The sequence below is a fragment of the Aromatoleum anaerobium genome (genome assembly GCF_012910705.2).
GTDB classification, from domain to species: domain Bacteria; phylum Pseudomonadota; class Gammaproteobacteria; order Burkholderiales; family Rhodocyclaceae; genus Aromatoleum; species Aromatoleum anaerobium.
On sequence record NZ_WTVG02000040.1, the window covers coordinates 344,681 to 401,837 of the forward strand.

Genomic DNA, 57,157 nt, shown 5'->3' on the forward strand with positions numbered 1-57,157 from the left:
TCATGTTTGCGAGCAAGGCAATCTCAGTCAATGTGAACAGCGACCCATTGAGGCCCATTAGCTCTGCAAAGAGGCGCACGAAATCCCATTTCTCCTCTATCTCGTTGGGCACGTCCAGTTTCCACCGCGCATAGAACTTCGTGAGCAGAATTTTCAGGCGTTGGATATCGCCCCCCGTTGGAACCCCGTAGAACTCGTCCATGTAGTCAAAGGGGCGGATCTGCGCATACGTGAAGGCCATCACGTCATGTAGCGTGTCGCCGAAGTTGAAGAGAAACTCTGGGAAGAGACCCTCGTAAGCGTAATCGCGCACCTGCTGGAGTTGGCCGTAGATTGTGCTGGCTTCGGCTACCTCGATCATTCGGGCACGATATTCCATAGAGTTGATCTTGCCCACGGCTAGCCCAACCCCGCCAAAGAGATCCAGCTTTGCGGACAGACCATGCATCGCGTCGGTCACGATGCCCAGCAGATCCTCATTAGAGAGCGCATATGCGCTTGTTCTACCGGGAAGCTTTAACGGAAGAAAGTTTGGCATGATGTTGTCCCCCTGACATTTCGTTGAACGCATCATAGCTACTACGTGAAAACGTATGTGCTGTTTCTGAAGTACACAGTTCAGGACAAACAGATAATCTGAGACTGCACACTTCCTTAGATTCCGCGGTCGGACTGGGGGGTCCCTTCGGTCTGAGCTTCAACCCAGACAGTCAGTGCATCTCATACACCGTGGCCGCGTCAGGACGGCGCACGGTGGAGATCGACACGTCACTCTAAAACGCATGCGCGCCCTCGACGGCGGGGAGATCGCGCGGTTCGCAGGCGAATGCGAGCGTAACCGTAGCTTCCCGTCCGGCGTGCGGCGCTGGACCGACGGTCGCATCACCCACCACGGCGACGACTTTTACGACGCTTTGCTGCTCGCTCAGTGCGATGACGACTGGCAAGCCGCCGATCAGGTGATCGGCTCGGCGCAGTGGGAATGCGACGAGTTGCTCGGTGACGTGTTCTTCGCGTGGCGACTGCGTTGCCTAGCGAGAAGCGGGCGCCTATTGTGGCGCAACCCGGACGGATCGCTCGCCGAGGCCGTGGTCAGGCTGCCGGGATCGGGCGGCGCACAGGGGACGCTGCATTGAGGCGCGCCGGCGGGCACCGACGACCGGCGCACCGAGGCGGTCGAACGCGACGACACGCCGTGGATGAACGTCTACGACCCATGCCGTCGTTCGTCGTTCGGACTTCGGTTCATCAGCTTCCAAGGGTTGAGCCGCCATTCGGAAGTGCCAGGCGACCGGCACGTGAGCGGTCCGAGCAGGCGCTCGGGTGGGATCGACGGGCGGCCGACACTCGAATACAGCGCATTCAGATCCGCCGAAATGGCGGCGAGCGCTCGATCGGCGAGCGCTCGATCGGCCAGCTCCTTCACCCGCCGCAGCGGATGATCCGCGGTACACGCGACTCGGGCGAGAAGTAATGGTACATCGAGGATTGGGGATCGAGTTGGCCACGCATCGCTGTCAGGACGGGAGTTTCGAAGACGACTCTATGACGAAGGCCTTATCGGTTCGTTCACTGAGTTCTGCATCAACCTGCTAACGCTCTCGAAGAATTTCCTCGGGGCAAGCGCGCTCCTATCGCCCCTCTTGCTGTTTAAGCCAGTTGATAACGGCATCGGCTACGGGTTTTTCGTAGCCACGATAATCGTGCTTGGCTCCTGGAATCTTGACTTGCATGAACTGCTGCGACACAAGCGGCTTTCGAAACGACGCGGCTTTCGCATCCATTTCGTTGTCGCCATAGACATCGATCACCGGCACCCCCACCTTTCGCAGATTGAGGTTGGTGTTCAGCGGCTCTTTGCCGCCCGCTGTCAGCCCTACGCCGATGAATCCAACGATGTGGGCGTCAGGATTGTTCGCCAGAAAACCGGTTGTCATTCGCCCGCCCATGCTGTGGCCCATCAGGTAGATGCGCTCGATTTTCTTCTCGTTCTTCAGGTAGTCGATGGCGGCCTGGATGCGCCGGTACGCCTCGGGAAATGATGCGGCCAATTGCGGAGAATCGACCGCATCGGCACCCGGGTCTGGCATTCGAAGCGACAAGGTGTGCGCGCCTAGCTCCTGGTGAATGGCCTTCCGTAGCGGTCCCACGACGTTCCCGTCAGGGGAATTGCCGCGGCCATGCGCCAGGATGACCGCGACCTTCGATGCGTTCCCGTCAAGGTATTCACCTTCAGGCATTTGAGCGACGGCCTGGGTCGCCACGACGCACCCTAGAATCCAAAGGAACGTGTGGAGTGCGTGCATGGCGAACCTCCGTGCGGCGGATGCGGGCTTGGCTCGCGCTTCCGGGAAATCGGGCGCGCCACTTTATAAAATAGACGATCCGGACGGCTCGTAAGCCGCCCGTCTCATCGCGATCAGGAAAGTGGGGGCGCCCAGCGCCCACGATCGACCCGTGGCCGCTTAAAGTTTGGTGAGGTAGCGCTCTTCAGGCGCTGAAGAACGAAGCCGGCTCCACGGGAGCGCTCGACGCGCAGCGCAAGGCCGCGATCACGAGCCAAGGGTACGTTGCGCCGTAAAGGAGCGTAAGCCCCCGACCAACCCGTCTTGGGCTTCAGCGGCGGCTTCTGACCCACCAGCTTGCCCTTGTTCCAGGGCTCCCGATGCTCGTGCGTCTCCACCACCGACTCCCTGGCTGTTGATGGGAGTCTGATTGTTCGCCGCTATACGAACGACCGCTTCTCGGATAGCGCGCGAGCTCGTGCTACCGGCCATCACCGGCCGTTGGAGATCCGGCCAGGATTTCCCTCGCTGGATCGTCTTGGGTGGTCGGTTTACGGCGGCCAACTTGAACCCCGGCTTGGCTCGACCCGGCCAACAAGAGACATAGGGTCTGAGCAATTCCAGTCAACGCTAACGGCGAGTAACTGATCCTCTATCGGTCAGACTGAGACAAGTTATTTCCCTCTGCCACCATTCGGCAGCGGCTGCCTTTGCAGCCGCAATGCAACTACTACCTGCTGCCAAGCGGGCCACGATAATTCGCTGGGCACCGAGCGGCAGCCTCGCCGTGCCCATGACGTGCCGCAGCTGCACCGAAGCAAAGGTGCCCTCTCGGGAAATTACACGAGGTTTTGCGCCAATGCCGTGAACAATTCACTTCCCACTGCACAATGAGCCCAGCTACCATATCACATACGAGTTCAAAGGCAAACGGCGCTGAAACGTCGGACGCAAAACCACGGTCTCCATCCTGAATTCCAGAAGGGCGGCCGGGATGTCTCGCAAACGGTGCTTCCACACCGTTACCGAGCAAGCCTCCCTGCCTCCTTACGACGTCTGTCTTCTCGTGAAGGACAATCGATCTTGATGGAAGCACACCATGTCACATTACCAGCCTAACTAAGACCCCGATAGAGGTGGACATGAACCGTCCGCTCCTTCCGGGCGCATTTTCGAGCATGCATTCCTGATCGAATGCTTTAGGTTTAGGCTTAAACCACCCGCTTTATCCTGGATGTCATACGGCTGAGCGCCCGATCATTCCATCGGCAAAAGCCATCAGCAGCAATGACCATGCTCAGGTGGTGAAGAGGGCTTCGATCTTAGTGTTCATGCCGGGCGAGGTCGGCGGTGGGCGATTGTGCCACTGACTGGCGTGTTTGTTGGTGATTCAATTTTCATCGGGAATGGCACGCAGCCGTTGCCCGCATTAGCACTGTGAAGCGTTCGGTCAACATTCCGAGCAACGCCGTAAAGAGAGGGCGAAACCATTGGATGGAACAAACACGGGCACATCTGCAAATCAGTTCACCGATTGTGTTGAAGGGCTGCTGATCGATCATGTGCGCATTTCGTTTCGCGAAGACGAACTGAAGCTTCAAAACATTAGCCAGAGCATTGATCAGGTTAAAGGAAGCACTCAGGAAATTGAATCTGGGTTGCGACATAGAGCCACGTTTAGGCTTGAAAAGCTACTGGCTTGCCTAGAGCGCCTGTCCTCCGATGGCGAGGGTGCGACCGCCCAAATCCAGAACCTTAAGTCTGATCGTCACAACCTTCTATCACTCCTTCACAGGGGGCAGGCGGATTGTTGGACTGACTTGGAAAGGGAGGCCGCGAAGTCGAATGCTGATGCATCTTTGTTAGATGCTGCGATGGAAATCTCTCAGTGTGAGAGGCAGATCGAGACACTGCTAACCCAACGTGATCAGCTTTTTCAAGAGGAGCAAACCTGGGCGTCGAGCAAGAACGCCAGCGAGGAGCTCTTGGCAATTCTCGCTGCCGGAGCTGAACCGACTTCATATCAGGCACTCCTCACAAAAGAAAGGATAAGCCTTGAGGCTGAACTACAAAAGGCTACGGATAAAGCACATCGCGAGCTGGCAGAGCAGCATAAAGCGCACTCGTCTGCTCGCGCAACACTGTCGCAGCTAGAAAAGGAACTCGACGAGGCTCGCGTTCGCGCGTCTCAGTTGGAATCGGCTCGAAAACTTGATTGGATTGTCCGCCGTCTTGATCCTCGGAGTCTGCTCAGGCGTGGAGTAGATGTCATACAGAGGGACTTTGAATTGCAGCAAGACCGAGTCCATGACTTGTGGAGCGCGGTCACAGCCCTCGGAGCAAAGATTGATGAGCTGGGGCGACAGCACGAAAAAAAACTGGTATTGCTGCCAAACGCTGTTCGACAAAAGCTAATCGACGAAGCCGGTCAAGATGCGAGGAGTGCCTCCATGCGTCTCACTGAGATTGCGCGGATGTCTGATCAGATTGCGACAAATCTGGACGCGCAGCAATCCGATTTAGCGTCTCGGAAAGCACGCTATGCCGACGAACATCAGCAATTTCTCGATAATCATTTTGTGGATGCCCTCCGTCAAGCTGCATGCAATCTTGACGATATCGATACGCGCATCGCTGCTTCAATCGATCGTCAAGTGCGCACAGAGGAGAACTGCACACGCCTAATGCGAATAATTGAAAGACGGCGCGCAAAGACGGACGCCGACCTTCTGAATCTTCAGCGTCAGGAAAGTGGCCAACTCGAACATCTTGAGTGTGAGGTACGCAGACTGCGTCTCCGACTTCGGGATCGTGCATCGCGCGCCGGCATGGTCCATGACCATGCCTCTAACACCTTCCGGAAACAAGAACTTCTCCGGAACCCGACACAAAAAATCCGCGTCACGTATCGGCGTAACGGCGATGAGCCAATTGTTGTGAGCAACTTGCCGATCTTGCTGCAGCGCCGGGCCCAGACCGGCTACGTTAGCAAAGATGATGAGAGGTTGTCGTCTGTCATTGCATCCCTTCTCGGAGATGATGAACCCGCTGAAGAAGACCGAGTAGACTTTATCGACCATTTTTGCGATATGTTTTTCGGGGACGATGACGAGGAACGTGCGTTCCTAGTGTCTTTAGTCTCAAAGGAGACCAACAGCGTTCTCGCACTCATCAGACCTGCGAGGGTACTTCCGCAACTGCACGATGTACTACCGGGGGCAATGTCGATATCCGTTCTGTGCCGCTTCGTGCACGGCGAGAAAAAGACCCCGGAGAACACCATCTTATATGTCCTGGATTGCGCCCTTGTTCCAGACTGCGAGCCGCGTCCCTTTGAGCGCAACATCGCACTGGTACGCCACGTTGCAAGAAGTCGATTGCCGATGGCTACTCACGCTCTGGACGCGTTGCTTGACCAAGTGGGGTCGCACCCCCCTGTTCTGATGACCGAACTCGAAGACCGTCTTCAGGATTGGCAGGGCTATCTGGACTGGGCCGATGAGCAAATTTTTGCAAAGGCCCCTTGGGCAGTGCTTGGTCCAGGGGAATGGAAGGGTTTTATCTGGGAAGGGCTGATCTTCTGCGAGTCCAAAAGCACAGCTAGCATGTTCATACCCGGCGCCGGTTCAGCCGATTTTCGACAACGTTTCGAGCTGTTCCAACTGGAGTCGCCGTGGCGGTGGGACGGCGTTGCAAGCAGGCAACGTGGATTTCGTTGTGAAAACCTCGAAGTCATGGACAATAGCCCAACGACAGATCTCTTGAGAACATGTCCCTGGTCACAGGCTTCAGCACTTCTCGTCCGCATTGACTTTTCAGCCAGAGAGGCCACTCGACGTGCTGAATTTACCGAGGACACACTGTTCGGATTGTGCAATGTGTCGGAAACCGCTGGTGCGCGAACCCAGATAGGGCGGTACAGGGATGCACTGACGCAGCTTCAACTCTCCATGCCAAGGGGCAGATTTGGTAACCGGCTGCCCTCCGCCCCCTACCTGATGGCGTCTCTTTTCAATGTCACGCAGGCAGCAATACCCACGGCTATAAAAGGTCGGCTGCTTAACAGGGACATCGCCAAAACCTACCGGCTCAATGAGGATCAGGGCGCAGCGGTCGAAGTCATGCTTGCGTCACCCGAAGTCGCCTACATCCAAGGCCCGCCCGGGACCGGCAAAACAACGATGATTGCTGCGGCTTGCGCACATTTCGTGCGATCAGGACAGCGGGTACTGATCGCGTCGCAGACAAACCTTGCAGTTGAGAACGCACTTGAGCGCCTGATCGGTGATTCCGAGGTCCGGCCACTTTGGCTCAGCAAGAACGACAGTGAGCAAAAGAAATCTGCTGCAATTGCGGACTGGTATCGTATGGCGGCGGATCATGTGGAAAGAGCGGTATGCAATCCTTCTCGGACGCTAACAGACGAAGTCGAGAGCCTGCTGAGCTGGCTGGACCGTGCCAAAAAGCTCGACCTTAACGGAGACCAAGCCGCATTGGAGTTGCAGAAGCGCGAAGACGATTTGCGCCGGTCGGAAGTTAGGCTGACTGAGATCCAGCAGCTTCAAAAGGCGAATTTGGAAGCCCGAGCACGCGCTGCTTGGTGGGCCATGGCGTATGATGCCCTCGCCACATTGGCCGAATGGGATCCTTCCTGCTTCTCTCCCGCGCTTGCTCCGGAGACGACCGATCTGCTCAAGCTACTTGCGACATTTGACGGCAAAGCCCCGCGCCTTGACGTCTCGCCAGGTGCATTACACCGTCAAACGCAGGAGCGCGTTCAGGACATCCAGGCTCAGCTGAGTTCAGGCGGTGATCGGGCCAAGGACGCAGAGCGGATCAGGCGCCAGATACTCGACACATGGCCTAACGTGACATTGCCCTCGCAAGGCCTCTATGGGGAAGATCACGTCTCATTGGTTCCTGCGGAGGCTGAGGCAGCAGTTCTGCGAGCGCGACAGTCGCTTGAGGATGCACAAAGCCGTGCGAACGAGATTCATGCGAAGACCCGGACTTTGTTGTCCGCGATTGGCGGCCTTCTCGATTTGCCTGAGGTTCCGACAGATCTCGCGTCTGCGATTGACCTCGTCGAACGTCATGCCGATTTGCAACGGATTCGGTTGGACGACATAAAACCACTCGGGGATTGGTTGCCTTTATTGGACCAATGGGTCGCCGACCTGAGGCAGCAAGCAGAGAATCCTCCTGCCACCGATCGGATGGGAGAGCGCTACGTCCGCAGCGCGAATGTCATCGGTATTACGTGCAATTCCGACTTCAAAATACTATTGGACAACGGATTTCCTCGATTTGATGTGGTCATCATTGACGAGGTGAGCAAGGCAACCCCCCTTGAACTTCTGCGGCCGATGCTCTTAGCCCCAAAGACCATCCTTGTCGGAGATCATCGCCAACTTCCTCCGACCTTCGATTTCGCATCTTTTGGTCCGTCCGACAAAGCGCCGACGGAGGATGAGGACCAGGATTCTCTTGAGCGCGAGGCGGAATTGCTTCGTAAGTATGAGCGACTAACCACAGCGTCGCTGTTTCGCGACGGATTCGCCGAAATCGATGCGGGGGCCAGAGCCGCACTGAAAACCCAGTACCGCATGCATCCTCAGATTATGTCACTAGTAAATCGCTTCTACGACGGGCGACTGGAGTCGGGATTGGTCGATCCTGATGGGTTGGATGAAAGCTCCCGTTGGTCATGGCGGACGCATGGTCTCAGCTTGAACTCTCGAACGGGAGGGCAATACGTATTACCGCATCTGCATGTGCTCTGGATCGACAGTTCAGAGGACGAAGTCGGCAGGCCAGCCTATGAAAACAGCGACGGGACCGGCATTGGTAACAAGCTTGAGGCTCGCCTTGTGGCCCAGATCGTCGAAGACATCGTCGATGCATGCGAAAGGGAGCAGCGAAAGAAGTCCATCGCAGTCGCAACCTTCTACAATCGTCAGAAGCGTCTGATCCGCCTCGCACTGCAGGAAAAGCTTGGTCGAAGGTTCAAGGATCTGCAGATTGACGTCGAGACGGTCGACCGGTTCCAGGGCAAGGAAGCAGACATCGTTATCGTAAGCATGGTTCGCAACAGATCTCGGCGCCTGGGGAGCAATTCGAACCCAGCGAAATTCGAGAGGATCAACGTCGCCTTCTCCCGCGCTCGCGATCTGTTGGTTGTCGTCGGTGCGCGAAAGACCTTCGAGAGGTTCGATGTCGCGATCGAGCCTGTGGATGGTGGTCCGCCGCGAAGGACCTGTGTGTATGGCCAGATTGTCGATGACATCAAGGATATGGGAGGACTATGGCAGGCCAAGGACATCCTTGGAACAGAGTCGCCCCGATCTGGGGATCGTCCCGCATGAGGCTTGGGTCTGTATCTGTCTGGTTTCCGGTCCTGCACCTTAGTGCAGAGGTGACTTATCGCCTCCTTCCAGAACTGACTCCGTTGCATCGGGCTCTGGAGGCTGCCGTGAAGGAGTTTTCGAGCAGTAGTAACGCATTAGCTGCCGCGCCCATTCCAGAGCTTTTCCGTCAGCTCTTTGGGATATCTGGCTCCAAAGATATCCTGCCCGATGTGCTTAACGATTTGATCGAACGAGGCCGTATCCATCGGGTTGTGGAAGATGGACGCGTTCCTTCCTTGCTTCGAATTATCGATCTGGCTCCCGGGCGAAGTGGAAGAGACATGACGCGTGAGCCCATTTTGTCCGAGGCAGACAAGCAAGCAGCTCAGACCCGAAAGATCGAGCGGTACTTCGATCCGGTGCTGGAAGAGATCGTCGGTGCCGACGATCTCGTACCCCAGCCGCAAGACGCTAACCACTTCTGCGTGCCTGCCGAACCCTTCCTGATGCACCCTCCAACATATTGGGTGGAGCGCGAACTCAGGGCCGAATTGCACGACGACGTAAAGGTATACACCGCTGCCGCCGAACTGGTTGGTCACCGATGGCGGTGCAGTGAAGCAGAACTTTTTCTCAAAGACGGCGAACTTTCGGTCGAATGCGGGGAAGCTCGAGAGAGTGAGTATTTGCGAGGTCTGAGTCAACGAGTGCGGCGATCGTGGCTGCTGCCCAGTAGCTTGGACGGATCTATGCACAGTCGAGTTGAGGAAGGGGCGGAGTTCTCCATCCACTGCCAGTTGCCCTTAAGCCTGGATGGCCTGGTCTTAACCCGCGGGCTCCCCGAAACGGTTCGGGCGGGGCTCGTCATGCCACCATCCGTTGTTCTCGTCGGACTCGATCTTGCGGCTGACACTACGGAGCCGACGCTCATCCCGGCGTCTGCAGAGGGGCGCGCGATGCAGGTCGTTTATCCGCGCAACGACAATCCAGGCATTGCGGGAATCTTTCTGTCGAACGAAGGGCGCGAGTATCTGCGGCTTCCGGTAACTTGGGAAGGCCTGCATGCTGAGATCGGCGTATTCCGCGCCACGCAAGGGCTTCAGCAGGACGGATCCGTATGGCGCGATGTGATCACGGCGCTTGAAGCAGAATGTCGATATTCGGATGTCCCAGAGATATTTGTGCTGCCTGCCTTCTGGCTGGACCCAGCAGACTTTTGGCGCAGCTTGTCTGAACGGTCGGGTAGCGAAAGCAATGGTCGGACATGGATGGCGGGTATCGTCGGCGCATTGAGGAAGCTACCCTCTTCCGTTCTCGAGACTTTGTTGGAAGCCTTGTTCCGTGATCGGCGGCTGGACCAACTCAGCCGCGCACATCCGGAGCTTGCAGATCTCGACCCCACAGCAAAGGCATTGGTATCAAGAAAACAAAGGGGTACCCATGGCGCGGCAGCGGTCCCGCGGTCCTGCGAAAGAGTTATCGCATTCGACACTTCGTCCTTCATTCAATTTGATCAACTCGTCGATCATCTTTTGCCGACGGACTTCCTTGTTTTTCCGCAGGCTGTTGCAGGCGAAGTCGAGAGAAAGAAAGGACAGCACGAGGATTTCCGCATAATAAGCCGGAGGAACTTGAGGGCAATTCGTCGATTGCCAGAAGACCGCTGGGCGGCACCTTTTCACGACTACAGCTTTCTCGCGCCAAGCGATATCCAAAACGTGGATGGGCAAATCATCGCAACGCTGGTCCCATATAGCCAAGCTGGTAGTAAAGTCATTCTTGTCACGCAGGATGGTGACTTTGTAGCTAGATGCAAACCCTACGGTATAGAATCGATGACAGCAGAAATGTTTATGGGTCATCCAAAAGCACAAAGAAAAGGTGCTGAGCAATGAGCTTTGTCGCGGATCGGGGCTGGAGGATCGAGGCACAGAGGCGGAGAGAGATGTATCTCGACCGCATTAGAGATGTGACGAAGGGCTATGCCGAACGAAATCGGCAACGCCTTGAGTCATTGGTTACGCAAGGTTTGGATAGCTACGTTAGCGACGACTACCATAGGTGTCGTGCATCGCTTGAACAGGTCGAGCGACTCCTGTCCCAAGACCCCGAGCAGGCGAGAGACGAGAATATCCGCCTGTCCGCCATGATGCGCTCCTTGGGCGCGCACGCCCGTGATAACCGTCGAGCAGCCCAGATAGCCGAGAGGGAAGCGGCACAAGCGGCAGTCGATGCGGAACGTGACGCTGCGCGCGAACGCTTGGCAGCCGAACGCGATGCGCGCGAAGATCGAATCTCGCAGGAACAAGCGGCGCGCGATGATTTGCTCGACATGATCCGCAAGGCCCGCCAATCGATGCCGGGGGCGATCGAGCGTGACCTCTGCCAGCCAGATTTTATAGCGCTAAGTCACGAAATTGAACGTCGTAGATTCAACCTTGAAGAACTCGGGCAGGTCCGGCTCGAGTTGAAGAGCCGCCTCGAATCGGTGAAGGCAAACGCCCGGACGAAGGCGGAAGCACTAAAGATTGCCGAGCAACGCGATGAGGAACGAAGTGAAGTGTTAGCCGCTCTGGACGACGCGTTGGCCGTCTACGCGCGGATGAACGACGATCTTGCGCAGTCGGCGATCCGAAACCTGAAGACGAGTCTGGCCGATGAGCGGGTCACGATGCAAAGCTTGAATGACAGCCTTGCAACAATCCGTCAGGCGGCCGATGAACGCGCACTTCAGGAGGCGGCGCGGCGGCACGTGGTCGGTGGTCTGCTGCGCGAACTTCGTAATGCAGGTTTCATCGTTTCCGAACCGAAGCTCGAAGGGGGTGAGGCTGCTGCCGTTGTGATCAAGGCGCAACGCCCGTCGGGCGCACAGGCGGCCTTTCGTGTGAATCTGGACGGGATGACCTACAAGTTCGACCACTACCAAGGTCAAGCCTGCCTCGATGACGCGGTCAAAGTTCTGCCCCGGCTGCAAGACATCTATGGGATTGAACTCGAAGATGAGAGGATATCTTGGCGAAATCCGGACATGATCGGCAAGTCGGAGAAGCGTCTGCCCGATAGTTCCGGAGAGCGCAGAAAATGAGCACTGTGCATCGGCCAATTTGGCTTCGCAGTCTTGAAGCAAACGCGGGGTTAGTTTCCTGCATAGTCGTTGACGGCGAAGTTCATGATATGCGTCGAAATCCGTGGACGATGGAGTATCAACGTGTGCCGCAATTGGTCGCGGAGGCTATTCGGGAAGTGGCATTCAAGACGGTGATCGAATGGGATCCCGTGACAGGGATTAAAGGTCGCGACGCCGCGAGATGGGAAGAACTTGCGAGAGCGGTAGGGCCGAGCGAGGCGCGGGGCGCGACTTATGCTGTTGCTCCGGAGGCGCATTACGATAGCGAGCCGCAACGAGCCTCTGTGACCGTAGAGGACTTTGCCGCGGTTATGCTCGCCGCGATGGTAGATGGTACCGATCGACCAACAGCTTTTGTTGTGAATTTTGCGAACTTCGCTTTCTCGTTCGGCCAGCAGCCTTCGCAAACAGAGCGTGACCTGCTTGCTCGACTTGCCAAGGCGATCATTGGACGGGACTTCTCAGAGGTGACGGGGCACAGAAATCTGCTGGTACTGGTCTCTCCGTCAGCACATGCGCTTCCCCTCTCTATGCTGCCTGGACCTGCCCATGTCCGCGAGGTGGTGGTGCCCTTGCCGGATCGAGAGGAGAGGATGACGCTTCTCGGAGATCGCCTTCATGAGTGGAAACTGAAGAACCAGCCCAAGCGAGGTCAGGTGGCCTATGAAGATCTCGTCGATGCACTGGACGGAATGTCATGTCAGGATATTTTTAATATAGAAGAACTGTCCCGCCGGTCTGCGGAAACTGAAGAGCTGACGGCCGACCAATTGCTGAGCCTCTATCGCCACGGCATTCAAACAAGCGCATGGGAAGCGCTCAGTCGCGATAAACTCTTGACAATGCCAGAGGTATTAGCAGAGCGGGTGAAGGGGCAATCACACGCCATCGAGAAGGTAACTGCTGTAACAATCCGAGCCTATACCGGTCTAGCAGGATTGCAGCATTCCAGACGGCAACGAATGCCGAAGGGGACGCTTTTCTTCGTGGGACCGACGGGGGTCGGAAAAACGGAGCTGGCAAAGACCCTTGCAGAGTTCCTCTTCGGAGATGAGGAAGCCTTCATTCGCTTCGACATGTCCGAGTTCAACCATGAACATAGCGATCAGAGACTTGTTGGCGCGCCGCCAGGATACGTTGGCTATGAGGAGGGTGGACAACTTACCAATGCCATCCGCAAGCGTCCATTCTGCGTCCTTCTCTTCGATGAGATCGAAAAGGCCCACTTGCGGATTCTCGACAAGTTTCTTCAAATTCTCGAGGACGGTCGACTTACGGATGGACGCGGGCAGACGGTAAGCTTTTCCGAAGCAATCATCATCTTCACATCGAATATCGGCGCGGCCGAAATTAACCCGGCATGCAGTGACGAAGAGGCGAGGGACGCATTTCAGCGCAGAGTGCGGGATCATTTTGTCCGGGACCTGGGCCGACCCGAGCTACTGAACCGAATTGGTGACAATATCGTCGCGTTTAACTTCGTTCGAGACAGGGGCTTTCTGGCCGAAATCATGCGCAGCAAGCTCGGCCCGCTTCGGGCGCAACTTCAGGATAAGTATGGCATCCGGGCAGTTCGGATCGCGGAAGAACGCACATTTCTTGACCGGATCGCTCGCGATATCGATCCGACTATGGGTGGTCGTGGTGCCATAACAGCATTAACAAAGTGGTTGATCGACCCGGTTTCAAATTTCCTATTCACAGAGATTTCGGACAGAAGCATGTGTATCGGTAAGACTCTCGTCATCGCGCTAGCTCCAGATGATTCAATACGTGTCGCGCTCGAGGCGCCATGACCAGTTATCTAAATATTGCAAATAGAATACCAAACACATCCGTCGAGGGCCCGGGATTGCGGTATGCGCTTTGGGTCCAAGGCTGCGACATAGGTTGCCATGGCTGCTGCAATCAGGAACTGTTGCCCTTCGTGCGTCGGGAGGTGATGTCGTCCTCCGAGATCACTTTCGAGATCGAACAGGCCCGTGCCATTTATGGAATTGAGGGTGTAACTTTCCTTGGAGGTGAACCGACATACCAGGCAAGCGGGTTGGCCGAAGTCGCCGTCTCCTGCCAGTTATTGGGACTGTCAGTGATGGTGTTCACTGGCTTTCGGTTGGAACAACTTCGTCAGCGCAATCTCCCCGGTGTTGACCAGTTATTACGTAACACCGATATTGTTGTCGATGGGCCATTCGTTGCTGCCCGGCGGGATACAAGGCGCAATTGGGTAGGGTCAGAGAACCAATATTTTCATTATCTCACGAATAGATATGAGGCTTCGATCGAGACGTTCTCTGAGGACCGCTCCGCAGTTGAAATTCGCATTGGATTGAATGACCGATTAGAGATCAATGGCTTCCCCTTTATTAGTGACCTTCAGCCCGCCTCTCAGCTGAACGACGCTTAGTGACGACTAAGCTATTAGGTAACCGTCCGAACGGTGGGATTGGCCGAGGTCGATTCTGTCAGCCTGAAGAAACGACTGGCAGCTTCAAGACCGGAAAGCCGACTTAGACCTTGCAAACATCATCAGGCAGCTACGGGTCGACACGACTCGTCGGCGAGCGGCTGCTTACGGGAAGCGAACCTCCAACGGCGGCTTTCCGGCGACGAATCGGGTGAGGTGTCGGTCGCAACCCGACCCGAAGCGGCCGCACAGGCACACTGGGCTGTCGCAAGTTTCGCTTCCAGGAAGCTGCCGTTCGTGATCTCACACAACCGGCCAGAAGCAGCCGCCCCTCCAAGTCGGTCCATTTGTACCGACGTCAATCTTGGAGACCCAGCGACCCAGCCGGCACAATGATTCGAACACCAAGGGGTTCGCCGCGACGGCGAAGGATCGCTGCGGCCATCGGAACTGCCCGTTTACTTGTCGGTAGAAGCATCGCCCGTGGACTGGGGCACCGCGGGCCGAGGATCCGAGGCTATAGAGCCGGCATCGTTATCGGTCGTCACGATTCGGACGCCGGGCAACGACACCTCGATCTGCTTAAGAGGTTCCTTGAGCAGCGCGTACTCGGCGGCGTCGACGACGATATCGAGTTTGGGGTGCGATCCGGCCGTCGCGTCTTTCAATCCATGCAGAGTGGGGTTCTGCACGACCTGATCGAGTTTCGCCAGGATCTCCTCGTGGCGCTTCTTCGCGGCGTCCGCTGCCGTCTTTCGGTAATAGGCAGCAATAGCTTGGCTGACGATGAACACAACGCCCGCCATGATCATGGTCTCTAAAGCGAAACTGGTGCGACTCGTCAGCTCGGACGGCCCTTCCACATAAATGTGTCGTATCAGTTCATCCGAAGTCGGGAGTGGCTTGTCGAATTCGGTATTGTCGTCGACGATGACTTTCATGGTTGGTTTTCCTGTCCGTCACAGCTGCTCGAGTACGTCGATGGCAAGATCCTGAGGGGACCGCGCGCCCAGTTGCAGATAAGGTACTGCTGCGGCGATCTTGGCACAAGCGTTTGCGTGGGTGTATTCAAAGCCGCTAAGTTTCTCCAGAAGAGCTGTCGGATGATTGGGAAAGGTCTGCTCGGTCGCCTTGCTCAGCACATCGAGAGGAAGCAGGTTCCCCATGATCTTGAAACTTGCTTCGCAGAGAATCTTAGCCATGAAGCTGAACGCATATCCGTGGCGATCGTAGAGCGCCTTATAGAGCGCTAGGCCACGTGAGTAAGGGGTTGACTGATCGGAGTGTATCCGCTGCAACCAGGCTTCTAGATGGGCCTCAATCTCCTTGCCGGGTGGCTGCACGAAACCGATGTGGGCAGCCGTTCCTTCCGCCCACTGCTCTAGTGACACGTAGCTGTACAGTTCTGCAAAGCCCTCTTCCACGGTCAGTAGATGAAAGTTGATCAAGCTCTTCTTTCTCATGCTCAAAGTGCGGAGTTCGGCAGGATGCGATTGAATCGCCGCACGAAAGAACGCAACTTGATCGAGGGTACTTGCCGAATAGCCGTTAGGACGCTCGATTGCCGCCGCAGTTTGGTAGCCTGTGAGCAAATGGTCAAGTTTCGCTACTTCATCCTTGCTTTCTAGGGTCAAACGGTGATGATGAGCGATTAGTGTCGAATATGCCGATCGCAGTCTATTAGGGTCGTGATGCTTTGAGATCTCGTAGTGAACGGCATCGTGGGGCGAAATGTCCGCTATAACGTAGCTTTCAGCGACAAGGCGTTTGTTGAGTTGGTCGTTAGTCTGAAGATTGGAAAACTGCTGATCGATACAAAACATGACGAAGTGCGCCAGGTCGTCGACCTCGTCCGGCGTATGAGGTCCATCACACAAACCCATCCTAGCCTGTGGGGCATAGGCGAAGGACTCTCCATCGGGTCCGACTAGGGTCACACGTATGGCCCATAGCCCCGCCAACTTCGGCCTCAGCGTGTCCCTGATCTTCTCCAGACCGCCGTAAAGCATGCCGGGATTTTTCGATAGGGACGCCAACGTGGGTCCTTGGAGGAAAAGGGTGCGCTTGGATTCCTGCAAGACGTCCGAAGAAATCGTAGCGGCGCCACCGGGCCATCGTGGCGAAATTGGATAGTAGAACTCCACCAAGGGAGCTAGGGATGCCACAAGCTTTTCGAGATCGGAACCTGGCGTCTTCATCGCGGGCCCTCCCCTGGCAAGCTTGCGCAAAACGTGGCATGCCAGCTAGGAATCTGCAGGTGGTGAACAGAAGCCAACGTGTTCGCTGCCGCCTTCTTACTCTGCCGTCGACCGCTGCACGCCGATTGGATTTGGTATACACCGCCGGCTTCAGTTCGGCAAGAAAACGCGACTTCTAACTCGGAGATCTGGATGTGCGACCGTCCGAACCTGTTCCGCAGGCACTTCCCATCAATGCATTATTCATACATATCGCAGATGCAGTAGTTGGTGATCATCACCCTCTAAGACAGGTCTCAGCGACGTAGCTTTAGCCGCGTTCTTAGCCGTTCAGGGAAGTCCGTGAACGTCCGGTTCTCTAGCGCTCGGGGGTCGAGCTAGGAAAATTCTGAGCGGATCTCCAGCGACCGGTTGTGGCCGGGTGAGTGAGGTCACGAACGGCAGCTTCGTGGCAACGAAACTCGCAGTAGCCCCGTCTGCCTGAACGGCGGCTTCAGAGAAGTCCGGATGGCCGTTTTGGGTCGTTATGCAAAGTTCTCGATTATGGAAAGTCGCTGACGTGATGGACGTTCAAGGGCAGACAGCAAGCGAGACGTTCGGCAGTAACTCGGCGGCGAGCTCGACATAATTTCTCGGGTCTCCTGAAGTGGTAGCTCACTTCAGGAGACCGCCATGAACACGAACACACCCCAGCCAGCGTCGATCGAGCCGGCTGCCGTTGTATCCAAAGACCACATCGACGAGGAACTGCAGCGCTACGACGCGTACCTGCGGGACCTGCGTGGGCTGTCGCCGGGGAGTCGAAGTAGCTGCTTGCGTGTGGCACACCGACTACTGCGCCAGAAATTTGGAAACGGCGCCGTCGATATCGCCCGACTGCGGCCAGCCGATGTGCGGCAGTTTCTTGCCGACCAACTGGAGGCGCGCCGAACGCCTTCCAATGCCTCCACGCTGGCCTCGGGACTGCGCAGCTACTTCCGCTATCGAAGCACTTGCGGCGACCCCGCCGATAGACTGACCGCTGTCATTTCGTCACCGGCGCATTGGAACTTGGCGAGCTTGCCGCACGCGCTGACGGGGGAAGAGGTGGAGCGACTCCTGGACTCCTTCAGGTTCGCTCGTCGGTGGCCGAAACGCGGTTATGCCATTGTTCGCTGCGCGTTGGACTTGGGGTTGCGGGCCGGAGAAATCGCCCGCCTGACGATCAGCGACATCGACTGGCATGCTGGGACGGTGACGCTGAGGGGTACGAAGTCGTTTCGGCAGGACATTCTGCCCTTGCCGATCGAGACCGGGCAGGCGCTTGCTGACTATCTGCAGCACGAGCGCCCTCCGAGCACCAGTTCTGCCATCTTTGTGCGTCCTATGGCGCCGCGCGGTGAGCCCAGCACAGCGGGTGCGATTCAGAAAGTAATCACTAATGCATATCAACGCAGCGGCCTACCACATTCTGGATCGCATGCATTGCGCCACACGCTCGCATGCCGACTCGTGGAGCACGGAAGTTCGCTCAAGGAGGTCGCCGATCTTCTGCGCCACCGTTCGCTGAACACGACGCTGATCTACGCCAAGCTCGACACGCCAAAGCTCTCGACGGTGCCGCTACCGTGGCCTGGGAGCGAATCATGAGCGCGCGTCTCCGCCTGCAGACGAGAGTCGCCGACTATCTGGCCGAGCGCCGTCGGCTTGGTTTCGAGTTGCAGTCCCACGACACACTCCTGGCTGACTTTGCGCAGTTCGTCGCCGATCGGCATCACCACGGCCCGCTGACCGTCGAGCTGATGGCCGATTGGGTACGAACCGGTAAAGGGGGAATCGGTACACCGGAAACCTGGTACCGCCGGATGGCGATACTGCGTCGATTCATCCGCTATCTGCGACAGTTTGAGCCGCAAACCGAGATGCCCGAGGCGTCGATCTTCGGGCCTGAACCGGGCCGGGTGGCGCCCCACATCTACCGCGAAGAGGAGATCGTTGATCTGCTGGTCGCTGCCCGCACACTGGGGCCACGCGGCAGCTTGCGTCCGGCGACCTTCGAAACCTTGTTTGGCCTGATGGCCTCGACCGGGTTGCGCGTGTCCGAAGCGCTTCACCTGGGCGATACCGACGTCGATCTCAAGCGCGGGATGCTGACCGTACGACAGACCAAGTTCGCCAAGTCGCGCCAATTGCCCTTGCATCCGAGCACGATCGAAGTGCTGGCACGCTACCGGCGGCAGCGAATACGGCACGTACCGACAACGGCCAACACGCCGTTCTTCATTGGCAGTCGAGGTCGGCGGCTGGGGCGGCCGCTCGGCGATCGACAGGTTCATCGCGTCTTCAATGCCCTGCGTGATCGCCTCGACTGGGTCAATCGAGGTGCGCATGCAGCACCGCGCCTGCATGATCTTCGTCATACCTTTGCCGTCAGACGCTTGGTGCGTTGGCATCGTGAAGGCACCGACATCGACCAGATGATGCTGGCCCTGTCGACCTACCTGGGGCATACCAAGATCTCCCACACCTACTGGTATCTCTCGTCGGTCCCTGAACTGATGGCCCTGGCCGGTGGCAAGTTCGAGCGCTTCGTGGATTTGGCGGGAGGCGACGATGAGTAAGCCCGCCAAGACGCCGCCGTCATTCGCCACGCTCGTGCAGGCCTACTTCGCCGAGTACCTGACCCAACAGCGCGCACTCAGCCCGCAGACCATCGCCGCGTACCGCGACGCCTTTGTGCTGTTCCTCGAGTTCGCTCAGTCCCGGCTGGGCAAATCGTCGGCCGCGATCGCGCTCGCAGACATGACACCGGAGCTGATCACGGCATTCCTCAATCATCTTGAACAGCAGCGTCACAACTGCGTGCGCAGTCGTAACGCGCGCCTGGCTGCGTTGCGGTCATTCCTCAAGTTCGCCGGCCGCCGGGATGTGTCGTCGCTGCAGGTGGTCGAACGCGGACTCGGCATACCCGCGAAGCGTTTCGAGCGCCCGATGTTCGGCTATCTGTCCCGCGAGGAGATGCTGGCCGTGATCGACGCGCCCGATAAAACCTGGATCGGTCAGCGTGACCACGTGCTCTTCCTGATGCTCTACAACACCGGCGCGCGTGTGTCCGAAATCACCGGCAAGGGCCGCAAGCAGCGCAGCGTTCCGCTGTGGCGCTCGACAGTCAAGGCCGTCCGAGCTTGGCTGAAGCAGAACCCTCAGCTCGAGCCAGAATCACCGTTGTTGCCCAACCGCAACTGGCATGCGATGACGCGCACCAACGTCGCCCTCCGGCTGGCGTTGGCTGTACATACCGCAACCCAGCCCTATCCGGATCTGGCGAAGCGCCACGTCTCGCCGCACGTGATTCGCCATACGACGGCGATGCATCTGCTGCAGGCCGGCGTCGACATCAGCGTGATCGCGCTGTGGCTCGGTCACGAGAGTCCGGTGACGACCCATCAATACGTCGAGGCCGATCTGGCGATGAAGGAACGCGCTTTGGCCAGACTCCACGAACCCGACGCCAAAATCCAACGCTATCGGGCTCCTGACTCCCTGATCGACTTCCTGAAGACCCTGTGATTATGAAAATGCCGCAACGCACGCGTGCCGCCGCCCTCCGGGCGTCGGCGCGAGCCGCACCCACTGACTTTCCATAATCGAGAACTTTGCATAACGACCCACTTCGGACCTTCGCGAATGACGGAACCGGACGCTCAACGTTCGACATGAGCGGCGATCAGAGGCACACGCAGTGTGCCGTAGGCGTCCGCGCGATGGAGGGGGTTGGCCGTTATGGGCACGAAGCGAACTCACCTTCTGCGTAGATCTTCGCCGCGTTTATTGCATCGAATTTTCGTGGCTCAAAATTGTATGACCAATTCATCCGTGTATTTATATGACATGGGTACAAATAGCGTTTGCCAATAACTTCCAACAGTTCGAGTCGTGTTTGATCGTGATGAATGCCGACGCGGAACAGGTAGCCTCGCGCCAGCCAGCTCTCGGTGATGACAGCCGAGAAGTCTGCGGTACCAAACGCTGTGAGAACGAGCTGTGCATCCACACCGGACACGAGCACTTGGTTCCGCGCCGTAACGATGTAGAACTGCGGCCAATTAACCACCTTTACGGTAAGTGGCGCCGCTGATTGAAGTTGCAGTCGCGCTTGGGTGACTTGATCTGGCGTAATTGGCACATCGCGCGCGGAAGCGGACAAGAGTTCATTGCCATTAGTGTCGGCATCCACGATCACAGCTGTAAGGTTCTTCACAGGCACTCTCCTCAGGTCAAACGCGACAGACGTTGTGTCGGCTAAAACGTGCTTGCCGCACCGCATGCCAGCATCTGGACTGTACAAAACAAAGGGGTATCCACTTAGCTCCACTAAGCCTGCGGTGGTCGCCGTTTCCGTGCAACATCGGCGTACGTTACAGGTGGAGTCCGCACAGCCTGCTCCATCAGTCGGTAGAACAGCATGCCGCGTGAGCGCGAGGCGCGGCGGTTGAAACGGAACACGAATTCATCCAGGTAGAAGTCGAGCTGGTCGGGCTGCACTGAGCCTTGGTGCGTACCGAGAATCCACCGCTTCACCAACGACGCGACCCGGTGGACGCCGGGCATCGCGACATGGGCCGCATCCTCCGCGCCGAGCATGACTTTGCGCTCGTGCCCATATCCGAGCGACTTCAATCCCAGATAGGCAGCCGAGCCGTCGGTACGCACGACGGCCGCGGCGTCGACGGCTTCCTGAACGAACGGAATTACGCTCGCAGCACTATCGTCGCTCACCCGGCGCAGCCGAATTCGCCCGAACCCCTTCGGCTGGTGGATTTCCACCGCCATGACGACCAGGACCTTGGTGGTCTTGCTCTTGCGCCCCGCGGCCGTAATGGGTAACTGCCGGTCGGTGAGGGCCAAATAGGTTTCATCGACTTCGACCAGCCCATGCAGTTTTTCGCGCTCCGGGCGCACCATGGCTCGGCGAAAGCGGTGCAGCATCGTCCACGCCGTCTGGTAACTGCCTCGGCCAAGCACCCGCTGCAAGCCGAGGGCACTCACGCCCAGCTTCTGGTTGGCTGCATACCAAGCCCCCGCCAACCATACGCGCAACGGCGTGCGCGTCTTCTCGAAGATCGTGCCGGTCGTGACCGACGTCTGATGCCGGCAACTGCGGCACATCAAGCGTCCCCGACTGGCGCGGTACGGCGGCCCGACCACCCCACACGCCGGACAGGTGAAACCGTGCGGCCAGCGAAGCCGCTCGACAAAGGCCATGCAGGCCTCCTCCGTCGGGAACCAGTCCAAGAACTCGTTCCACGTTCGGGGGTAGTCCATCCCTGCAACCGGAGCTATCATATATATAAATATACAGCACTCCGGGGTCGGTGGAGCTAAGTGGATACCCCCTACAAAACAACAGTCTTAATAGCCCTTGAAACCCGTCACCGACAACCTGCGCCGCTGCGTTCGGTCGAGGTCCTCGACCAGTTGTGCGAGCTCATCCAATACCTTCACTACAGCATACGAACCGAGCGTGCCTATGTCCATTAGGTTCGCGCCTAAATTCGGTTCCTCGGCCTGCGACATCCGGCGACCCTAGGCCGCACGGAAATCGGGGGCTTCCTGTCGTGGCTTGCGAACGAGCGCCGTGTTTGCCTCGACCCATCGGCAGGCGCTCGCTGCCTTGCTATTGTCTTATGGGTACGTGCTGCGCGTGGACTTACCGTGGATGAATGAGATTGGCCGGCCTCGTCCCACACGCCGCTTGCCGATGGTACTGACGCCCGAAGAGGTCGCCCGGATTCTTGGTTTTCTGGATGGATGGCGAGCATCGGTTGTTCGCCCGGCTGTTATATGGACAGGCATGCGCATCAGCGAGGGCCTGTAGCTTCGGGTCAAGGATGTGGATCTCGCCCACGCCACGATCATCGTGCGTGAAGGCAAGGGCTCGAAGGATCGTGCCCTGATGCTCCCGCAGTGCCTGACTTCGCCCTTGCGAAAACAACTGGTCCGGGCGAGGTCGCTCTGACCGCCGACCAGGCGGCGATTCGCGGCGGAGTGGCGATGCCGAAAGCGTTGGAACGCAAGTATCCAAGGGTGGCACATTCCTGGCCCTGGTTCTGGGTATTCCCGCAGCCACGTATCCGTCCGGAAACCCCCGTTCTTCCGTTCCTGCCCGCGTTGTTGGATCGTTGTCGCTCCTTGAATAGCGGAGCATGTGACGATGGAAGGACAGTTGGGTTCGGATGGCGACAGCGGTATGGGTGCGGCGGGCGGTCGGATCGACTGGCGCACGGGCAAGCCGATGGTGGCCCGCGACGACAGGTTCTGGCAGCAGCATGAAGCCCTGCGTCGCGAGCAGGGCCTGAGCATCCCGCAGTACTGCGAGGCGAACGGGTTGGCGCTGTCGACGTTTCGGCATCGGGTCGGGCGTCTGGAGCGGGCCGAGACCGACGTCGAGCCCGCGTCGCGGGCAAAGTCGAAGTCGGCCGATGCGCGAGGCCAGTTCATTGCGCTGCCCCATGGTGCGGCCCCGTCCTCCCGCAACGCGGAAATCGAAGTGCGCCTGCCCGGCACGATGACGCTGCGTTTGCAAGGGACGGCCGCCCAGCAGGTGCTCGATCGCATCCTGGCGCAGTTGCCGTGATCCTGTCCTCGGCGGTCAGGGCTTATGTGTATAGCGAGGCGGTCGACATGCGGAAGTCGATCGACGCGCTGGCGCAACTAGTAGCTTCCTGCATGGGCATGGACCCGCTGTCGGGGCAGGTGTTCGTGTTCATCGGCCGGCGCCGCGACAAGGTCAAGCTCCTGGTGTGGGACCGGCACGGGTTCTGGGTGCTGTACAAGCGCCTGGAGCGGGGCCGCTTCGCCGATCCGGCGCGTCTTGCGGCCGGCGCGCTGGCGATGAGCGAACTGGTGGCGTGGCTCGAGGGCATCGATCTGGCCCGCGTGCGGCGCCTCCCGGCGGTGGTCGCATCCCGCGTGAGCTGAGTGCGAGGCTGCGCCCTGCCATGCAATCGGGGTTTGACCGACTGCCCCGAGACGGCGCCCGCTGGCATGATGGGCGCCATGAATCGCCCTGCCGTCATCGATCGCGCGACCCTGCCCAACGCCGTTGAGCCGCTCCAGGATATGGTGCTGGAGATGGCCGCGCAGCTCGACGGGTTGCGGGCCCAGTTCGACGCGCAGATGGAGAGCCTGCGCCACCAGCTGGCCGAACTGCGCCGACGCCTGTTCGGTCCGCGCAGCGAAGCGATGCACCCCGGTCAGGGGGAGCTGTGGAGCGAGGCGGTCGTAGTGCCGGTGCCGCCGGAAGCGTTTCGCGAGGTCGAGGCGCACCGCCGGCGCCAGCCGGGACGTGCCGCGATCGGCGAGCACCTGCCGCGGCGGCGCGTCGAACACGATCTGTCCGCGGACGAGAAGGCCACCTTCGCCGCGGTCGAGCGCATCGGCGAAGAAGTCTCCGAGATGCTCGAGTACCTCCCGGCGCGCCTCGAAGTCATCCAGAACGTGCGTCTGAAGTACCGTTGCGAGCGCGCCGACGGCAGCAGCACGATCCGCACCGCCACCGCCCCGGCTTCGCCGCTCGCCAAGAGCAACGCCGGGCCGGGGCTGCTCGCGCACGTGATGGTGTCGAAATACCTCGATCATTGCCCGCTCGCCCGTCAGCAGCGCATCCTCGCCCGCGACGGCGTCGTGATCGCGCGCCAGACGCTGTGCGACTGGGTACTCGACGGGGCCGAGCTCTTGAGCGTGCTGATGCCGGTGCTGCATCGCCACGTGCTCGCGAGCCCGGTGATCTTCACCGACGACACGACGCTCGCGCTGCAGGCACCGGGCAAGACCGTCACGGCGCGGATGTGGGCATATCTGGCCGGCGGGCACCGCAAGGACGAGCACGGGCGTTGGCAGGCGGTGGCGCCGGCGGCACTGTACGACTTCACGCTGGATCGCAGCGGCGCGCACCCGCGCCGCATCCTCGGGGACTGGCGTGGCTATCTGCAAGCCGACGATTACAGTGGCTACCACGCCAGCTTCCGTGAAGGGGTCACCCACGTTGCGTGCTGGGCTCACGCGAGGAGGAAATACTTCGACGTGGTCAAGGCCATGCCCAAGGGGGCCCGGCCGGGACTTGCGCATCATGCGCTGCGCTTCATCGGCCTGATCTACCGCATCGAAAGCCAAATTGCCGAGGCCGATCCCGACGTCCGGCGGCAGCACCGACAACGACGCACGAAGCGCGTGCTCGCCTGGTTCCATCGCTGGCTCACCGCGCACGCCCCGACCCTGCTGCCGAAGTCGCCGCTGGCGAAGGCCTTCGCCTATACGCTGTCGAACTGGACCGCGCTCACCGTGTTCGTCGATGACGGCAGTCTCGCCGCGGACAACAATCTGAGCGAACGCGCCATGCGCCCGGTGGCGACGGGGCGTTCATTGTGCACCTCCTTCTGAAACCTCGATAAACATTGGGAGTTGTCCTGCGACGTCGTTGCGACACGGGCGATGTTTGCAGGTCAACGCTGCGCCAACCGCCTCGGTATGCAGGTCGCTGGCGCGGATTTGCCACGGAGCGTCGGGCATTACCTGCTCGGCGGGGAGAATCCGATCCTTGATCAGGCGACGGATTACGTGATTGGTGACGCCGAGCAGTTTCGCGGCCTCCGACATTGTCAACCATTCGCCATTCTTCTGCGCCGACCGGTAGGCATTGATACCGCGGACCCGCCGCAGGGAGCTGACGCGATGGGCAGTCCAGGTCTTGCCTTGCCCGGTGCGGATCCCCATCCGGTTCAGCGATGCAGCGATGTCTTGATCCGACCACCGCGTTGCCATGCTGCGAATGACTGCCAGTGCTTCGTCAGACGTGCAGCATCCATGCTCGCCCGATTTGGGCTTGCGGATCCGTAGCTGTGAGTGCTGGCCGCCTTGCCAATGGATCGTCAGGATGACTTCACGCGCCGTCTCGTCCACGTCGGCAACAATATCGACGATCAGTGCACGAACCAGTTGTTGGCGCGTGCGCGTGGTGACGCCTGGAGCGTTCCACGCAGCATGGAGGTCCTCGGCAAGCCCTGCAAAGTCAGGGGTGGGGATGTCCGACGCTGGTGTGCATACCGATTGCAGGCGTGCTTGGCAGGTTTGTACGCGCCGTAGCGCAGTTTCCCAGTTCTTCTCCAGTTGCGCGGCGATCAGGCGGTTATCGGGATCGCAGGCGGCATAGCGCCGCTCCGCGAGCGTCGCTTCGTACTGAGCCTGCTGCAGTTCGAGTTCGACAATCCGCCGCTGCTCGTTCAGGACGTCCATGTGCATTTGCTCGGCGTGAAGAGCTGCTTCAACCGCCATGGGTTCAACAACGCGCACAATCTCTCTCGCGATCGCAGCATCGACACGAGATCCGCCGAACCTCATGCATCGGGGCGGCATGTCGAAGCGGTCACATCGATAGACCGGCTGTGGTATGCGGCCAGTATAGGCCACCGACAGGCGGCGCCCGCAACGCGCACATGCAAGCAGGCCTGCGAGCAGTGCTCGCCCACCACGACCCGATTTCACGTCACCCGCCTTGCCATAAGCGTTGGCCGCGAGCTGCTTCTGATTGCGCTCGAATTCCGCCCAGTCGATGTAGCCTTCGTGGTGCTCCTTGAGCAGCACGTCCCATTCTTCAAACGGTTTGCGGTGCTTGTAGCTCTTGCGTGCGCGGCCATCTACGATTGCCGTCTGTTTCCCGCTTTTGCCGTACGCGTAGGCCCCGGCGTAGAACGGATTCTTGAGCACCGAGATCACATTACGATAGCGTATCGGCGTCCAGTCGAAGTGCGTCAATGTCCGGCCGTCGGAGGGGCGCGGAAAGTGAACCTGTTCGGCTCGCAGCGACAGCAGCACTTGCCGTGCGCTGCCCAGTTCGCGGAAACGGGCGAAGACCAGACGTATGACTTCCTGCAATCGCAGGCTCGGATCGAGACCCAATCCAACTTCTCGATGCCAGATGTAACCCACCGGTACGCTGATCCGCAATTCGCCACGGTGAGCCTTGCCGCGTGCGGCATCGAGCATGCGCGTACGCAGAACGTTGAGCTCGAATTCACTGATGCTGCCCTTCATGCCGAGCAGCAGTCGGTCGTTTGGCCGACAGGGATCGTACAAGCCATCCAGGTCGATTACCCGCGCCTCTACGAGGCCGCAAAGTTCGAGCAGATGGTGCCAGTCGCGCCCGTTGCGCGCGAGACGTGATGCGTCCAGGCAAAGGACAGCTCCAACTTCGCCCGCACAGAGCAATGCCACAAGGCGCTCGAACCCGGGCCGAGCCACCATTCCGCTCGCCGACCGACCCAGATCATCATCGATAACCTCAATGTCGCGGAATCCACGACGCTTTGCTTCTTCCACCAGTTCGTATTGGCGGCGCTGGCTTTCCAGATTCATCTGGACCTGAGTCTGGGTCGACTGCCGAACATAGACTACCGCCTTGCGATTGAGCAAAAGCGCTGGCAAACGATCAATGTTCGTCATCGTCATGCTCCTTCACGGTGACGGCGCCGGCGGCCTGCATCAGCAGGCTCGCAAGATGTGTAATTGCCCTTGTCCGCTGGGCCGAGCTCATCCCCTGAAGTTCGACGGGGTCGAACGTCATGTTCATTTGTCGCGGCACCGACCACGGCGACTGCAGGCCTGCTGGAACGACGTTGGGCAGCTTGTCCATTGCGTTTCTCCCGGACGGTGTTCGAATCGTCCGGCGAGTTTCCTCGCAAATGTCGATCGACAAGCAGTTGATGCAGATCGCACAACGCCGCCACAGTAACCCTCGGCTCACCCAGTTTCATGGCTGAACACGCGGCAGGATCGAGCATCCATGCTGCAATCACTTTGACTACGCAAGGGTCGGATTCAACGTGAACTACATGGCCTCGACCACGCTGCTCGATGTCGCGAACCTTGACGCGGCGCCCATACAACGGATGCCATCGATAATGGACTTCAGCTTCCTGCCCGATATGGGCAGAATGAACGGGAACTGGCCCTGTCGCGCAAGAACTGGCTCTTCGCCGGAAGCCCACGTGGCGGGCGGGCCGCTGCGGTACTCTTCAGCCTGATCGAGACGGCGCGCCTGAACGGTGTCGAGCCCTATGCCTATCTGAAGGACGTGCTCGCACGGATCAACACCCACCGCGTCGATCGCCTCGAAGAACTGCTGCCGATGAACTGGACGCCCGCCGCCGCATGAACGCTGCCCTGATCGAAGCCCTCAACCGTGCCACCAGCCTCGAACTCTTCCACCTCTCGACGATTCTCGAACGCCTGATGTCGGACCCGGCCCGGATCATCGAAATCCGTCGCCATCTGCATCTTGGGCAGTCGGTGCGTTTCCTCGACGGGCAACAGGCCGGCGCCCAGATGTCGCTGCGCACGGGACAGATCATCGCGATGAAGGACACGCAACTCACCGTGCAGGACGAGCGCTCCCGGCGCGAATGGAAGTTGCCCTATGCGGCCATCGAAATCCCGGACACCGGCTCGATCCCGGCACAATCGGCGCCCGAGCCGCCGTCTCCGACCCGCGCCGACTTCCGAGGCGGCGACCAAGTGAGCTTCGAAGACCGTCACCTGCAGACCCGCATTGGAACCATCGTGCGCATCAATCAGCGCACCGCCACCCTCGACTGCGACGGTCAAAGCTGGCGCGTCTCCTTCCCGCTATTGCGACATCTCGTCGATCTTTGAGTCGTGCCCCTGACGGGGATTACCGGACAGATACGCAGCCACAGCATTCGGTCGTCCCGCGTTCCGGTGTCGTGCGCCGTCATCATCTGTATGACCAAACCTTCTAGCGTGCATTCAAGAGGGTTGTCGAGAATGCTCGCATCGCGAAGCCGCCGACGCCTCATACCTTGAGGCACTCATTTGGGACTTCATTGCTGCGCGGCGGTTACGATATTCGCACCGTGCAAGAACTGCTCGGCCATTCGGACGTCGCCACGACAATGATCTATACGCACGTGTTGAAGGTCGGCGGGGCGGGCGTGCGATCGCCGATGGATGTGTTACCGTGCGTAGCTGGCGTTTGCCCGCATCAGCACGTCGCGCTCAATCGAAATGTAACAGCGACCGACAGCAACTGGCCGACAGCACGAGTTCCGATCTCTTCCGGGAAGCAGCCGGCCGCTCGCCGGTGAACAATCAGACTCCGATCAACAGGCAAGGAGTCTCGCATGGAATCCTATGAGCATCGGGATCCCTGGAACAAGGGAAAGCTAGTGAGAAGGCGCCGCTCAAGCCCAAAGACGTCCGGGCATCCGTATCCATCTGCAGAACGCCCACGAGGTACGTGACCTCGCCATGTTCAACCTCGCGATCGACAGCAAGCTCCGAGGCTGTGATCTCGTCAGCCTGCGGGTTCGCGACGTGACGCACGGAATCCAGGTGCTCTCAAGGGCGATGGTCGTGCAGCGGACGACGCAGCGGCCGGTCCAGTTCGTGATTCCAGACCGCGTTGCTCGACCCCTTGGGCTGGACCCTTTTTGCTCGCGCACCTGAAGAGCGAGGACCAGCGGTGCCCAGACGAGTCGTTATGGATATCCCGGCGGCGGGTGGGCGCGCTCACGGGGTGCGCAGCCGCGCGGCCGCAAACTCCTCCTGCCACAGGCGCGTACCCGCGGCATTCAACGCGGCGACGCGCAGCAACCGCGCGCCGGCCGGCCCGGAGAATTCCAGCGTGCAGAAGTTGCGCTGTGTGACCAGCGTCACGGGCACCTCGCGCACCGGGAATGGGCGGGGATCACGCGCGCGGTCAGCGGCGAGCAGGTGAGCTCGGTCAGCGGGTAAGTGCCGGGGCGCTCGCGCTCAGTCAGGTGGGTGTAGTGGATGTCGCCGGAGAGAAAGAACACGCCGTCGATGCGCTCTGTAGCGAGCCAGTCGAGGAACGCCTGGCGCTCGCGCGGGAAGTTGTGCCAGCCCTCCCCGCCGCGGCTCTCGGGCGACGGGCGGTCGCTGAGCATGCGGCTGCCATTGGCGACCAGCTTGAAGGTGGCGCGCGAGTCGCGCAGCGCACCCTTGAGCCACTCGAGCTGCGCCGCGCCCAACATCGTCCGCCCCGGGTCCGCGGCGGCATCGTCGTCGCGGTGGTAACGGTCGTCGAGCAAGAACAGCTCGACGTCGCCGAGCGGCACCCGGGCGAAGACCCCGGGCACGCCGGGCATTCCGTAGCTGGGGTTCGCCCAGTAGTCCCGGAACAGCTCCAGCGCCGTCCCCTTGAGCGCGAAGTCGCGGTTCGAGTTGTTCGGGCCGTAGTCGTGGTCGTCCATGCAGCGGGCTACTGTGTGAATAGAACCCGTGTAGGACGCAATAGCCGAAGATCATTGCGCCGCATGCCTCATTCCATCTCACCGTGCGCATCGACGAGACCACTGCCTGCCCAATCGAGCGAATAGACTCCCCACGCCCCACCCTAGGCATGGAACATCGAATGAGCCCAGTCTGCGACCCGCTGGACATCCACGTATTTGACGAGATTGAATGCAGTAGTCGAGGTGGGCATGATAGTCCTGCTCGTCACGAAGCAGGTGTTCCCAATAGCGCCGCTGCCGTATCCCCGCTGTCCTCGCTGTCCTCGCGCTCAGGGAACCACGGAACGTCTCTCGGTGGCAACCAAGACCTTTGAAGCCTGCCTTGATCAATCGCCAGCGGGAGGCGAAATTCGTATCCGATGACGGCAATTCCCGCCCGCAGTGCAGGTGTTACGCCCGCACGACCCAAAACCGTGGAAGGCGAACCGATGCCGGCGGCGAACGTCCCGAACAACGTTGCGCAACAGAATCAGCGAATCATTATCCCCGCGCTGCAGGGCATTGACCGTGGATAACTTGTTACCGCAGCGCCATTCTTGGCATCCATCAAACGGGGACAGCTCCAATTCCCCATCCCTACCGCCCTGGCTATGACTGGCCGATCTGTTCAACGCTCAAGCATCTTCATGTGCTTCGCGCGCAATCCCCGCCTGATCACGCTTGGGCTTGTATTCGATCCGGGATACCCGCCCCAGGCACAACGTGATGTCGTCGGCGGTGACCTGGAAGCCCGGCACTTTCTCCGATGCTCCCTCCGGCAGATACATGAACTGCTTGAGCGTCCCTTCGACCTGAACGCGCGCACCCTTCCTCAGCAGACGAGCGGCGTCCTCGCCACGCTGACCCCAGAGCGAAACGCGCATCCAGAATCCGCCGACCTGCTGATACTCGTCGTTGGCTTCGTCATAGGCGTAGTCGTCGAAGAACACGCGCATCTCGGCCACCACCTCGTTGCCACCATTGACCGGGATGTGCTTGAGGGCGGGGGCATCGCCGAGATTGCCTTTCCCCTTGAAGACGTTGGGCATGTTTCTCTCCTTGGCGTCGCATTAGAAGACGCTGGAAGCGGACGCCGACGTTCCCAGCGTGTGAAACGCTACCGGCAACGTTCCTGGGCATGCCTCAACGCCAGCCGGGCCTCGATCTCACGGCGGTTGAGTTCGAGCGCGCGCCGATGCGTCTGGTCGTACCACTCCCGGAGGACGCCTGGAAGGCGAACGAAGTAGCCCTCGATGTCCCCCCACGGAATGTGGCCAGCATGAGGACCGGCGCCTGCGGAGCGCCAGCGCAGATGCACCTGGCCGGTCGTTTTGCGCCGATGGATCGACAGGTAGAAGGTGCGTCCGCTCACGCGCCGCGTCAGCCGGGACAGGTCTGCCTGGGCCCGATGAATCTTGTCGACACATGCAGCCGCCTGCCGCACCTCAGCCGGGGCTTCGCCCCTACCCGTAAGGCCCTTTGCGCCACATTCCGGTTGACCTGACTCAGAGGGCGCTGCGCCACGCTTCGATGGATTGCATTGCGTCATCGCCCGGTCCGCGTGATCAGTCCACCAGGCCATCGTCGGTTGGTTCATCGACCGCTGCGCCACGCTCCTGATGGATGCCAGCAAGCTCCGCGGCGACGCGCTCGAGCATGACCTTCTCGGTATCGGAAATCGCCACGCGTCGCTGGGAGTGACGCGAGCCCTGGTGGCCTGCGTAAATTCCCGATGGCACAGGGCCGAAGATTCCGGTGACCGCGGCGACGCGACGCTGGGCGACGGCGTCAGCGCCCGGCAGGAAATCGGTGCGGCTGAGCGGCAGCAGCTCGGGCTTGCTGAGCCATGTCTCGAACCGGATGAACTCCTCGAAAGCTGCCCGCATCGGCCGGGTGAATTGCCGGATTGCGTCGTGCACCTGCTTGTCGGAGAAGATGGCCTTGCGCCCGAGCGTCTTGACGACGCGCACGTAGTAGTCGAACTCGACGATCAGTTCGGCGATGGCGTAGCCATAGGGACTGCGGAAACCGAGTTCGAGCACTTTGGGCTCGCGAGACTTGAGGATCGCAAAGCCCAAGCCCTTGTCCGCCCGCTTCCGGATCTCGGCGTCGAACGTCTGCGCTTGCTGGTCCAGGCCACGCCGCAGCTCGGGGATACGGTGGTCGGCCCGCAGAAGTGCCCAGTCTGCGTAGGGGTTGTTGTTGCGGCTCAGCGTCCACAACGCCTTGAGGCTGGACGCGACCCGCTTCCCGCCCGGGATGGCGTTGTACTGACCAGCCGGGTCGCGCCGACGTCCCATGAACATTCGGAAGCCTTCCTTGGTATGGAGCGTCATCGTATCGACGCCATCGTCGACCAGCGCCCCGAGGTCGCGAAGCTGCGTGGCCACGCCCGCCTCGACCGTCAGATCGGCACCCTCGGTCACACGGTATTCCGCCTCCATCTGCTTGAGCCGGTCGTTGCGCTGCAGGTAGAGCTCGTAGCGCGGCCAACGCGGATCGGTGGGATCCGGGTCTTCCGATTCGATGAGCTCGATGAGCCTCTCCCGCTCCTTGGCAAGGCTGTAACCGTCGTCGAAGGGCGAACGCTCCTCGGTTTCGAAGGGGATGGGATTACCGCCGGGGAAGATCGGATCGCTGAGGCCGGGGTGATCGGCAGGAAGATGAGGAGAACGCGGGGGCGCAGGAGTGGAGGGGCGGGAGAGGCCATGAGGCATTCCCTTCACGTGAAGAGGGTGGGCGGGGCCGCGCCCGCGCCCGCCGCATCGCGGAAGCGGGCGAGCGCGGGAATCGGCGTGAAGCCGGGGAGAAACGCAGTGCTTGGGAGCGGACTGCCCAACAACTGGCGCAGCACCGGGACATTGACCTGATAGGCGGCAGTGGCACGCGGAATCTTCCTGGCGATGACGAGGGACCGACACTCGAGACGCTGGAGCGCACGCTGCACCACCTGATAGCCCAGCCCGGTGCAGGCTGCCAGGCTGCGGCTGGAAACCTGGACCGGCATCCGGTCGGCGGACCGCCAGAGCAGCGCGAGCAGCATGGCCGTGGCGGGATAGTCGCCGCCCAGCCGGGCGAGGAGATCGAGCGTGATCTGTTGCTCGGAGGCGAGTGAAGTCATGGGGGGTGGACCGGGTGATTCCACCGCACAGCAGATCGTCGCCTGGGTCGATCGAACCCAGCGTCAATGGGATTTCCGCTGGGTCGATTGAACCCAGCGGGACGGCAAGACCGCTCGGGCAGCTGGACGCCGCGTCCGCTTTCCGCGTGATCCTCGCCCCAAGAGTGCGGCGCAGCGGCGTCGGCCATTTCAGCCCGCCTCGCAATCGTCGAACTCGTGGACGACATACCAAAGGGTCGCGATCGACATCGTGGGAAAGGCGCGGTGCAGTTCGACGTACTGCTGCTGTGGCGGAAAGTTGCTGCGTATTTGCGGCCAGGCCCGCTGGACGGCTTCGCGAACCTCAGCGCGGGGAAGGGAAGGACGCCCGCGCGCGAGCGAGCCCGGGCACAGCAAGGCGCGTTGCTCGCGGACCTGCTCCATGGTCATCCTGAAGAGATGCACCAGCAACTGAGGGTGCGCCCCGTGCCTGACGTGGTACTCGAGGAGTTCACGGGCTTCCGTCATGGCCTCGTGGCGCCGGTAGGCGGCCTCGAGCATCGCGGGGTCGAAGCGCACGGAAACATCGAACTGGGGCATGCCGGCGATGGCATGCAGGTCTCTGACCGAGGCGGCGCGAAGGGTGTCGAGGATGTCGGGACTCAGCCCTGCTTCCAGCAGCGTCTCCACCTCACCCGCCTCGAGCAAATGGATGAGATGGGACAACACGGCGACCCGCAGCTGTTCGCTCCTGATGGGAATCATGCGCGAATACCCCCCTTGTCGGTTGGGCTTCGGGACGGCTCGCCAAGCGGAACCACGGCAGAGCTGGCGCGGCGATCCGGTGTCCCGACCGCGGCCTTGCACCGGGAGGCGGAAACGACGGACGTAGCCTCGGCACTCATGGCGGCTACTCAGCGCGTCCGTCCGCAACACGACGCCCGTGATAGGCGTCCATCAGCGTCCGCATCAAAGGCCAGTAGGCCGGTTGCAGCAGGAGGGAGACGATGTGCTGGGCGTCGGCCTCGGATCCCCCGGCGTCGTCCGACAGGCGGAGCAGCAGCCGATGCGCTGCATGCCGCGCCCGGCCCTCCTCCCCGTCCGTCGCGAGATCGTCACCCGCCAGCGGCTCGATGCGAAACCCCGGTGCCACATCGGGATCACTGCGCACCAGGGACGAAATCCGGAACTGCGCCGAAAAGCCGTCGAGCGCGGCGGCAAAGCCGGTGTCGTCCACGGCGTCGCTGGAGCTGGCGCTTGACGGGCTCGCGCGCTTGGATTGCACCGCCGGCGGTTGCTGCACAGGGAGATTTTCGACGCCGGAATCAACATGATCGGGCGTCGGCATCGCGGCGGGAATCTCCAATGGCGCACCGCCGGAAAGCCGCACCCGAATCTCTGCCGCAGAAAGTGGTTTGGCCGCCGCCATTACGGCGCGCAAGGTCTGCTCCACGGCCGAAACCGGGCAGTTGGCCTGGCGGGCGAACTGGGCGTTCATCTGCGCCAGGATGCGTTCCACCTCCATTGCGGTGAGCCGCGGCGGACTGTCCTGCTCGCGAACGGCATTGATCGCGGTGCCGGCATCGGACACCAGCTCCTGGAACTCGGTCTGACGGACATAGGGATCCAGGTTGAGCGCTTCCGCGAGCTTCTCCAGGTGACCGAAGCGGCCGCGGATCGCGCCTGTGCTCTCATGGGTGAGGTGCGCACCGAAGGCCGCCAGCTGTTCGACGGCGAAGAGGTAGTTCACCGCCGTAACCGTATGGAGCTTCAAGCCGTACTTCCCCGCGCGCTCGGAGAAGGCACGCAGGCTCAGCGGCGAACCGAGTTCCGATTCCAGCAGGCCCTTCAGGTCGGCTGCTCCCCGGGCCTTCTCCCAGAAGGTCGTTTCGCCATGAGTCTGGTTTTCGGTGAGATGCGCAGCGAGGACGTCACTCTCGCTCACCCAGGGCCGGAAGACCGCTCGCACCCACTCGTACTTCGCATCCTGGGTCTCACGCCAGAGCTCCTGCACGACCTGCAGCCGGGTGTTGGCGCCGGCATAGCACATGTACCGACCGGCGCCGGGACGGCGGGTCACGGCGATCGCGTCATGGAGGCCTCCGCGTGACTTGATGGAGGCCCGGATGTCCGCGTACAGGGGGTTGGTCCGCAAGCGCGGGTTGCGGTCGTAGCAGTCGACGTCCGTGCATCTCAACATCATCCAGCCTTCTGCATCCTGACCCGCCTTGAGGTCGGCCGCGGCGTTCTCAGGGCTCTTCACGGTGAGACTGTGGGCGGCGAGGAGCGCCCGCCGCTCGGCGGTGCTTGACGGTCTGGGGCTGGGCGCCCGGAGTCTTCCCTGCTTTTCCATGTGCAGGGCCAGGTCCTTGATGGAGATGGTTTCAGGCAGTCGCGTCTTGGATGTCATCACCTACCTCGGCACGCAAATCGGTCGCCGGCCCACCAGCGTGGTTTCCAGCCAGACTGGGGATCAGCTCCCACAGGAGGGTGTGCATCGTCTCCCGCGCCCGCGCGGGGTCGATCCAATGGACGGGAAGCTGCGCGGTCGCGGCGCTCTTGTACGCCACCGCGTGGGGCACGACGGTGTCGAGCACACTCACTCGGCATTTCAGCTTCCGGTACTCGTCGCGGATGGCCTTCACGATTTCGCGCGCATCCCGGGTGTTCTCCTGGCGATAAAGGATCGCCTGCATGGCGGGCACGGAAAACCCGAATGCGCTAGCGGTCTCGACACGATCGAGCAGTTTTTGCGTGCCGTCGAGAAACTCCCGCGCCGACAGAATGTCGGGCGGGACCGGGGAAAGTAGCCGGTCGGCGGCCAGAACCGCGGCATCCTGGAGGTGGCCCACGGCCCCCTGGGTGTCGATCATCACCACGTCGTAATGCTCGGAGATGAGGGGGCTGCGGAGCGCGAGCTTGATGCGCAGCGCGCTGTCCATGCGCGGCGCAAGCCAGTCCTGAAGCGTGCCCTCGGGCGCGTCCGAGACGACAAGATCGAGGCACCCGTTCGGATTGAGCCGGGGCTTTCCCCGCGGCGCAATGGGCGCGAGCGCAAGGTCGATCGTCGAGATGCAGTCGGCGGTGAGCGCCCCCTGCTTGATCATCTGAGTGAGCCCATGCGGCGCCAGTCGACCGATCGGGAAATACCGGCTGAGACTGGGCTGGACATCGGCATCGATCAGCAGCACCCGCATGCCAAGGTCTGCCAGGAGCGCGCCGAGATTGGCGTTAAGGGTGGTCTTGCCGACACCGCCTTTGGTCGAAACGACGCTGTAGACGATCATCGAGCCCTCCTTGAAAAGAGACAGAAGGGGCGAATCGCAAAGGGACGGAGAGCAAATGGGAAAGCAGTGTGCCTACGGGATGGCCGTCGGTACGCGCTCGCGTTGCGACGAGCGGTGTCCCACATGGAATTTGCCTATCAAGAAATAAGATTAGTCAGGCGTCCGTGCTTGTCAAGCGTCAGACATGGCAAATGCAATCACTCGCGGCGATCGCGCTACGTCGTTCCCGATGCGGTCGTCTGGGCGAACGGCACAACGTTCGGATTCGCGGGCGGAACCGGATTGATCCAGCGCTCGGGATGCTTGATCACCACCGCAGCGAGCTTTCCAGCCGGTTTCGCGCCCCGCCCGAGCACCGTGTAGTGGAGCACGTTGGCATTCCCCGAGCCGACAACGTGCCACCGCGCCTTGATGACGTGCCGCTGGATGCCGGTTCCCACTTTGTCGCCGCTTGGCGCGTGCGGCGGACCGGTGCCGTCATCGCCGTACAGCGCGGCAAATTCGCGGAATGTCCGCGGCGAGACCAATGCCATCCCTTCGGGCACGAAGTGCACGGGCGCGCCTGCCTCGTTGTATGGAATCGAGCCGTCGGCCAGGCCTTGTTGCAGCCATGTCATAAAGCGCAGCGCGGCGTCGCTTGGACCGGGACCTTCGCTGCCCATCCTGTTCGGTTGCGCGGTATCGGCGGATCGCGTTGGCTCACGCACGAATGGGGTGACGGGGCCGCTCATCGGCGAGGGCATCCGGGGTAATGTTTTCGGATTCGGGTCATCCTGTGTCGTCACTGATTCCTCATCGGAGAGGAAGCGGTCCCCGCCTTCCTCTTCCGTTGAGTCGGGAGCCGGCGCAGCCGGGCGCCCTTGCAGCGCCTGAGTGACCGTCGCGTCGGCCAGTCTGGAAGCGGCGTGCGGCGGCCGGGGCGCGGGAATGTCCGGACCCTGGCATTTCTTGCCGGGTCGCTGCCGCGCTTCCTCAGCATCGCGCGCGAGAGCCTCTCCCTGCCCTGCTTCCGTGCCCTCACCCGCCTCTCGCCTGTCCCGCGCGTTGCGCGGAGGTTTCACGACCATCGTTCCCTCGAACGTCGCCGGGTACGCGTCCGGACTGTCGAAAAGCTTGTCGAGCGGAAACCTGAGCATGGCCAGTTCGTGCGCGTAGCCGCCACCGCGCACCTCCACGTACCACACCGCCTGCCCGGTGTCCGGATTGCGCTCGAGCACACCATAGTCCTGCCAGGTGTCGAACAGGCGGTCGTTCTTGCTCGCGCCCGGAAGGCTCTCGCCGCCGCCGGGTTCCACACGCGCGATCTCCTCGCGCACCGCGTCCGCCAAGCGCTTGGCCACGAACCAGATTGCGCCATCGGCGACCCAGCCTGCGGCACCATCTCGATTGAGTGGCAATCCTCCTTGGCGCAGCAGCCGACGCATCGCGACCATCAGCTGTTCGATCAGCGGGACGGTGGTCGCAGCGCCGAACTGGCTGCGGGGCCCTTGCTGCAGATTGCTGGCTGCCGAGCGCCGATCGGCCAGGCGCACGATCTCGGTCAACACACTCGTTGCGTCATCGCCCGACCATACCGCCTGCAGCTCGAGCATGACCGAAGGCTCGCGCGCCAGGAAGGCGAACGCCGTGGCCGGCACGATGCGCGGCGCCAGGACCAGCGGCAGGCGGCGGTGCGCTCCGTAGTCGCGCTCCGCCTTTGGCGCGAAGCGGACTTCGTACTCGGCTGCGCCAGCGGCCACCATATCGCCCGTCATCGGCAACCACGGGCGGAGCAATCCGTCCGCGCGTTCCGCGAGCACGACCCGCAGATCGGTCATCGGTTTGCCGATGTCGTGGAGCAGCGCGGCGAAGATGACTGCATAGGTCCAATGGTCCCGCTGCCGGTCGACCACTTCGGCAGCGCCCCCGCGCGGAAGCAGATAGCCATTACGGATCGTGATCGCGGCATGCACCACCTCCACGATGTGGGCCGCGAGTCCGCCGACATGGGCGTGGTGATGCGCCTCGCTCGCCGGCAGGAGCTGCACGTACCGCAGGGTCTGCCCGATCGCGGGCGCGAAGTCCCGCTCCCAGACAGCCTGGCTCAGCTTCGATTCGCGGTGGATCTGTTGCAATGCAGCGGCGAGGTTGCAGACCTGGATCAGTGTGGAGGCGTCAAGGACCTGAAGCCATCCCGGGCGGCTGGCCGCGAGCGCCCGTGCGTCACCGGCCGTCGCAGTCGGGGGACCGACCGCATCCGGCGCGGCCGGGCCCGACGCGCGACGGCCGCTCCTGTCGTGATAACTGGCCCAGATCAACCAGACGGCCAGCACTGCCGCAACGAGCAAGAATCCGGCAGCCAGTATGGCCATGGGTCACCCCCGGCGCTCACGCATCTGTGCGGCACAGAACTGGGTCAGCAGCCCGATCCGGAGCACTTCCCGTCGCGGGTAGGGGTGTTCGGACTCCCAGACCTCGACGGTCGCGCCCCGGCAAAAGGCGCTGAAGGATTCTACGAGGGGCTCCCACTTCTCGCCGTCGCGCTTCGCACGAAAGCGGCAGAACGGCAGCGCCGACAGATCGGCTGCCAGCTGCGCCGGGTCGGCCGGTTCGAGGAGATCCACGTAGCGGGCGAGGAGATCTCGCACGGCTAGAACGGGATCGTCCTCCGGGTAGAGGTAGGTCTCCAGTCCGTCGTACTGCCCGAGCCAACGGAGCAGGACACCGCGCCAACCCGGCTCTCCGAGGCCCTCGAGGAAATGGCCGATCGTGATGACCGCCTGGGTTCGGGCGTCCTCCTGATGCGGCGGAATCGGTGGTGGCGGCATTTCGTTCATCAGCGTTCCATCTCCAGAATGCTGTCCGTTGCCTTGTTGTTTGCCTTCGCTGTGATCCCTTAAGCGGCCGGCCGAGCGACAGCCGTAAACGTACTTTCGTCGCATGCCGGCATTCGCCATCCGTGCAACATGCCCGCCTGCAGCAGCCAATCGAATAGGGTGCGGGAGGTTTTCCTTTTCGTCATCGGTAAAGTCTCGGAAGATTCCGCGACTTTACGCTTGACATGCCGCAGGGATCGTGATCGCCCCTTTCTCACCTTTGCGCCAGCGTGCACCGGCACGCTGCCGCACCCCTAACCGGTCGGCATTTGCCGCAGGCACCCCGTGCCCGTCAATCCTTCGCCCAGACCGGATTCAAGGGCTGGGCGCCCTTTCGGATTGGGCCGGTAACCCGTTGCTGCGGACCGCCGGCGGGCCGCCGCCTTTTGGCGCCGTTTCCGTGACTATCATTTTTGTGTTACCCGCGCAAGCATAAAGCCGAAAAATCTTTCTCGATTTGACGAATGCGCCACCCGGCCGCGCTCGCCACACTTTGCACCGTGACTGGCCGCTGACCGCAGCCTGCATCCCCGACGGCGCCTCAGCGGCGGGGATGCCTTTTTCAATCACGGAGCAGTTCGATGGATCGCGTTACCGCAATCACTCTTCTTCTGCTTGCCACCCCCGTGTCGGCCACGCATCCGGACCCGACGCACCCGGATCCGGTCCGCCTCGCGCGTTACACGACTGCGCCGGCGACGCCAGACCCCGCCATGGCCGATCCGATGGCGGTCGTGGCCACCGTCCATTTTCCCCGCGAGCACGTGCGCACGGTGCGCGATGCGGTTGCCTTCCTGCTCCTTCGCACGGGCTTTCGGCTCGAATCGACAGATTTGGCGGCAAGTGCGCTGCTCGACATGCCCCTGCCGGAGTCCCATCGCGATCTCGGTCCCTATCCCGCCCGGGCGATCCTCGAGGTCCTGGTCGGCCCGCCTTATCGCGTGCAGATCTCCCTGGTCGATCGCACGCTCTCCATTGGTCTCACGGATGAAGGCAGCAACGCCGAGCGGGTGGCCGCGGTTCGGCCGCCGCTCGCCCCGCAGGCCGCAACGCTGGAGCCGCTGAAGTGAACGCCCCTTCGGCACAGGCGGAAAGTGAATCGATGGTGCGCCTCGCACCACGGCTCGCGAGGATTGGCCGCAACCAGCGCCCGGTGATCCTGGCCCTCATCGCTGCCTTGGTCCTCGCCGGCGGCGTCATTCTGTTCGTCGCGCCCGAGCAACCAGCGGCGCCCGCCCCGTTGCCGCAAGCTCAACCCCTCGAAGCGATCGGGCAGCACACACCCCCCATTCCGGAGTTCGACGCGCCGGCCCCCGCCGATTCGATCGGCTCGCCTCGCCTGGATCAGCTCGACGAGCGGGTCGACGCATTGTCTCGTACCGTGGAGTCGATCGACGGGCAATTCTCGGAGATCAACAACCGTCTGGTCTCGCTCCACCAGGTGAGCGACGAGCTTCGCGTGCGCCTCGAGGCTCTGGCTCAGCGGCGCGAACCCGCCTCCGTTCCGGCGCGCCGCGCGGCGCCGGCCAGAACCGGAACCGCCACGAAAACCAGGACGCCGACAGTAGTTTCGGTCGATATCTGGGGCGGTCAGCCTTCCGTGGCGATCCGGGACGCCAAAGGCGACCTCGCCTTTTACCGTGAGGGCGATACCGTCGGTGTGGCACGGATCCAGCGCATCGACGCACAGGCGCGCCAGGTTCACCTCAGCCTTCCCGACGGCACCGTCACGGCCGTCGGCGTACGGCACTGAGGGCATGTCGTGAGAAAAGCCCTTCCCGCCCTCGCCCTGCTGATCGTGCTGACGAACGTCGGCGCCGTGGAAACGGGGGAAACCCGAATCGACACTGTCGGCCGCAGCGCCACGGACCCTGGCCGATCCGAACGCGCCCCTATGGAAGTGTCACGGACCGATGTCCTGGAGGCCGGCTACTGGGGAATCACCCTCGAAGAATTGCACCGCGCCCGGCATCTGATGCGCGGCCCGCGCGGCGCCTTCAGCGACCCCCGCATCAGTCCGATCGAGGTGCTCGGCATCCACGCGCGATCCGACACCGAGCGCGACCGCTACGCCGCGCTGTTCGCGAAGCTCCTGCACGAGGACACCGACCGCGTGCTGGCGTGGCAGCGGGCCGGCGACACCGCCATGCGCCGACTCTATCCAACCGACAAGGCGGTCGACTTTTCTTTCGGTCGTCCTGCGGGCGGGGGAAAAACACTGCCCAACTGGTTCTTTTCACCGGGGGGTTCGGCGCAATGACGCCCAATGCCACTCGCCGCGCCTTCCTGGTGCAGGCCTCCGCAGCGTTGGCGCTGCTCGCCGTACCGTCGCGCTCCCACGCCCGGGCGCAGGCGCGCAAGACGCCGCCCGCATATCCGCCAATCCCGCCGGCCTATCGCCACGTCGCCGAATCGCTCGCGCTTCCCGCCGCGATCCTGTACGGCGTCGCGATCCAGGAGTCGGTGATGCGCTGGGGAACCGTCTCTTTGCCTTGGCCCTGGACCCTCAATGTGCGCGCCGTCCCACGCCGCTACGGCGCCTATGAGACGGCGGTTGCCGACCTGGAGCGAATCCTGGCGCAGGGCGTGCGCAACGTGGACTGCGGAACCATGCAGGTCAACTGGCGCTACCACGCCGACAAGCTCCGTACCCCCGCGCTCGCGCTGGAGCCCTGGCACAACCTGAAGGTGGCCGGTTTCATTCTCCTCGAGTGCCGTGCGACCACCCCGAGCTGGTTCGACGCCGTCGGCGCCTATCACAGCCCCGGCGACGCCGAACGGGCTGCCCGCTACGCCCGATCAGTGTTTCGCCATATCGGCAGGATCCGCGATGCCTGAACGCGCGCCCTCCTCCCTACTGAAGGCTTTCGTGCTCGCCGTGCCCCCCGCGGCGCGTCACCGCAGCGCCTACGATTCCTCCCGCCGCAATGGCGGTTTCGGCACAACCGTGGCCACTCTCCCACCGGGCCTCCTCCTGCCCACCCTCCCGGCCACGGTTGTGCCTACCTTCGAGGGGCTGGTGAGCCGCGGAGCGATCGAGGCCTGGCTCCGACCGCCAATCGAGATCTGGAGCGCAGCGGCTTCGGCAGGGTGCGGGCTGATCGCGCTGGTGGCCCCCTGGGCGCTGATGATGCCGGCCGAACTGGGACTCGCGACCGCCTCCCTCGCCTTCGGCTTCGCCGGCTTTCGCGGGAATCAGGCCTGGCGGGTCTGGCGTTATCAGTACGGGCTGACGCGCTACAAGGTCACCGCCGTAGCACCCCACCGGCTTCCCCGCATCCCCGGCAAGCTCTACCTGGGCGAAGGCTTCGCCTGGGGACAGCAGCATACGCAGCGGCGCATGGATGCGACGCGTCCGCACGCCCAGGCGTATCTGGTGGAGGGCCCGTTCATCCGCTCGACGCGGGCGGCGCTCCGGGCCCTGCGCTCCACGCCCCTGAAGCCCCTCGCCGCAGCGCTCATGCTGCCACGCTGGTGGAACCCGCTCTCCGAGCCGCCGGACCTCGGCGGCACGCCGGTCCTGCACGGCGTGGAGCCGAAGGAGGTCCCTGTCACGCTCGGGCAGAAACACCGCCCCGGCCACCTCCTCGTCCTCGGTACGACCCGCGTCGGCAAGACGCGCGGCATGGAGCTCCTAGCCACTCAGGACATCCGCGACGGCAAGGTCGTGATCGTCATCGACCCGAAAGGCGACGCGGACCTCATGCTGCGTGTCCATGCCGAGGCGGCACGGGCCGGCCGCCTGGACCAGCTCTATCTCTTCCACCTCGGCTACCCGGACATCTCCGCCCGCTACAACGGCATTGGCAATTTCGCCCGCATCACCGAGGTCGCGAACCGCACCACCAATCCGCTCCCGTCCAGTGGAAACTCCGCCGCATTCAAGGAGTTCGCCTGGCGTTTCACGAACCTCGTCGCCCAGGCGCAGGTGGCCCTGGGACAGGTCCCGACCTACGACCTGCTGCTGCGCGATATCACCGACATCGAACCGCTCTTCCTGCGCTACGCCACTCACGTGCTCCAGACCCAGGGCCCCGGCAACTGGGAAGTGCTGGTCGAACAGGTACAGGCCCGTATCGAGAAGCGGCAGCTCAGCGTGCCGCGCACCCTGCAGGACCGCAGCGAGCGCCTCATCGCCTTGGTGCATGTACTGAAGGACCTGCAACTTCCCGACGCCGTCCTGCAGGGGCTGGCCACTGCGGTGCGCTACGAGCGGAGCTTCTTCGAGAAGATCGTCGCCTCCCTGGGGCCGTTCCTCGAGAAGCTCACCACCGGCCCCGTTGGCAAGCTCATCTCCCCGGACTACTTCGACCCGACCGACACCCGGCCGATCTTCGACTGGATGCAGGTCATTCGCCAGGACGGCATCGTGTACGTGGGTCTCGACGCCCTCTCCGATGCCACGGTCGCCGCAGCCGTCGGCAATTCCATGCTCGCCGACCTCGTCAGTGTCGGGGGCAAGCTCTACAAGACCGGCCTCAATCCGCATCACCCGACGGGCAAGATCGTCCTGCCTGAGGTGGCCTGCCACTTCGACGAGGTGAACGAGATCGCCGGTCCCGAGTTCGTGCCGATGGTGAACAAGCTGGGCGGCTCCGGCTTCAGCATCACCGCCTACACGCAGACCATCCCGGACATCGAGGCCCGGCTCGGCGACGCCGCCAAGGCGCGCCAGGTGCTGGGCAACTTCAACAACCTGGTCATGCTGCGGGTCAAGGACCCCGGCACGGCCGAGTTCTTCTGTAATCAGCTGCCCGACGTCGACGTCCAGCACCTGATGGTAGTGACCGGGGTCAGCGACACGGACGGCTCAACCGAGACCGATTTCACCTCCCGGAACGAAGACCGTCTCACCACCCTGCGCGAGCCGATGGTGTCGCCCGCCGACATCATGGCCCTGCCCCAAGGCCAGGCCTTCGCGCTCCTGGAAGGCAACCGCCTCTTCAAGCTTCGCTTCCCGCTCCCCGATCCCGCCAACGACCGCTTCATCCCCGCTTCACTGCAGGAGATCGCCGTCCAGATGCGCGCCAAGTACCGGACGTCCGAGCACTGGGCAGGCCAGACGGACTGGCTGAAGGACATGCCGGTCGGACTGGTCACGCCGCTCGGCTTTGTTGACGAGCCTGCCGACGAGCCCGGAGGGGAGGCCAAATGATCTCCGCAGCAAACCCGGCCACTCAGCGTCCGCCGCCCCGGGCCTCTACCGCGCCCGGCGCCGCCCACTCGCGCGGCCCGCTCGGAGCGCTTGCGGGCCTCGTGCTCGGACTGGTGTTTGCGACTTTCAGCTCCTGGGTCTTCGGGACGGCGCTGATGATCGTCGGGGACTACAGCTTCTGGAAGGAGCGCGGCCTCGATCGCGCCCGGGCCGCGGTCGACGAGGATCTCGGTTATATCCGCGGCTTCCCGCGTTCGCTGATGGTCGAGGACACGGTCGGCTTCGCCGCCGGCCTTGCCGAGCGCATGACGCGCCCCTACACGTGGCTGGGTGCTCCTGCCTTCATCGCACGCGCCCAGGCCGTGGAGCCGGACAGCGCGACCAATCGCCACGCCCGCATCGCGGTACAGGCGATCAAGGAAGGCGGGCGCTGGATGGAGATCTCACTCCACGTGGCGCGGGACACGGCGATACGCCTTGCCGTCGCCTTTTATGCCTTGCCCGCATTCGTCATGGCGGTCTGCATCGGCCTCATCGACGGCCTGGTGCGGCGTGACCTGCGCAAGTGGTCGGGGGGCAGGGAATCCTCCTATGTCTACCACCACGCGAAACGCTTCACCTGGTGGTTCCTGACCGCCGGTTTCACCGCCTATCTCGCCTGGCCCTTCGGGGGCTTCAACCCGGCCTACCTTGTCCTCGTTTTCGCGCTCCTGGTCGCAGCGTCGGTCTCGACCACGGCCTCCACCTTCAAGAAGTATCTCTGAAGGAGTCACCATGCACCCATCCTTCCGATTGCTGCCGTTCGCGCTCGCCATCGCCGCCTTCGCGCCATTCTCCGTCGCCTACGCCGACGACGATCGCGAGCGCGAGAACCTCGCCCGCCTCGAGCACGAACTCGCCCTCCTCACCCGTGAGGTCCGTGCCGCCCGGGGCGACGCGCCAACCCGCGCCCGGATCCACTTTCAGTACGAGGACCTCGCCCGCGATCTGGAAATGATCCGCGCCGGCATCGCCGATCACCTCAGCGCGCCCCGCCAGCCTCGCCCGGTCGAGCCGCTGAAGGGCGACTACCGCCGTTGATCTTGTCATGTCCCTGTCATCCGAACAGGCAGCCGCCTTCGCGCAGGCCGCGGGCTTGTCGGCCGGCGACATCGCGGAGGTCCTGGCGCTGCTCGTGGGGGCCGTCGTCGTCCTCTGGGCCGCCGATATGGTGCGCCGCCTCGGCATGGAGGCCATCGACAACCCCAAGCGGCTGCCCCAGATGACGTTCTACAAGCTGCGGGTCCTGATCATCGTCTTGCTGCTGATCTACTTCCTCACCTAGATCGACGGCCAAACCGGCAGGCGGGCCGCGGGTCTGTCGGCGATTTCCAGGCGCGGCGTATCAACCTCCGGAGTACGACACGATGAACCCTTTCCCCTCCCAGGCGACCGCCGTCCCGGCGGTACCACTCACACATCCCTTCGCAGCCCCGGCGAAGCCGACTCACCGGTTCCTCGCCCGCGCTTCGGCCCTCACGGTCGGCATTCTCGCCTTCGCCCTCATGTCCGATCCCGCCCTCGCCGAGCTCCCCACCGCGGTGACGGCCGACGGGGCCGCGTCCGGCGACTACATCGAGATTCTCAAGCAGTACTTCAAGCTCGGCCTCCTCGCGCTGGGCCTGATCATCGCCGTGATCGCATTCCTCAACGTCGGGGGCGGCTTGCTCGCCATGTTCAACAGCTTCCGAACAGGGCGAGCGGAACTGGGCGATTTGGGCATGTTCGCCGTCCTCGGTGTCGTGATCCTCGTTCTTGTCATGTACCTGCTCAACGAAGCGGCCGTCATCATCACCTAAACCCCCACCATGGAACCGTCCAGTCCTCTGGCCCAGCCTGACGCGACCTTTGGCGCGCACGGCGCGCCGCTGCCCGATCGCGTGAACGCCGAGCCCGCCATCATCCGGGGTCTCTCGTCCACCGAGTCAGTGTGGGTCATCGGACTGGCGTTTCTCCTCTGGTTTCCGGTCAGCGGCGTCCTGGGCTTCGCCTTCAGGAGCCTGCCGATGGCGGTGTTCGTCATCGTGACCGGCCCGCTCGCCACCGCGTGGCTCGTCTCGGGACAGATGGCCACGGTCAAACGCAATCGGCCCGACTACTACTACATCCACCTGGCGCTGCACAGGTTCGCATCGATGCACCTCATCCGCTCCCCCTTCGTCACACACTCGGGCGCATGGGAAATCGGCCGCACGCTTCCTCCAGTGCAGGACCGCAAGGCCCGCCGGCGGCCGCTTCTTTGATCTGGAGCAATGGCCATGTCTGGACTCACCGCCGCCCTCGCCAACCGTGACGCGACGATCCGCCGTCAGGCGTGGTTCATCGCAGCGCTGATGGTGTTGCTGCTGATCGCCCTGGTCAGTTGGCGCACCACTGCCACCGATATCATCGCCCACGTACCGCCCGATCTCTCCCGCGGAGCCACCCTGCAACTGGGCCGCGTGACTGAGGTACCTCACCCTAACGTCTATGGATTCGGGTTCTACATCTGGCAGCAGGTCAACCGCTGGGCCAAGGACGGCTCGAAGGACTATGGCGCGCAGATCTTCGCCCTGCAGCACTACCTCACCCCCTCCTGCCGCGAGCAACTACTCCAGGACTTGCAGATCAAGGCGGGCGACGCCGAGCTCATTCAGCGCACGCGCGCCCTGATGGAGATCCCGGGCTACGGGTACAGCGCCAATCGCGTCTCCAACCACGGCAACGGCGGCTGGACGGTGCTCATTGACGCCCAGCTCATCGAGACGTCCCGGGCCATGCCGGTCAAGGACGCCTTCGTCCGCTACCCCCTCCACGTCGTGCGCTACGACGTCGACCGCGAGAAAAACCCCTGGGGCCTGGCACTCAACTGTTTTGGGGGCCGCCATCCGGAGCGGATCGACCCGCACGCCCTGGAAGTGCCGGCTGAGCCGCTACCGCACCCGCCGCCTCGCTGCCCCCACCCTCAAGGCGCCGGACTTGCCGCCGCGCCGCAAGCGCCCGCCCTGCCCCAGAAGCCTGCCGCCGCGCTGCGGCGAATCCAGGAAGTGATCGATGTCCGCCGCATCCCGTCTCTTGATCGCCGGCGCGTGTGTGCCCCTCGTCGCGCCTGCGATGGCCGAGCAAGTCGTTCAGCCACCAGGTCTCGCGACGCCGAGGCCGCTTACCGCACCGGTCGACACCGGCGTGCCGGCCCCTTCGAGCGTGGGAGCGGAATCCTTCGGCCTGGGCGCGCTGCCGCAAGGGCGGATGGTTCTACCGCAAGCGGTCAGCACACCGCCCGCGGCGCCGCTCCCGGCCACTGTTCCAGCCCCCGCTCAAACAGACGCCGCGGCATCCAAGAAGCAAGATTCCGTGCCGCCGCCCGAGACGGAGGAAGCGCCATTGAAACCCGCCCCCCGTGCCCGCAAGGCCTCGTCTCATGACAACGGTGGCACGCAGCACGCGCTCTTCGAGCGCCTCCCGGTTCACGTCCTGCTCGCCCCCGACGCGGAGCGTCTGGTGCATTTCCCCTTCGTGGCCTTGATGGACCTGCCACCCGGGCTCGAAGGGCTCCTCGAGGTTCAGATCATCGAGGACACGGCCTATCTCACCGCCAACGCCCCCTTCCCGCGGGCCCGGGTGCATGTACAGGCGATCGACGGCACCGCCAAGATCCCGCTCGACATCGAGGCGGCGGAAGGGGTAGCGGTGGCCCCCATGCTCCAGGTGCATCTTCCCAGCGGCGACGATGCGGACGATGTCGCATCCACCGGGTCGCGGGAGGCGCCGACCGTCGACATGATCGAGCTCACCCGCTACGCGGCCAAGACGCTCTACGCCCCAAGCCGCCTGGTGCCCGTCCTGCCGGGCGTGCAGCAAGAGCCCGTGGACCGCAAGACGGTGCCCGGGCTTTACCGCGGGGCCGAGGTTGAGACTGCGCCGTTGGGCGCCTGGTCGAGCGGGTCGCTCCATGTGACGGCGGTGCGCTTCACCAACCGCTCGGACCGTCCTCTGGAGCTCGACATTGAGCAGTTGCGCGGCCGCTGGATCGCCGCCACCCCGCAGCACTGGCGGCTGCTGCCGCGCGGCTCCGAGGCGGACACCACGGCCGTGTACCTGATCTCGGACCGCCCCTTCGCGGCCGTTCCGCTCTGGCGCTAGGACGTCATCATGCATGTCAGCCAGAACAAGCTGGTGCCCGTCCTCACGGCCGTTGCCCTGACGGTGACGGGCTACATCCTCTACAAACAGAGCGAGCATCCGGGCGTCGAGCCGGGCGCGCCGATGACGGAGGTGCCTCTGCCTCCCACGCAGAAAGGGGCCGATGCCGATACACCCCAGGAGACCCTCAAGACCGTCGTGGCGGGCTACAGCGAACTCAACGATCGCGTGGCGGCGCTGGTGGATGAGAACCGGCGCCTGCTCGAGGAGAACACGCGCAAGCAGCGCACCGAGGACCGGATCCGTGAGCAACTCCGCAAGGAGCTTCGGACCGAGATGACGGCCGAGATTGAGGCCCTGAACCGCCGCCAGGCGCCCACAGCAGATACCGGCGGACTCCTCGAATCGGCGCTCGGCCCCGGTAACCTCCCCCGTGGTTTCGGTTTCGACAGCGGCTCGAAGGCTGGCAATACCGGCGGGACGGTCGCGGCGGCGCCCACCCGCGTGCTGCCGCTGGGTTACGAGATGGGCAAGGGAGCGGACGGCAAGGAGGGCGTCGTTCGCAAGCTGGCACTGGCAGACACCACGGCCACGGCCGCCAGGCGCACTCGGACCGCGCCCTCCTCCCAGGCACGCAAGACGGTTCCCGCCGCTATCCCCTTCTTCACCATCCCCGAGAACGCGACGCTCACCGGTGTCGCCAACATGACGGCGATCGTCGGCCGGGTGCCGGTGGACGGGAAGGTAACCGATCCCATGCAGTTCAAGCTGCTCCTGGGCCCGGAGAACCTGGCCGCAAACGGTCACTACCTGCCGCGAAACCTCACGGGCGTGGTCGTCTCCGGCATCGCCATCGGCGACATGACCCTTTCCTGCGCCGAGGGTCTCATCCAGTCGCTCACCTTCGTGTTCAATGACGGGAGCATCGAGACGGTGAGCCGCCGCAATAACGGCACCACCCCTCTGTTCGGCGCCACCGATAGCTCAAGCGGCCACATGCCGTCGCTCGCTGCGGCGCCGAAGCTCGGATGGATCTCCGACCGATACGGCAACCCCTGCATTCCGGGACGATTCGTCACGAACGCGCCCGCTCATCTCACCGATGCGATCGGGCTGCGGAGCCTGGCGATCGCGGGCCAGGCCGCGGCGGCTGCGCAAACCACCCAGACGGGCAACGTGTTCGGGACAACGACGAGCCGCGTCACCGGCGACACGGGAACCTACATCCTGGGCCAGATGATGGGCGGCGCCACCGACGAAGTGACGAGCTGGATCATGCGGCGGCTGACCAACTCCTTCGACGCCGTGGTCGTTCCCGCCGGCGGGGAGGTCGTGGTGCACATCGACACTGAGATCCCGATCGACAAATCCCCCGAAGCCCGCCGGCTCGACTACGGGCGCCTGGACACCGGCTCCGCGCGACTTTCCCAACTCAGAGGCACCTACCATGGACTCGACTGACCCGACCTGCCGAATCGTCTTGCCGCTCCTGGCTGCCATTACCGTCACAGCATGCAGCGTCGCCGGGCCGCGCGCCTCGCCCCTGCCCGCGGAGGGGCCGACCATGGAGCAGATCTACCGGGATCGCACCGGCGAAGCCGACCGTAACCGCGCACGGGAAGCGCTGCCGCTGCGCCCGGCGGAGGAGATCCGCCCCGGGCCCGTGCGCGAGTCGGCCCTGCAGCAGATCGAGCAGCGCTTCGCGCGGCTCGAGAACCCGGATCTCATCATGGTTGTCTTCCCGCACCTCGCCCACGGCAAGTATCCGGTGCCCGCGTATGTGACCGCCTTCCCCATGTACGAGTCGGTGGAGTACCTGCTCCCCGGAGAGGGCGACGGCCCGCCCCGTCCAGAGACGCCCAGCGTGCCTTCGGCACTGGGCGGGAGCGAAACGACCGTCCGTGCCCCGGGCGGCAATTAGGGGGAGACGGCGCATGTTCGGCTTCACCCGCATGCTGGGCTTTGGCCCGAGCCACGACGATCCAACGAGCACGGGTGCGTCCCGGTCCGGCGAGCCCATCGTGCCCCGCCAGCCCTTCCGGATCCGCGACCGGCGCCGCTTCGCGGCGCGTCCGCCCAGCATCACCGATCAGTTGCCCTGGGTGGACTACGAGCCGGAGACGAACACCTTCCTCTTGGAGGATGGTGTCTCCCGCGCCCTCCTCTTCGAGCTCGAGCCCATTGCCACCGAGGCCAGCACCGACCAGTACCTGCAGGCGCGCTGCGTCGAGATCCAGTCAGCGCTGCAGGCGCTGCCGGAATACGACGAGGCGCCCTGGGTGGTGCAGTTCTTCTGCAACGACGACACGGATCTCTCCTGGCAGATCGAGCGCCTTCGGGATTACATCCTCTCGGTGCATGAGAAAGCCCCGGAGCGCGCCCGCGCCATCCTGGAGAGCGACTTCACCCGGCATTTTTTCGGCGAGATGGCCGAACACTTGGCCCAGGTGTCGCGACCGGAAGGGCTCTTCACCGACGAAGGCGTATCGGGCAACCGCTGGCGCGGCCAACTGCGGCGGGTGCGCTGCGCGATCTATCGCCGCTTTCCCGAGGGCTTTGACTTCTCGCGGGAAGTCCTCGACCCCGTCGAGAAGCTCCAGCAGACGGCCCGGGGCCTGATCGCCGGGCTCGGCCAGACGGGCGTCAAGGCCCGGCCCATGAACGCCGCGGACTTCTACGCGTGGCTGCTGCCCTTTTTCAATCCCAAGCCGGACTTCGCGGCCACGGCCGGGGAGTTGCTGCGCCTGTGCACCTACCCCACCGAGGATGTGGCAGCGGAGGGGCTGGACCTCGCGGAACTCCTCTTCCTCTCCCCGCCGCGCTCGGATCACAAGGCCGGGCTGTGGTTCTTCGACGGGCGCCCGGTGCGCGCCCTGGCGCTCCAGTCCGTATCGAAGAGGCCGGAGATCGGTCATTTCACCGCGGAACGCGAGCACGCCGGCAAGCACTTCGCACGCTTCGAGCGGCTCCCCGACGGAACCATGCTCTCCGCGACCATGGTGATCTACCCGCAGGACACCATGCGCCGGCGGGTCGAGGGCATCAAGAGCGCTTCACGCGCCAACACGATCGACGCGATCCACACCCATGACGAGGCCGTCCAGGTCCTCGACCACATGCGCGCCGACAAGCTCTACCCCTTGTACCTCGTGCTCTTCGTGCGAGGCGAGGACGTAAAGCAGCTGGGCCGCCAGGTGGCCGATCTCACCGCCGTGCTGCACACCTCGGGCCTCAAGCTGATCCAGCCCACCGACGAGTTGCAGGGCTGCGACGTCTTTCTGCGCGCGCTCCCGATGTGCTTCGACCCTGCCTATGACGGGAAGCAGCTCCGCCGCAGCCGGTTGATCTTCGCCTCCCAGATCGCCGCCTTGCTGCCCCTCTACGGCCGTGCCCGCGGGACCGGGCATCCGGGCTTCTGGCTGTGGAACCGGGGCGGTGAGCCCTTCCTCTTTGATCCGCTGAACCCCCGCGATCGCAACAAGAACGCCCACTTGCTCACGCTGGGCCCGACGGGAGCCGGCAAGTCGGCCACCCTCTGCTACCTCGCGATGCTGGTGATGGCCATCTACCGCCCGCGGCTTTTCATCGTCGATGCGGGAAATTCCTTCGGCTTGCTGGGCGAGCACCTGCGCGCCCACGGCCTCACTGTCCATCGGGTGGAGCTCACCCCCGACGCGGACCTGTCGCTGCCGCCCTTCGTCATGGCGCCTCGGCTCTTCGAACAGGAGGAAGAGAAGGCGCTGGCGCGCGCCATGGAATCGCCCGAGCTCGAAGCGCTTCCATCTGACAACTCGGAGCCACCACGGAAGGTGAAGGATGACGACGATGAAGAAGGCGCCGATCCCGGCAAACGGGATGTCCTGGGCGAAATGATCATCGCGGCCACCCTGATGATCACCGGAGGCGAGGAAGGCGAGATGCGCAAGATGAGCCGTGCCGACCGCTACCTGATCGCGCGCGCCATCCTGACCGCGGCGCACCGTGCACGCGATGAGGGAAAGCCCCATCCACGGGCCCAGGACGTGGCCCAGACGCTCATGGCCATGCGCAACGACGAGAGCCTCGGGCTCGCCCGCCGCGATCGCGCCGAGGAGATGGGCCAGGCGATGATGGTCTTCTGCGACGGTCTGCGCGGGCGTCTCTTCGACCGCTATGGCATGAATTGGCCGGACGTCGACGTGACCATCGTCGAGATGGGCACCCTGGCCCACGAGGGCTACGAGGACGCCCTTGCCGTCGCCTACACCTCGCTCGTGAACCACGTCCAGGCCCTGGCGGAAGCCACCCAGCACGACCATCGACCCATCGTGAATCTGACCGACGAGGGCCACATCGTGACGATCAACGAGCTCCTCAACGTCTATGTCGTCAAGATCACGAAGATGTGGCGCAAGCTCGGCGCGTGGTTCTGGCTGGGAACGCAGAACATGAAGGACTTTCCGGAGAGCGCCTCACGCATGTTGAACATGTGCGAGCACTGGATGCTGCTCACGATGGACCGGGACGAGATCGAGCAGGTCGGCCGCTTCCGCACCCTCACCGCTGAACAGCGCGCCCTGATGGAATCGGCGCGCAAGGAGCCGCCGAAGTACACCGAGGGCGTCATCCTGAATCCGAAGATGCAGGCCCTCTTCCGCAACGTTCCGCCGCCCCTCGCCATCGCGCTGGCAATGACGGAGAAGCACGAGAAGGCGCAGCGACAGGACATCATGACCGCCACCGGGTGCACGGAGCTCGAGGCAGCCTATGCGATCGCCCGCGAGCTTGCGGCAAAGAGGGCCGCGTGATGGACATCCTTCCTCACACGTGCAGCGAGTTTCCCTTTGCGGTCCGGCTCGACCGCGTGGTGGCCGAGGCCCGGCCGCATCACCGGTTGCTCTTCCTGGAGCATCTCCCGGACGACACGTTCATGCCCTGGGCTCGCGCGCGGGCGCTCGCCGAGCCCGAGAATGTGGCCCACCTCCATTTCTATGCCGATGGCCGAGGCCTCGTTACGGGCGTCGTCGCCGGCTATGACGTGGAAGGCGACGGCCTGGACGACGCCCTGCGTACGGTCCTCACCGGCCGCACCCTCGTCCTCGTCGCCGGCGCCGATACCGCGTTCAGGCGGCTCGGCGCGCCGTTCCTCGCGTGGCTCGACTGGGCCGCAGCCCATCTCCCCCTGACCGTTGCCTGCACCGGCCACGCCGGGCGCTTCCTCCCGGGGCTGCGCCAACACGCTGTGGTCGTCTCTCAGTTCTCCGACGCCCCGGTCGGCGACACGAGTGCCGGCCGCGCCGGCAATGCCGTCCAAACACCCCGCCAGGACTCGTAACCATGCGCGCCACGTCCCTCGCCCTACTCCTCGCTTTCGGCGCGGCGACCACGTCCGCGGAAGCCGTGGAGATCCCGAGCTCGGGATCCAGCCTCTATTACCGTCTCGGCGGCGGCGACCCCGCGTCACGGGCGCCGAACCCCTCCGGGGTGCCGTACAAGCTGGGGCTCTCCGGCGTGGCAAGGATGCACTACGCCTGCGGTGCGTACGACTTCGAGGTGTCGTTCCAGAACCTCATGAACCAGTTCGCCCACCTCGGCACCCAGGTGACCCATGCGGTCCAGGCCGGCATCGCCGCCCTGCCGCTGTATCTGTTCCAGCGCGCCTCACCCGGGCTGTACGAGCTGTTCCAGACCTACGCGAAGAAGGCCGAGGTGGCCATCCAGATCGCCACCAAGACCTGCGAGGAGATGGAGGCCCAGGTCAAGGCCGGAGAGGATCCCTATGAAGATTTCATCCGCGTGGCGCGCGGCGAGGCCTGGAAGAAAGAGGCCGCCGGTGGGAAGGATGTGGTGCAGGCGAAGGAGAATGTTGGCACTCGTAATGGAGACGACGGAATCACCTGGATGGGTGGCGAGAAGGCCGGAGGGAAAGATCAGGACGCAATCCGCATCGTGTATGACACCACCTTCGGCGGGTTCAACGTAACCATGGGGCGGGCGCCAGCCGCGGCAGACACTTCATTTCCCCCTGTTAAGCTCACCCAGACCTTCCCGAGCGCAGACGAGGCCGCCAACTATGCCATAGAAGTGCTGGGTGATCTGGAGATTTACACCTGTCAGGGCGGCACTTGTCCCACGCCTCAAACGACCCTAGGCCTAGGTCTCATACAGAAGTTCGAGCTGGAAATCCCTGGCGCTCAATTACAGATGGATACGGTCATGGCGACACCGGTGCCGCGAGGCAGCGATCTTAAAGTCGCGTCGGCCCCTGGAATCGTCATCACGCGCGAGCTGATCGACGCGATTCGCGAGTTGCCTCCCATCGAACGACGCATCGCCGAGGAGCGCTTGGTGCAAGACGTCGCTCTCGCACGAACCGTGGACAAAGCGTTGATCATCCGGAACTTGCTTCTGACAGGACGGATGATTCCCGAAGTATTCAAATACGCAAATCCGCAGATCGAGACAAAGCTCGCCGAACTGAACCGCCACATCGACGACGTGCTGTACGAGTCCAACGTCCGCAAGCGGGTCATCTCGGAGACCGCCGGAACGCTGCTCGACAGCTACCACGCGTTGCGCGCGGCATCGGCCGCAAACTCGGTTCAGCAGCCCGTCGACAAGCGTCCCCTCATCGACGGCCGGGTGAAGAAGTGACCGTTCATCCGCTGCACCCATCGGCCCGGCGCCCGCGGCGTTTCCTTCGGACGGCCGTGATTACCGCCCTCGTCGTCCTGTCGCTGATTGTCTGCATGGTGCTCGCTCTCGTCCTTTTCGGACAGCAGGATGCCTTGTTGGCAGCGCATCACCGGATCCGGGCAGCCACGCCGTGGCTGGCGCTGGTCCAGTTGGCGGCAATCGCCGCCCTGTGGCTTGCCTGGCCATGGCTGGTGGACCGGCTTCGTACGCGCTGGCCGGAGGACGCCCGTGCCGCTTTGCTCGCCGCCCGCCACCGCATCTGCATCGGGCTCCTGCTAGTCGAACTCGTGGTCGTGCTCGGCCTCCCCTTCAACCTTCTCTGACGAGGAGTACTCAAGCGATGGGCGTCGACAGCTACCTCGAGCTCTTCACCACGATGTACGGCTGGGCCTTCGCCGGTGTGATCCGCGACATCCTGGTGGAGACGGGCCTCATCTTCCTGCCGTTCCTCATCGTGCTCATCGACACCTGGCTCCACGCGCACCAGATGAACGTCGGCGAAGGGGCGGATGCGGCGTGGATGGTCCGGAAGATGGAGGTGGAGTTCTGGAGCGCCGTCTTCGTGCTCGCCTTCTGTTTCACCCCGGTCGGGACCAGCCTTCAGAACGTCAATCTCTACTACACTCCGCCTGCCACAGCGGTGAGCACGGCGCCCTTGAAAGCCACCGGATCAGTCTCGGACAGCACCTTCGACGAGGCTTTCGAAGGGGTGCCGCAGCAGATCGCCTTGCCTCCGTGGTGGTTCACGGTGATGAGCCTGTCTGCGGGGTTCAACGATGCCGTGCGCGGCGGCATCTCGGGCGGTCTGAGCGGCTTGCGGCAAGTGGAGGAGCTGGCAAGAACCGCCGCGGTTGAGGATCCTGCACTGCGCGCCGAGACGCAGCGCTTCTACAACGAGTGCTACCTGCCCGCACGCTCCCGGTATCTCCCCAACGAGCTCTCGCCAGCGGCAGAAACAGCTCTGGCCGCCTACGGTGCAGCCGATCCGGACTGGATCGGCAGCCACGTGCTCCAGGCCGATCCCAAGCTGTACCCGGCGTTGCACGCCCGGTCCGGCGTGGCCGGTTTTCCCCTGGACATCGGCGATGGCGACGCCGACCTGGACGAGAACACCGTGGTCCCGGACCACGGACGGCCGACATGCCTCGAATGGTGGCAGGACGGCACCAACGGACTGCGCGCCCGGCTTGCCCAAAGCATCGGAATGGTTGGCGCACTGGACGATACCCTGCCCCAGCAAGTCGCAGCCCTTTTCAGCTCCGTATCGGCCGAAGTCCGGCAGGACGGCCTCGCCCGCCTCGCCATGGGTCGCTCGGGCCCCGTGATCGCACCGGAAACCATGCTTCCCGACAGCCGGCCCTGGTATCAGGCACTGATGAGCGCCGTGCCCGACGTCGCCGGCATGGCGGGGATGGTGAACAAGGCGATCCACACCCAGGCGTCCCGCTTCCCAATCATCCAGTTCGCCACCATGGCCCAGCCCCTCATCCTGATGGCGATCTACATGTTCCTGCCGCTGATCCTCGTCTTCGGGCGCTACAGCCTGTCGATCATGTTCCTCGGCGCGCTGGCGATCTTCACAGTCAAGATGTGGGCCGTCATGTGGTTCATCGCCGCCTGGCTCGACGAGCATTTGTGGGTGGCCATGTACCCCTCCGCCGAGACGTTGTTCCACAACATCCTGCACCTCGAGTTCGATACCGCCCTCAAGCGCAGCACGCTCAATACCCTGCTGATCGGGCTCTACCTCGGCCTACCGCTTGTGTGGAGCGGAATGATGGGGTGGATAGGAATGAACGTAGTGACAGGAATAGACGCGATGAAGCGAACCGCAATCGCTACAGGCCTTGCGTCGGGTCAAACAGGCACCCAAATGGCAACCCGGGGGAGCCTGCGAATCCCGAAGCGTTAATGGAGTGATTAGTAGTGAGCGATCGGCAACCCGGAGTACGCGCCAACAGGCTCCCCATTTCTCCCTGCGACGACCGGCTCGCGCCCGTATGCGGTGTAGGCAGCACCCTCTGCGTCGTCAGCGTCGCCAAAGAAGGCACGCTGACCAAGCGGATCCTGCTCAGCGCCCTTCTCCTGGGCTTCAGTTTCCGCAAAGGCCAATACAACTCGTGCCAGACCAGCCAGCAAGCCGATAGCGCCAACAAGCAGCGCACCAGTGATACGAGTCGAAGTGTTCACAGCCATCTCCAAGGAGCGGTTCCAAATGACATCTCTCTACGCTCAACAAAAGTACGCTGCCTCACCCGGAACGTCCATGGG

Annotated in this window: 56 protein-coding genes, 2 pseudogenes and 1 riboswitch (2 of these 59 cut by a window edge); of the genes and pseudogenes, 36 read left to right on the top strand and 22 right to left on the bottom strand. The window is 62.6% G+C overall.

All coding sequences use genetic code 11. From position 1 onward, the window contains the following. Positions 1-538: the 5' portion of a hypothetical protein gene (locus GO606_RS17130; RefSeq protein WP_169119556.1), read on the bottom strand. The gene continues 323 nt to the left of window position 1, outside the view; 538 of the gene's 861 nt are visible here — the first part of the coding sequence; it begins with the start codon at positions 536-538; the stop codon falls past the left edge of the window. Between the two features lie 244 nt (positions 539-782). Between GO606_RS17130 and GO606_RS17135 the strand changes: the two genes are divergently transcribed. Then, a complete protein-coding gene (locus GO606_RS17135) occupies positions 783-1,136 on the top strand; it encodes a DUF3658 domain-containing protein (protein WP_169119557.1) in 354 nt (117 codons plus the stop codon). A 173-nt stretch (positions 1,137-1,309) separates the two neighbouring features. Here the strand turns inward: GO606_RS17135 and GO606_RS17140 are convergent. After that, positions 1,310-1,512 (bottom strand): annotated as a pseudogene (locus tag GO606_RS17140) (transposase); the annotation flags it as partial. Between the two features lie 119 nt (positions 1,513-1,631). After that, a complete protein-coding gene (locus GO606_RS17145; protein WP_169119558.1) occupies positions 1,632-2,306 on the bottom strand; it encodes an alpha/beta family hydrolase in 675 nt (224 codons plus the stop codon). A gap of 894 nt (positions 2,307-3,200) precedes the next feature. Further along, positions 3,201-3,287: riboswitch (cyclic di-GMP riboswitch) on the top strand. A 488-nt stretch (positions 3,288-3,775) separates the two neighbouring features. On the opposite strand from GO606_RS17145, the gene GO606_RS17150 reads away from it, so the two are divergent. The 5 genes from GO606_RS17150 (at position 3,776) to GO606_RS17170 (ending at position 14,166) form a co-directional block, all read left to right on the top strand. Next, the gene (locus tag GO606_RS17150) at positions 3,776-8,650 is read left to right on the top strand and encodes an AAA domain-containing protein (protein ID WP_169119559.1); all 4,875 of its coding nucleotides are present in this window, start codon (positions 3,776-3,778) and stop codon (positions 8,648-8,650) included. A gap of 107 nt (positions 8,651-8,757) precedes the next feature. After that, complete coding sequence (locus tag GO606_RS17155) at positions 8,758-10,527, top strand: hypothetical protein (protein WP_169119560.1); 1,770 nt, start codon at positions 8,758-8,760, stop codon at positions 10,525-10,527. 50 nt (positions 10,528-10,577) lie between these two features. Further along, positions 10,578-11,717 (top strand): coiled-coil domain-containing protein, encoded by a 1,140-nt coding sequence (locus GO606_RS17160; protein WP_169119561.1) that lies wholly within the window; start codon positions 10,578-10,580, stop codon positions 11,715-11,717. Then, positions 11,714-13,555 carry an AAA family ATPase gene (locus tag GO606_RS17165; RefSeq protein ID WP_211166735.1) on the top strand — a complete coding sequence of 614 codons (1,842 nt, stop codon included), beginning with the start codon at positions 11,714-11,716 and terminating at the stop codon, positions 13,553-13,555. The genes GO606_RS17160 and GO606_RS17165 overlap by 4 nt, the downstream gene beginning before the upstream one ends. Further along, entirely contained in the window at positions 13,552-14,166 is a 615-nt protein-coding gene (locus GO606_RS17170) for a 4Fe-4S single cluster domain-containing protein (protein ID WP_169119562.1), read from the top strand. The genes GO606_RS17165 and GO606_RS17170 overlap by 4 nt, the downstream gene beginning before the upstream one ends. Positions 14,167-14,624: 458 nt before the next feature. Here GO606_RS17170 and GO606_RS17175 read toward each other — a convergent pair whose 3' ends face one another. Continuing rightward, complete coding sequence (locus GO606_RS17175) at positions 14,625-15,107, bottom strand: hypothetical protein (protein WP_169119563.1); 483 nt, start codon at positions 15,105-15,107, stop codon at positions 14,625-14,627. Positions 15,108-15,125: 18 nt separating this feature from the next. Next, positions 15,126-16,364 carry a hypothetical protein gene (locus tag GO606_RS17180; RefSeq protein ID WP_169119564.1) on the bottom strand — a complete coding sequence of 413 codons (1,239 nt, stop codon included), beginning with the start codon at positions 16,362-16,364 and terminating at the stop codon, positions 15,126-15,128. Positions 16,365-17,036: 672 nt separating this feature from the next. Here GO606_RS17180 and GO606_RS17185 point away from each other — a divergent pair. Genes GO606_RS17185 through GO606_RS17195 form a run of 3 tightly spaced genes read left to right on the top strand, consistent with a single transcriptional unit; the run spans position 17,037 to position 19,913 of the window. Continuing rightward, positions 17,037-17,993, top strand: a complete 957-nt coding sequence (locus GO606_RS17185) for a site-specific integrase (RefSeq protein ID WP_169119565.1) — start codon at positions 17,037-17,039, stop codon at positions 17,991-17,993. Further along, the gene (locus GO606_RS17190) at positions 17,990-18,964 is read left to right on the top strand and encodes a tyrosine-type recombinase/integrase (protein WP_169119566.1); all 975 of its coding nucleotides are present in this window, start codon (positions 17,990-17,992) and stop codon (positions 18,962-18,964) included. The genes GO606_RS17185 and GO606_RS17190 overlap by 4 nt, the downstream gene beginning before the upstream one ends. Then, the gene (locus tag GO606_RS17195) at positions 18,957-19,913 is read left to right on the top strand and encodes a tyrosine-type recombinase/integrase (RefSeq protein ID WP_169119567.1); all 957 of its coding nucleotides are present in this window, start codon (positions 18,957-18,959) and stop codon (positions 19,911-19,913) included. The genes GO606_RS17190 and GO606_RS17195 overlap by 8 nt, the downstream gene beginning before the upstream one ends. 211 nt (positions 19,914-20,124) lie before the next feature. Here GO606_RS17195 and GO606_RS17200 read toward each other — a convergent pair whose 3' ends face one another. Further along, entirely contained in the window at positions 20,125-20,604 is a 480-nt protein-coding gene (locus GO606_RS17200; RefSeq protein WP_169119568.1) for a hypothetical protein, read from the bottom strand. Positions 20,605-20,717: 113 nt separating this feature from the next. Then, a complete protein-coding gene (locus GO606_RS17205) occupies positions 20,718-21,689 on the bottom strand; it encodes an IS1595-like element ISAzo7 family transposase (RefSeq protein ID WP_169120944.1) in 972 nt (323 codons plus the stop codon). 868 nt (positions 21,690-22,557) lie between these two features. Here GO606_RS17205 and tnpA point away from each other — a divergent pair. The 3 genes from tnpA to tnpC all read left to right on the top strand — a co-directional run bounded on the left by tnpA (position 22,558) and on the right by tnpC (position 24,785). Continuing rightward, positions 22,558-22,980: an IS66 family insertion sequence element accessory protein TnpA gene (tnpA, locus tag GO606_RS17215; RefSeq protein WP_169120228.1), complete on the top strand. Its 423-nt coding sequence runs from the start codon at positions 22,558-22,560 to the stop codon at positions 22,978-22,980. A 26-nt stretch (positions 22,981-23,006) separates the two neighbouring features. Beyond that, complete coding sequence (gene tnpB / locus GO606_RS17220; protein ID WP_281503934.1) at positions 23,007-23,324, top strand: IS66 family insertion sequence element accessory protein TnpB; 318 nt, start codon at positions 23,007-23,009, stop codon at positions 23,322-23,324. Positions 23,325-23,402: 78 nt separating this feature from the next. Further along, on the top strand, positions 23,403-24,785 hold the full coding sequence (gene tnpC, locus GO606_RS17225; protein WP_211166810.1) for an IS66 family transposase: 1,383 nt from the start codon (positions 23,403-23,405) through the stop codon (positions 24,783-24,785). Here the strand turns inward: tnpC and GO606_RS17230 are convergent. The 3 genes from GO606_RS17230 to GO606_RS22200 form a co-directional block, all read right to left on the bottom strand. Then, entirely contained in the window at positions 24,765-26,843 is a 2,079-nt protein-coding gene (locus GO606_RS17230) for a recombinase family protein (protein ID WP_169120238.1), read from the bottom strand. The genes tnpC and GO606_RS17230 overlap by 21 nt on opposite strands. Continuing rightward, positions 26,830-27,033 carry a hypothetical protein gene (locus GO606_RS17235; protein ID WP_169120236.1) on the bottom strand — a complete coding sequence of 68 codons (204 nt, stop codon included), beginning with the start codon at positions 27,031-27,033 and terminating at the stop codon, positions 26,830-26,832. The genes GO606_RS17230 and GO606_RS17235 overlap by 14 nt, the downstream gene beginning before the upstream one ends. Positions 27,034-27,228: 195 nt before the next feature. Beyond that, positions 27,229-27,498 carry a hypothetical protein gene (locus GO606_RS22200; protein WP_425532223.1) on the bottom strand — a complete coding sequence of 90 codons (270 nt, stop codon included), beginning with the start codon at positions 27,496-27,498 and terminating at the stop codon, positions 27,229-27,231. On the opposite strand from GO606_RS22200, the gene GO606_RS22205 reads away from it, so the two are divergent. The 4 genes and pseudogenes from GO606_RS22205 (at position 27,466) to GO606_RS17255 (ending at position 28,865) form a co-directional block, all read left to right on the top strand. Beyond that, the gene (locus GO606_RS22205; protein ID WP_425532226.1) at positions 27,466-27,555 is read left to right on the top strand and encodes a hypothetical protein; all 90 of its coding nucleotides are present in this window, start codon (positions 27,466-27,468) and stop codon (positions 27,553-27,555) included. The two genes, GO606_RS22200 and GO606_RS22205, sit on opposite strands and share 33 nt — an antisense overlap. Next, positions 27,552-28,052, top strand: a complete 501-nt coding sequence (locus tag GO606_RS17245) for a hypothetical protein (protein WP_169120234.1) — start codon at positions 27,552-27,554, stop codon at positions 28,050-28,052. The genes GO606_RS22205 and GO606_RS17245 overlap by 4 nt, the downstream gene beginning before the upstream one ends. Positions 28,053-28,174: 122 nt before the next feature. Next, positions 28,175-28,504 (top strand): annotated as a pseudogene (locus tag GO606_RS22210) (tyrosine-type recombinase/integrase); the annotation flags it as partial. A gap of 163 nt (positions 28,505-28,667) precedes the next feature. Continuing rightward, positions 28,668-28,865 carry a site-specific integrase gene (locus tag GO606_RS17255; protein ID WP_246979693.1) on the top strand — a complete coding sequence of 66 codons (198 nt, stop codon included), beginning with the start codon at positions 28,668-28,670 and terminating at the stop codon, positions 28,863-28,865. Between the two features lie 63 nt (positions 28,866-28,928). On the opposite strand, the gene GO606_RS17260 is transcribed toward GO606_RS17255, so the two are convergent. The 11 genes from GO606_RS17260 to GO606_RS17310 all read right to left on the bottom strand — a co-directional run bounded on the left by GO606_RS17260 (position 28,929) and on the right by GO606_RS17310 (position 38,856). Further along, on the bottom strand, positions 28,929-29,075 hold the full coding sequence (locus GO606_RS17260) for a hypothetical protein (protein WP_246979696.1): 147 nt from the start codon (positions 29,073-29,075) through the stop codon (positions 28,929-28,931). Next, positions 29,072-29,632: an alkaline phosphatase D family protein gene (locus tag GO606_RS17265; protein ID WP_246979698.1), complete on the bottom strand. Its 561-nt coding sequence runs from the start codon at positions 29,630-29,632 to the stop codon at positions 29,072-29,074. The genes GO606_RS17260 and GO606_RS17265 overlap by 4 nt, the downstream gene beginning before the upstream one ends. A gap of 656 nt (positions 29,633-30,288) precedes the next feature. Next, a complete protein-coding gene (locus GO606_RS17270) occupies positions 30,289-30,702 on the bottom strand; it encodes a single-stranded DNA-binding protein (RefSeq protein ID WP_169120232.1) in 414 nt (137 codons plus the stop codon). Between the two features lie 68 nt (positions 30,703-30,770). Beyond that, the gene (locus GO606_RS17275; protein WP_157866556.1) at positions 30,771-31,025 is read right to left on the bottom strand and encodes a hypothetical protein; all 255 of its coding nucleotides are present in this window, start codon (positions 31,023-31,025) and stop codon (positions 30,771-30,773) included. Positions 31,026-31,218: 193 nt separating this feature from the next. Further along, entirely contained in the window at positions 31,219-32,370 is a 1,152-nt protein-coding gene (locus GO606_RS17280; RefSeq protein WP_246979700.1) for a PFL_4669 family integrating conjugative element protein, read from the bottom strand. Positions 32,371-32,375: 5 nt separating this feature from the next. After that, positions 32,376-32,774, bottom strand: coding sequence for a hypothetical protein (locus GO606_RS17285; RefSeq protein ID WP_246979702.1), 399 nt, complete (start codon positions 32,772-32,774; stop codon positions 32,376-32,378). 189 nt (positions 32,775-32,963) lie between these two features. Next, positions 32,964-33,518, bottom strand: coding sequence for a DUF2857 domain-containing protein (locus GO606_RS17290; protein WP_011236056.1), 555 nt, complete (start codon positions 33,516-33,518; stop codon positions 32,964-32,966). 145 nt (positions 33,519-33,663) lie between these two features. Then, the gene (locus GO606_RS17295) at positions 33,664-35,163 is read right to left on the bottom strand and encodes a hypothetical protein (RefSeq protein WP_246979704.1); all 1,500 of its coding nucleotides are present in this window, start codon (positions 35,161-35,163) and stop codon (positions 33,664-33,666) included. After that, positions 35,138-36,040, bottom strand: coding sequence for a ParA family protein (locus GO606_RS17300; RefSeq protein WP_169120383.1), 903 nt, complete (start codon positions 36,038-36,040; stop codon positions 35,138-35,140). Before GO606_RS17300 ends, GO606_RS17295 begins: the two co-directional genes overlap by 26 nt. Before the next feature lie 215 nt (positions 36,041-36,255). Next, positions 36,256-38,391: a MobH family relaxase gene (mobH, locus tag GO606_RS17305; protein ID WP_169120385.1), complete on the bottom strand. Its 2,136-nt coding sequence runs from the start codon at positions 38,389-38,391 to the stop codon at positions 36,256-36,258. 3 nt (positions 38,392-38,394) lie between these two features. After that, positions 38,395-38,856, bottom strand: coding sequence for a hypothetical protein (locus GO606_RS17310; protein ID WP_169120386.1), 462 nt, complete (start codon positions 38,854-38,856; stop codon positions 38,395-38,397). Between the two features lie 620 nt (positions 38,857-39,476). On the opposite strand from GO606_RS17310, the gene pilL2 reads away from it, so the two are divergent. The 19 genes from pilL2 to GO606_RS17405 all read left to right on the top strand — a co-directional run bounded on the left by pilL2 (position 39,477) and on the right by GO606_RS17405 (position 56,798). Further along, on the top strand, positions 39,477-39,965 hold the full coding sequence (gene pilL2, locus GO606_RS17315; RefSeq protein WP_169120387.1) for a PFGI-1 class ICE element type IV pilus protein PilL2: 489 nt from the start codon (positions 39,477-39,479) through the stop codon (positions 39,963-39,965). Continuing rightward, positions 39,962-40,648, top strand: a complete 687-nt coding sequence (locus GO606_RS17320; protein ID WP_169120388.1) for a hypothetical protein — start codon at positions 39,962-39,964, stop codon at positions 40,646-40,648. The genes pilL2 and GO606_RS17320 overlap by 4 nt, the downstream gene beginning before the upstream one ends. Before the next feature lie 9 nt (positions 40,649-40,657). Next, positions 40,658-41,155: a hypothetical protein gene (locus tag GO606_RS17325; protein ID WP_169120389.1), complete on the top strand. Its 498-nt coding sequence runs from the start codon at positions 40,658-40,660 to the stop codon at positions 41,153-41,155. Next, a complete protein-coding gene (locus GO606_RS17330; protein WP_169120390.1) occupies positions 41,152-41,733 on the top strand; it encodes a lysozyme family protein in 582 nt (193 codons plus the stop codon). Before GO606_RS17325 ends, GO606_RS17330 begins: the two co-directional genes overlap by 4 nt. Next, complete coding sequence (traD, locus tag GO606_RS17335) at positions 41,726-44,050, top strand: type IV conjugative transfer system coupling protein TraD (protein WP_246979706.1); 2,325 nt, start codon at positions 41,726-41,728, stop codon at positions 44,048-44,050. Before GO606_RS17330 ends, traD begins: the two co-directional genes overlap by 8 nt. After that, positions 44,047-44,814, top strand: a complete 768-nt coding sequence (locus GO606_RS17340; RefSeq protein WP_011236069.1) for a TIGR03747 family integrating conjugative element membrane protein — start codon at positions 44,047-44,049, stop codon at positions 44,812-44,814. The genes traD and GO606_RS17340 overlap by 4 nt, the downstream gene beginning before the upstream one ends. Before the next feature lie 10 nt (positions 44,815-44,824). After that, a complete protein-coding gene (locus GO606_RS17345; RefSeq protein ID WP_041645452.1) occupies positions 44,825-45,130 on the top strand; it encodes an integrative conjugative element protein, RAQPRD family in 306 nt (101 codons plus the stop codon). Between the two features lie 7 nt (positions 45,131-45,137). After that, entirely contained in the window at positions 45,138-45,374 is a 237-nt protein-coding gene (locus GO606_RS17350) for a DUF3262 family protein (protein ID WP_169120676.1), read from the top strand. A gap of 82 nt (positions 45,375-45,456) precedes the next feature. Beyond that, on the top strand, positions 45,457-45,888 hold the full coding sequence (locus GO606_RS17355; protein WP_049780134.1) for a TIGR03745 family integrating conjugative element membrane protein: 432 nt from the start codon (positions 45,457-45,459) through the stop codon (positions 45,886-45,888). A gap of 9 nt (positions 45,889-45,897) precedes the next feature. Next, complete coding sequence (locus GO606_RS17360; RefSeq protein ID WP_169120678.1) at positions 45,898-46,332, top strand: TIGR03750 family conjugal transfer protein; 435 nt, start codon at positions 45,898-45,900, stop codon at positions 46,330-46,332. Between the two features lie 15 nt (positions 46,333-46,347). Next, positions 46,348-47,493 (top strand): PFL_4703 family integrating conjugative element protein, encoded by a 1,146-nt coding sequence (locus tag GO606_RS17365; protein ID WP_246979708.1) that lies wholly within the window; start codon positions 46,348-46,350, stop codon positions 47,491-47,493. After that, positions 47,453-48,211, top strand: coding sequence for a TIGR03749 family integrating conjugative element protein (locus tag GO606_RS17370; protein ID WP_068881151.1), 759 nt, complete (start codon positions 47,453-47,455; stop codon positions 48,209-48,211). The genes GO606_RS17365 and GO606_RS17370 overlap by 41 nt, the downstream gene beginning before the upstream one ends. Before the next feature lie 9 nt (positions 48,212-48,220). Continuing rightward, positions 48,221-49,672, top strand: a complete 1,452-nt coding sequence (locus GO606_RS17375; RefSeq protein ID WP_011236075.1) for a TIGR03752 family integrating conjugative element protein — start codon at positions 48,221-48,223, stop codon at positions 49,670-49,672. Continuing rightward, positions 49,659-50,132 (top strand): TIGR03751 family conjugal transfer lipoprotein, encoded by a 474-nt coding sequence (locus GO606_RS17380; protein ID WP_169119674.1) that lies wholly within the window; start codon positions 49,659-49,661, stop codon positions 50,130-50,132. Before GO606_RS17375 ends, GO606_RS17380 begins: the two co-directional genes overlap by 14 nt. A gap of 13 nt (positions 50,133-50,145) precedes the next feature. Then, a complete protein-coding gene (locus GO606_RS17385; RefSeq protein ID WP_011236077.1) occupies positions 50,146-52,998 on the top strand; it encodes a conjugative transfer ATPase in 2,853 nt (950 codons plus the stop codon). Further along, positions 52,998-53,525: a hypothetical protein gene (locus tag GO606_RS17390; protein ID WP_041645456.1), complete on the top strand. Its 528-nt coding sequence runs from the start codon at positions 52,998-53,000 to the stop codon at positions 53,523-53,525. The genes GO606_RS17385 and GO606_RS17390 overlap by 1 nt, the downstream gene beginning before the upstream one ends. Positions 53,526-53,527: 2 nt before the next feature. Then, positions 53,528-54,844, top strand: coding sequence for an integrating conjugative element protein (locus GO606_RS17395; protein WP_169119675.1), 1,317 nt, complete (start codon positions 53,528-53,530; stop codon positions 54,842-54,844). A gap of 56 nt (positions 54,845-54,900) precedes the next feature. Then, positions 54,901-55,209 (top strand): hypothetical protein, encoded by a 309-nt coding sequence (locus tag GO606_RS17400; RefSeq protein WP_169119676.1) that lies wholly within the window; start codon positions 54,901-54,903, stop codon positions 55,207-55,209. Positions 55,210-55,226: 17 nt separating this feature from the next. Further along, on the top strand, positions 55,227-56,798 hold the full coding sequence (locus GO606_RS17405; RefSeq protein WP_169119677.1) for a conjugal transfer protein TraG N-terminal domain-containing protein: 1,572 nt from the start codon (positions 55,227-55,229) through the stop codon (positions 56,796-56,798). An 8-nt stretch (positions 56,799-56,806) separates the two neighbouring features. Here the strand turns inward: GO606_RS17405 and GO606_RS17410 are convergent, their stop codons facing one another. Then, entirely contained in the window at positions 56,807-57,076 is a 270-nt protein-coding gene (locus GO606_RS17410) for a hypothetical protein (RefSeq protein ID WP_169119678.1), read from the bottom strand. Between the two features lie 25 nt (positions 57,077-57,101). On the opposite strand from GO606_RS17410, the gene GO606_RS17415 reads away from it, so the two are divergent. Next, on the top strand, positions 57,102-57,157 hold the start of the coding sequence (locus GO606_RS17415) for a DsbC family protein (protein WP_169119679.1). It continues 754 nt past the right edge of the window; the window shows 56 of its 810 coding nt (coding positions 1-56); its start codon is at positions 57,102-57,104; the stop codon falls past the right edge of the window.

Excerpts from the sequence above, each read along its gene's own strand:
- GO606_RS17135 (WP_169119557.1), top strand. The coding sequence starts at position 783 with ATGCGCGCCCTCGACGGCGGGGAGATCGCGCGGTTCGCAGGCGAATGC.
- GO606_RS17145 (WP_169119558.1), bottom strand. The coding sequence starts at position 2,306 with ATGCACGCACTCCACACGTTCCTTTGGATTCTAGGGTGCGTCGTGGCG.
- GO606_RS17160 (WP_169119561.1), top strand. The coding sequence starts at position 10,578 with ATGTATCTCGACCGCATTAGAGATGTGACGAAGGGCTATGCCGAACGA.
- GO606_RS17165 (WP_211166735.1), top strand. The coding sequence starts at position 11,714 with ATGAGCACTGTGCATCGGCCAATTTGGCTTCGCAGTCTTGAAGCAAAC.
- GO606_RS17170 (WP_169119562.1), top strand. The coding sequence starts at position 13,552 with ATGACCAGTTATCTAAATATTGCAAATAGAATACCAAACACATCCGTC.
- GO606_RS17175 (WP_169119563.1), bottom strand. The coding sequence starts at position 15,107 with ATGAAAGTCATCGTCGACGACAATACCGAATTCGACAAGCCACTCCCG.
- GO606_RS17180 (WP_169119564.1), bottom strand. The coding sequence starts at position 16,364 with ATGAAGACGCCAGGTTCCGATCTCGAAAAGCTTGTGGCATCCCTAGCT.
- GO606_RS17185 (WP_169119565.1), top strand. The coding sequence starts at position 17,037 with ATGAACACGAACACACCCCAGCCAGCGTCGATCGAGCCGGCTGCCGTT.
- GO606_RS17190 (WP_169119566.1), top strand. The coding sequence starts at position 17,990 with ATGAGCGCGCGTCTCCGCCTGCAGACGAGAGTCGCCGACTATCTGGCC.
- GO606_RS17195 (WP_169119567.1), top strand. The coding sequence starts at position 18,957 with ATGAGTAAGCCCGCCAAGACGCCGCCGTCATTCGCCACGCTCGTGCAG.
- GO606_RS17205 (WP_169120944.1), bottom strand. The coding sequence starts at position 21,689 with ATGATAGCTCCGGTTGCAGGGATGGACTACCCCCGAACGTGGAACGAG.
- tnpA (WP_169120228.1), top strand. The coding sequence starts at position 22,558 with ATGGAAGGACAGTTGGGTTCGGATGGCGACAGCGGTATGGGTGCGGCG.
- tnpC (WP_211166810.1), top strand. The coding sequence starts at position 23,403 with ATGAATCGCCCTGCCGTCATCGATCGCGCGACCCTGCCCAACGCCGTT.
- GO606_RS17230 (WP_169120238.1), bottom strand. The coding sequence starts at position 26,843 with ATGACGAACATTGATCGTTTGCCAGCGCTTTTGCTCAATCGCAAGGCG.
- GO606_RS17235 (WP_169120236.1), bottom strand. The coding sequence starts at position 27,033 with ATGGACAAGCTGCCCAACGTCGTTCCAGCAGGCCTGCAGTCGCCGTGG.
- GO606_RS17245 (WP_169120234.1), top strand. The coding sequence starts at position 27,552 with ATGAACGCTGCCCTGATCGAAGCCCTCAACCGTGCCACCAGCCTCGAA.
- GO606_RS17255 (WP_246979693.1), top strand. The coding sequence starts at position 28,668 with ATGTTCAACCTCGCGATCGACAGCAAGCTCCGAGGCTGTGATCTCGTC.
- GO606_RS17265 (WP_246979698.1), bottom strand. The coding sequence starts at position 29,632 with ATGGACGACCACGACTACGGCCCGAACAACTCGAACCGCGACTTCGCG.
- GO606_RS17270 (WP_169120232.1), bottom strand. The coding sequence starts at position 30,702 with ATGCCCAACGTCTTCAAGGGGAAAGGCAATCTCGGCGATGCCCCCGCC.
- GO606_RS17280 (WP_246979700.1), bottom strand. The coding sequence starts at position 32,370 with ATGCCTCATGGCCTCTCCCGCCCCTCCACTCCTGCGCCCCCGCGTTCT.
- GO606_RS17285 (WP_246979702.1), bottom strand. The coding sequence starts at position 32,774 with ATGACTTCACTCGCCTCCGAGCAACAGATCACGCTCGATCTCCTCGCC.
- GO606_RS17290 (WP_011236056.1), bottom strand. The coding sequence starts at position 33,518 with ATGATTCCCATCAGGAGCGAACAGCTGCGGGTCGCCGTGTTGTCCCAT.
- GO606_RS17295 (WP_246979704.1), bottom strand. The coding sequence starts at position 35,163 with ATGACATCCAAGACGCGACTGCCTGAAACCATCTCCATCAAGGACCTG.
- GO606_RS17300 (WP_169120383.1), bottom strand. The coding sequence starts at position 36,040 with ATGATCGTCTACAGCGTCGTTTCGACCAAAGGCGGTGTCGGCAAGACC.
- mobH (WP_169120385.1), bottom strand. The coding sequence starts at position 38,391 with ATGGCCATACTGGCTGCCGGATTCTTGCTCGTTGCGGCAGTGCTGGCC.
- GO606_RS17310 (WP_169120386.1), bottom strand. The coding sequence starts at position 38,856 with ATGAACGAAATGCCGCCACCACCGATTCCGCCGCATCAGGAGGACGCC.
- pilL2 (WP_169120387.1), top strand. The coding sequence starts at position 39,477 with ATGGATCGCGTTACCGCAATCACTCTTCTTCTGCTTGCCACCCCCGTG.
- GO606_RS17330 (WP_169120390.1), top strand. The coding sequence starts at position 41,152 with ATGACGCCCAATGCCACTCGCCGCGCCTTCCTGGTGCAGGCCTCCGCA.
- traD (WP_246979706.1), top strand. The coding sequence starts at position 41,726 with ATGCCTGAACGCGCGCCCTCCTCCCTACTGAAGGCTTTCGTGCTCGCC.
- GO606_RS17340 (WP_011236069.1), top strand. The coding sequence starts at position 44,047 with ATGATCTCCGCAGCAAACCCGGCCACTCAGCGTCCGCCGCCCCGGGCC.
- GO606_RS17345 (WP_041645452.1), top strand. The coding sequence starts at position 44,825 with ATGCACCCATCCTTCCGATTGCTGCCGTTCGCGCTCGCCATCGCCGCC.
- GO606_RS17350 (WP_169120676.1), top strand. The coding sequence starts at position 45,138 with ATGTCCCTGTCATCCGAACAGGCAGCCGCCTTCGCGCAGGCCGCGGGC.
- GO606_RS17355 (WP_049780134.1), top strand. The coding sequence starts at position 45,457 with ATGAACCCTTTCCCCTCCCAGGCGACCGCCGTCCCGGCGGTACCACTC.
- GO606_RS17360 (WP_169120678.1), top strand. The coding sequence starts at position 45,898 with ATGGAACCGTCCAGTCCTCTGGCCCAGCCTGACGCGACCTTTGGCGCG.
- GO606_RS17365 (WP_246979708.1), top strand. The coding sequence starts at position 46,348 with ATGTCTGGACTCACCGCCGCCCTCGCCAACCGTGACGCGACGATCCGC.
- GO606_RS17375 (WP_011236075.1), top strand. The coding sequence starts at position 48,221 with ATGCATGTCAGCCAGAACAAGCTGGTGCCCGTCCTCACGGCCGTTGCC.
- GO606_RS17380 (WP_169119674.1), top strand. The coding sequence starts at position 49,659 with ATGGACTCGACTGACCCGACCTGCCGAATCGTCTTGCCGCTCCTGGCT.
- GO606_RS17385 (WP_011236077.1), top strand. The coding sequence starts at position 50,146 with ATGTTCGGCTTCACCCGCATGCTGGGCTTTGGCCCGAGCCACGACGAT.
- GO606_RS17390 (WP_041645456.1), top strand. The coding sequence starts at position 52,998 with ATGGACATCCTTCCTCACACGTGCAGCGAGTTTCCCTTTGCGGTCCGG.
- GO606_RS17395 (WP_169119675.1), top strand. The coding sequence starts at position 53,528 with ATGCGCGCCACGTCCCTCGCCCTACTCCTCGCTTTCGGCGCGGCGACC.
- GO606_RS17405 (WP_169119677.1), top strand. The coding sequence starts at position 55,227 with ATGGGCGTCGACAGCTACCTCGAGCTCTTCACCACGATGTACGGCTGG.